The following is a 55,109-nucleotide window of genomic DNA, read 5'->3' as shown; positions in this document are numbered from 1 at the left end:
GCCGGTGCCGGCTGATCAGGCCCTCGTCCTCCAGCTCCTTCAGCGCCTGCCGCATGGTCAGCACGCTCACGCCGTAGTGCTCCGCCAGCCGCTCCTCGGTGGGCAGGCGCAGCGGATCCTCGGGCGAGCGGCCCAGTATCGAGGCGCGCAGCGACTGCGACACCTGGTACCACAGCGGCAGCTTGCGGTTCAGGACGATCGAATCCGGAGCGAAGGAGGTCACGCGGCTATCCGTACCCGGCGGGGAACGTTCGGCGCAACGGGGGCGGTCACGCCCGGAAGTGGCGCTCGAGTCCCCGCCACACGTCGTCGTAGCGCTGCTGGAGGTGCTCGGCGCCGGCCGCGTGCGGGGTGAGGGCCACCGGCCAGCGGGTCTCGAACATGAAGGCCAGCCCGTCGTCGATCTTCTGCGGCTTCAGCTCGGCGGCGCTCGCCCGGTCGAAGGTCTCCCGGTCCGGGCCGTGCGCCGACATCATGTTGTGCAGCGAGCCGCCGCCGGGCACGAAGCCCTCCGCCTTGGCGTCGTACGCGCCCTCGATCAGGCCCATGTACTCGCTCATCACGTTCCGGTGGAAGTACGGCGGCCGGAAGGTGTCCTCGCCCACCAGCCAGCGCGGCGCGAAGACCACGAAGTCCACGCCGGCCAGGCCCGGGGTGTCCGACGGGGAGGTCAGGACGGTGAAGACGGACGGGTCGGGGTGGTCGTAGGAGATGGTGCCGATGACATTGAACCGGCGCAGGTCGTAGACGTACGGCACATGGTTGCCGTGCCAGGCGACCACATCCAGGGGGCTGTGGTCGTAGGTGGCCGTCCAGAGGTTGCCGCAGAACTTGTTCACCACCTCCACCGGGCCCTCGACGTCCTCGTACGCCGCGACCGGCGCCCGGAAGTCCCGGGGGTGCGCGAGCCCGTTGGCGCCGATCGGGCCGAGGTCGGGCAGCCGGAACGGCGCCCCGTAGTTCTCGCAGACGTAACCCCGGGCGGTCGGGGCCGGCCCGCCGTCGGACGCGGTGTCCAGCAGCTCCACACGGAAGCGCACCCCACGCGGGATCAGGGCCACATGGGCGGGTTCCACATGAAGCCGGCCGAACTCGGTGTGCAGCAGCAGCCCGCCCCGCTCGGGCACGATGAGCAGTTCCCCGTCGGCGTCGGAGAAGACCCGCTCCATCGAGGCGTTGGCGTGGTACAGGTGCACGGCCATGCCGGTGCGCTGGGTCGCGTCGCCGTTGCCGCCCAGCGTCCACAGGCCGGCGAGGAAGTCCGTGCCGGCCGGGGGCGCGGGCAGCGGGTTCCAGCGCAGCCGGTTGGGGTCGGGCACGGTCTCGGTGAAGGGGGCCGTGCGCAGCGCGCCGTTGTCGGTGCGGGTGAACGCCGGGTGCGCGGCCGACGGGCGGATGCGGTACAGCCAGGAGCGGCGGTTGTGCGCCCGCGGCTCGGTGAAGGCCGTACCGCTCAGCTGCTCGGCGTACAGGCCGAGCGGCGCGCGCTGCGGCGAGTTGCGGCCCTCGGGCAGGGCGCCCGGCACCGCCTCCGAGGCGTGTTCGTTGCCGAACCCGGTGAGATACGCCAGCCCCTCGGCGGTCTTCCGTGCGTCCCCGCTCATGATCGCTCCCTCGCGTCCCGATTCCTATGCAACACCGTAGGAATCAGCGGGGGCCCGCGCAAGACCAGACTTGAGGGGGATCCGGGGCGCCGGGCCGCTGTTCTACCCTCCCGGTCATGTCCTGGACGAAATGGAAGCGCGGACGGCTCGCCGCGCTCGTGGCGTGCGTCCTGCTGCCGTTAGGAGCGGCGGGCTGCGCGGCCGGTGAGGCGCACGGGGGGACGGTGTCCCCCTCACCCGTGGGGAAGGTGCTGGACGAGACGGACAGCACCGGCCGGAACCTGCGGGAGGTGCCCGCGAAGAACGCCCCCCGGGTCGGCATCGAGGTCACCCCGGACCCGGCCGGCGGCTGGGACGTCCGGCTGACCTTCCGGCACTTCCGCTGCTCCGCGCCGGGTGCACGTCCGGCGGCGGTCACCGGCCACGGCTTCGCCCGCCTCTTCGTGGACGGCCACGGGATCGCCCGCCTGCACGGCCCCGCGCACCACGTGGCCCCCGGCGTCATCCCGCACGGCACCCACGAAGTCACCGCCCGCCTTTACGCCGACGACGGCACCCCCTGGGCCGTCCAGGGCAAACCCGTCGAAAGCACGGCAGACATCACCGTCTCCGACGCGGAGACCGGCGCGCGGGGGACGGCGAGGTCTTCTCCGAGGGGCGCGCCTAGGCCCTCTCTTTCGGATCTTGTCGGCGTCGCGGGGCCTGGCACGCACATCTGCGGCGTTGTCGTCGGTCGCCGACGCTCCGCGTCGACTCCCTCCTCCGCCTTGCAGCTGCACGCACCAGACCCCGCTCGGGTCAGCCGAAAGGCACCGTCGCCCCAGGCCGACCTGATCCGAAAGAAAGGACCTAGGGCCTGACGTCGGCCTTCGCGACCCGTTGTGATCATGAAGGCCGTAAGGCGCTAAGATCGCTCAGGTGACTGCCGGGTCGGCCATGGGCCATACACGAGTGAGGCACCCGGCCTCGGCGTGAGCACGAGGCGGGCCAGAGCCCCGCCCTTTCTCCGCGTCTTCCTCCCTGCGCCCCTGCGCGGCGCTCCACAGCGGATCCAAGACCCGGAGACACATCCACCCATGCCTCGTGATCAGCACCGCCGGCCTGAACCCGGATCGTCGGCCACCGTCCAGCTGAACCACACCGCCGTCTACGCCACGGACCGGCAGCTGTCGGCCGAGTTCATCGCCGCGATCCTGGGTCTGGAGGTCGGCGCCCCCTTCGGCCCGTTCCTGCCCGTCGACCTGGGCAACGGCGTGACACTCGACTACTACGGGAAGCGCGACGAGCCGATCCAGCCCCAGCACTACGCCTTCCTCGTACCCGACGATCAGTTCGACACCATGATCGCCCGCCTGGAGACGGTCGGGGTCACCTACTACGCCGACCCCGGCCACACCGAGCCCGGCCGGATCAACCGCCTCTTCGGCGGTCGCGGCGCCTACTTCGACGACCCGGACGGCCACAACATGGAGATCATGACCCGCCCGTACGTCCGGCCGTAGCAGGCCGCCCAGGGCGTCGGGCCTTCAACGCCCTGTGATTCCCCAGCTCCCTCGCCCCGGGCCAACGCCCGGGTCCGCGAGGTGGCTGGGGAGCCGTTCCCACGGCACATACGGGGCCTCGGCAGGCCTGGATTGGCCCACAGTGTCCCTGAGTGTGCCGGGGGCTCGGCTTCGTACTGGGGGAGAGGTTCACCGGACCCCGGCGGAAAGGCATCATGAAGCCCGTGCCCCACGCGACATCGCTCCGTCGTGCGCCCGTCCAGCGGCGCAGTGCCGAACGGCTGACCAGGATCCTGGACGCCTGTGCCGAACTCCTCGACGAGGTCGGCTACGACGTCCTGAGCACGCGCGCGGTCGCCGAGCGCGCCGGAGTCCCCATCGGCTCGGTCTACCGCTTCTTCGGCAACAAGCGGCAGATGGCCGACGCCCTCGCCCAGCGCAACCTGGAGCGGTACGCCGAGCGCGTCACCGAGCGGCTGAAGGCCGCCCGCCGGGGGGACTGGCGGGCCGCGATGGACGCCGTACTGGACGAGTACCTCGCCATGAAGCGCACCGCACCCGGCTTCTCCCTGGTCGACTTCGGCAACCAGATCCCGGTCGGCGTCCGGCAGGCCGAGCCCAACACCCGGGTCGCCGACCGGCTGAGCCACCTGCTCTCCGGCTATCTGGACCGCACCCCGGACGAGGAGCTGGGCCGCGTCTTCCTGGTCGCCGTGGAGACCGCGGACACCCTGGTCCAGCTGGCCTTCCGGGTCGATCCCCAGGGGGACGAGGCGATCATCCACGAGGCACGGGAGCTGCTGCGGGCCTACCTGAGCCGCGTGCTCGACTAGGTGAGAGGCCTGGCCCGGTCACCGGCCGCACCGCCGTGACCTGGACTTTTGCGCTTATTGCTCGCAGGTCAACGTCTTGTTAACGACGTTTGAACGGACCTAACGTCGTCGCACCGCCGACCCCCAGGTGGGATGTTCAAGGGCGAACGTTAGGTATCCACATGCTGACCATCCTCGGCTTCGCCATGATCGCGACCTTCCTGGTCCTGATCATGATGAAGAAGATGTCGCCGATCGCGGCGCTCGTACTCATACCCGCGCTGTTCTGCGTGTTCGTGGGCAAGGGCGGCAAGCTCGGCGACTACGTCATCGACGGCGTCACCAGCCTCGCCCCCACCGCGGCGATGCTCATGTTCGCGATCGTCTACTTCGGTGTGATGATCGATGTCGGCCTCTTCGACCCCGTCGTCCGGGGCATCCTGAGGTTCTGCAAGGCCGACCCGCTGCGCATCGTGGTCGGTACGGCGGTCCTCGCCGCCATCGTCTCCCTGGACGGCGACGGCTCCACCACCTTCATGATCACCGTGTCGGCGATGTACCCGCTCTACAAGCGCCTGAAGATGTCCCTGGTCGTGATGACCGGCGTCGCCGCCATGGCCAACGGCGTGATGAACACCCTGCCGTGGGGCGGCCCCACCGCCCGCGCCGCCACCGCGCTCAAGCTCGACGCCGGCGACATCTTCGTGCCGATGATCCCCGCCCTCGCCATGGGCCTGCTGTTCGTCCTCGCCCTCTCCTACGTCCTCGGCCGCCGCGAGCGCAAGCGGCTCGGCGTGCTCACGCTGGACGAGGTGCTGGTCGAGGAGACCGAGACGGTCCTCGTCGGCGCCGGCTCCGGCACGACCGCCCAGCCCGCGGCGGCTCCCGGCGGCGGCACCATGACCACGGCCGCCGGGACGGGCGGCGGCCCCGGCGCCGGCGCTCCCGGCACCGAGCCCGCCGACGACGGCTTCCAGGGCCTCGACCCGAACCGTGCCACCCTGCGCCCCAGGCTGTACTGGTTCAACGCGCTGCTCACGGTCGCCCTGCTCACCGCCATGATCATGGAGCTGCTGCCGATCCCGGTGCTGTTCCTGCTCGGCGCGGCCCTCGCCCTGACCGTCAACTTCCCGCACATGCCGGACCAGAAGGCCCGCATCGCCGCCCACGCGGAGAACGTCCTCAACGTCTCCGGCATGGTCTTCGCCGCGGCCGTCTTCACCGGCGTCCTGCAGGGCACCGGGATGGTCGACCACATGGCCAGGTGGCTGGTGGGCAACATCCCCGACGGCATGGGCCCGCACATGGCGTTCGTCACCGGGCTGCTGAGCATCCCGCTCACCTACTTCATGTCCAACGACGGCTTCTACTTCGGCATCCTGCCGGTGCTCGCCGAGGCCGGGCAGGCGCACGGCGTGTCCGCGGTGGAGATCGCCCGCGCCTCGATCATCGCCCAGCCCCTGCACATGTCCAGCCCGCTGGTGCCGGCCGTGTACGTCCTGGTCGGCATGGCCAGGGTCGAGTTCGGCGACCACACCCGGTTCGTGGTCAAGTGGGCCGTGCTCACCTCCCTGGTCGTGCTCGGCGCGGGCATCCTGTTCGGCACCATCTGAGCGTCGTTCCGAGGACGAGGGAGGGAGTGCGCTCATGGCGCCCGATGGAAACCGCGGCTGGCTGCTCCGCCTCGTCATCGCCTTCTCCTGCGCGCAGGCGGCGGTGTCGATGGCCCGGCCCGCCGTCTCCTACCGGGCCCTCGCGCTGGGCGCCGACGAACGCGCGGTCGGTGTCATCGCCGGTGTGTACGCGCTGCTGCCGCTGTTCGCCGCCGTACCGCTCGGCCGGCGCACCGACCACGGCCGCTGCGCGCCGCTGCTGCCGGCGGGCGTGGTCCTCGTCACGGGCGGCTGCGCGCTGAGCGGACTCGCCGGATCGCTGTGGGCGATGGCCCTGTGGAGCGGGGTGATGGGCCTCGGCCACCTCTGCTTCGTGATCGGCGCCCAGTCGCTGGTGGCCCGCCAGTCCGCGCCGCACGAACAGGACCGCAACTTCGGCCACTTCACCATCGGCGCCTCCCTCGGCCAGCTCGTCGGCCCCGTGGCCGCGGGCGCGCTCATCGGCGGCCCCGACATGGCGCGCAGCAGCGCGCTCGCCCTCGTGGTGGCGGGCGCGGCCGCGGCCGTGGCGTTCACCTCGCTGTGGCGCATCGAGGACCGTACGGCCGCCGGGTCCCGCCCGGGGCGGGACGCCCGCGTGCCGGTCACCGGGATCCTGCGCACCCGGGGCGTGCCCGCGGGCATGCTGATCAGCCTGTCGGTGCTGTCCGCGACCGACGTGCTCACCGCCTACCTCCCGGTGGTCGGCGAACACCGGGGCATCGCTCCGTCGGTGGTCGGCGTCCTGCTCGGCCTCCGGGCCGGCGCCACCATCGCCTGCCGGCTCGTGCTCACGCCGCTGCTCCGGCTGCTCGGCCGGCCCGCGCTGCTGACCGTGACCTGTCTGCTGGCCGCGCTGCTGTGCGCTGGGGTGGCGCTTCCGGTGCCGGTGTGGGCGCTCGGCGTGATGCTCACGGTCCTCGGCTTCTGTCTGGGCGTGGGCCAGCCGCTGTCGATGACGACGGTGGTGCAGGCGGCCCCCGACGAGGCCCGCTCCACCGCGCTCGCGCTGCGGCTGACCGGCAACCGGCTCGGCCAGGTCGCGGCACCCGCCACCGCCGGTCTGGTCGCCGGTCTGGCGGGGGTGGCTGCTCCGTTCGTGATGCTGGGAGCACTGCTCCTGCTGTCGTCGGGCGTGGCGCTGCGCTCGCCGGGCCGGCCCGGCTCGTCCGGACGGGTGAGCGGGAGGGGGCGCAGGCGGCCGGGATTGCGCCGCACGAGCGACATCTGACGGCGCGTCGGGCGTCGGTGCCGACGGCCCATGGGGTGCATGACGCAGAGTCCAGGCGAAAGAGCGATTTGTATGAAAATCGTCTGAACTCGGAGGATTGCGCATGCCCACCCTGACACTCCCACGCGCCGCCGGTTCTCGCGCGGGCGCCGCAGTCGTCCTCACCGCCCTCGCCGCGGCCGGCGCGTCCTGGGTGGCTGCGCCGAACGCGGCGGCCCAGGGGGAGAACGGCGACATCCGGATCCACGACGAGCGCCACCTGCGCGAGCCGCTCGTGGGGTCGGCCAAGGACGATCCGGTGGTCTGCAGGTTCTATCTGGAGGCCGTCAACTTCGACACCCTCACGGCCGTGGCCTACACCATCACCCCGCAGCCGCCGCTGCCCACAGCCGCCACCGTCACCGGCACCATCCAGCTCGCGGGCGGCGCCGGGCACACCGACCCGCTGGGCCTGGCGGACGGGCAGTACAAGCTCAGCTGGGCCGTGGGAACCCCCGTGGCGCTGAAGGAGAAGGTCTTCCGCGTCAACTGCAAGGACGGCCGCCACGACGGGGACAAGGGCGACAACGGTCCGAACGGGCAGATCGCCGACCACCAGCAGAACGACGGCTCCTGGGGCCAGGGCGGCGACCACGACGGCCCCCGGGGCGGGGTGCACGCCGGCGGCGGCGGCCTCATCGACACGGCCGCCGCGTACTCCCCGGTGGCCGCCGCGGGTGTCGTGGGCCTGCTCGCGGTCGGTGGTGTCGTGTACGTACGGGTGATCCGCCGGCGGCCCCATGGTGCCGCGTAGCCACCGACGCAGGCCCTGGTACCGGACCCGCGCCTACCGCCTCGCCAGGACCGCCGTGCTCGCGGTCGTCCTGGTGTCGGTGGGCTCCCGGTGCGGGGCGGGCGGCGGAGCCACCGGGCACGGCCCGCACGCCGTGGCGGCCTCCGGGGCCGACGCCGCCGCGCCGCCGCCCCGCCCGCTGCCCCGGTCCCGGCCGACGTCGTTCCGTGTGCGCTCCCTGGGCATCGACGCCCCCGTCGCCCCGCTCCGCCTCGACCGGGACCGGCAACTGCAGACACCGCCCGTCGACACGCCCAGGCTGGTCGGCTGGTACCAGGGCGGCCCCACGCCGGGCGAGGCCGGCACCGCGGTCGCCGTCGGACACCGCGACACCAGGACCGGTCCGGCCGTGTTCGCCGGACTCGCCCAGGTCCGGCCCGGCAAACCCATCGAGGTCGGGCGGGCGGACGGCCGTACCGCCGTCTACTCCGTGGACCGGGTGGAGGTCTACGACAAGACGGGCTTCCCCGACAAGGAGGTGTACGGCCCCACCGGCCGCCCGGAACTGCGGGTGATCACCTGCGGTGGCCTCTTCAGCAAGCGGACCGGCTACACCAGCAACGTGGTGGTCTTCGCCCATCTGACCGCCACACGGTGACCACCACCCGATGACCGGCGGACCGGCCGGTGCGGACTCGCCTCCCGCGCCGGCCGGTCCGTTCGCCATGATGTCCTACGACGTCCGCGGCCAGGGAACGTCTGGCGCCGGAAAACTATCATCGCTAGTTTGTGTGCCGGACGACGCGGACCCGCCGGGAGGACACAGCATGAAGGCACAGGACGGCCTGTACATCGACGGCGCGTGGCGCCCCGCCGAGAGCACGGACGTGATCGACGTCGTCAACCCCGCCGACGAGCAGGTCATCGGCCGGGTCCCGGCGGCCGGCGCGCTGGACGTCGACACCGCCGTACGGGCCGCGCGCGCCGCCCTGCCCGACTGGGCCGCCACACCCCCGGCCGAGCGCGCCGCCCGCCTGGCCGCGCTCCGGGACGCCCTCGCGGCCCGCAAGGACGAGATCGCCGAGACGGTCACCGCGGAACTGGGCTCGCCCCTCGCCTTCTCCCAGGCCGTGCACGCGGCCGTACCGATCGCCGTGGCGGGCTCCTACGCCGAGCTGGCCGCGACCCACGCCTTCGAGGAGAAGGTCGGCAACTCCACGGTCCTGCACGAGCCGATCGGTGTCGTCGGCGCGATCACCCCCTGGAACTACCCCCTCCACCAGATCGTCGCCAAGGTCGCCCCGGCCCTCGCCGCCGGCTGCACGATCGTCCTCAAGCCCGCCGAGGACACCCCGCTCACCGCCCAGCTCTTCGCCGCGGCGGTGCACGAGGCCGGCCTGCCCCCGGGCGTGTTCAACCTGGTCACCGGATACGGCCCGATCGCCGGACAGGCCCTTGCCGAACACCCGGGCGTCGACCTGGTCTCCTTCACCGGCTCCACGGCGATCGGCCGGCAGATCGGCGCGGTGGCCGGCGCGGCCGTGAAGAAGGTCGCCCTCGAACTGGGCGGCAAGTCCGCCAACGTCATCCTGCCGGGCGCCGACCTCGCCAGGGCCGTGAACGTCGGCGTCGCCAACGTCATGTCCAACTCCGGCCAGACGTGCAGCGCCTGGACCCGGATGCTGGTCCACCGCGACCGGTACGCCGAGGCCGTCGACCTGGCCGCCGGCGCCGCCGCCAAGTACGGCGACCGCATCGGACCGCTGGTCAACGCCAAGCAGCAGGCCAGGGTGCGCGGTTACATCGAGCAGGGCATCGCCGAGGGCGCCCGGCTGGTCGCCGGCGGCCCCGAAGCCCCGCGCGAGAAGGGCTACTTCGTCAGCCCCACGGTCTTCGCGGACGTGACACCCGAGATGACCATCGCCCAGGAGGAGATCTTCGGGCCGGTCCTGTCGATCCTGCGGTACGACGACGAGGAGGACGCCCTGCGCATCGCCAACGGAACGGTGTACGGCCTCGCGGGCGCCGTCTGGGCCGCCGACGAGGCCGACGCGGTGGCCTTCGCCCGCCGCATGGACACCGGCCAGGTCGACATCAACGGCGGCCGGTTCAACCCGCTGGCACCCTTCGGCGGTTACAAGCAGTCCGGTGTCGGCCGGGAACTCGGCGCGCACGGACTCGCCGAGTACCTGCAGACCAAGTCCCTCCAGTTCTAAGGAAGTCCGACACCCATGGCCGTACGAGCCGCCGTCCTGCCCGCCATCGGCGCTCCGCTGGAGATCACCGGCATCGAGCTGCCCGACCCGGGCCCCGGGCAGGTCCGGGTCCGCCTCGCCGCCGCCGGCGTCTGCCACTCCGACCTGTCCCTGTCCAACGGCACCATGCTGGTGCCGGTCCCGGCGGTCCTCGGCCACGAGGGCGCCGGCACGGTCGTCGCCGTCGGCGAGGGCGTCACGCATGTCGCCGAGGGTGAGCCCGTCGTCCTCAACTGGGCGCCGTCCTGCGGCCGTTGCCATGCCTGCGGGCTCGGCGAGGTCTGGCTGTGCGCGAACGCCCTCAACGGCACCGCCGAGGTCTACGCCCGCACCTGCGACGGCACCGACCTGCACCCCGGGCTGAACGTGGCCGCGTTCGCCGAGGAGACGGTGGTCGCCGCGTCCTGCGTGCTGCCGCTGCCGGACGGGGTGCCGCTGGCGGACGCCGCCCTGCTGGGCTGCGCCGTCCTCACCGGGTACGGCGCCGTGCACCACGCGGCGAAGGTCCGCGAGGGCGAGACGGTCGCCGTGTTCGGTGTCGGCGGGGTCGGCCTGGCCACCCTCCAGGCGGCCCGCATCGCCGGCGCGTCCCGGATCATCGCGGTCGACGTCTCCCCCGGGAAGGAGGAGCTGGCCCGCGCGGCCGGTGCCACGGACTACGTCCTCGCCTCCGACACCACCCCGCGCGAGATCCGCGCCCTCACCGGCAAGCAGGGCGTCGACGTCTCCGTGGAGTGCGTGGGCCGCGCGGTCAGCATCCGCGCCGCCTGGGACTCCACCCGCCGGGGCGGCCGTACGACGGTCGTCGGCATCGGCGGCAAGGAGGAGCAGGTCACCTTCAACGCCCTGGAGATCTTCCACTGGGGGCGCACCCTGTCCGGCTGCGTCTACGGCAACACCGACCCCGCCCGCGACCTGCCGGTCCTCGCCGAGCACGTACGGGAGGGCCGGCTGGACCTGTCGGCCCTGGTCACCGAACGGATCGGGCTGGAAGGCATTCCGGCGGCCTTCGAGAACATGCTGGCCGGGAAGGGCGGCCGGGCCCTGGTCCTCTTCTGACGCCGCCGCGTGCACGGCCGCCGGCTCCGGTGGTCGGGGCGGTGTCGCCGCGTGGGCGGCGGCGGGGTCCGGTGGTCGGGGCAATGCCGCCGCGTGGGCGGCGGCCCGGCCCGCCGCTCAGGGCAGTGCCGACGCGTGAACGGCCGGGTCCGCCGGTCAGCGCAGTGCCGCCGGCTCGATGCCCAGCAGGTCGGACAGGGCCCGCTCGCCCGACGGGGTCACCTTGACGGCCCGCTCGGACCCGATCCGGACGCACCACCCGGCGTCCAGCGCGTGCCGGCACAGCGCGGCCCCCGCCGCCCCGGCGAGGTGGGGCCGCCGCTCGGTCCAGTCGAGGCACGCGCGGGCCAGCGGGCGGCGGCCCCCGTCCTGCAGGGGGATGCCCGCCGCGCCGAACCACTCCAGCCCCGCGTCCGTCAGCGCGAACCCGGTGTCCTGGCGGAGCAGGCCCCGCCCGGTCAGCGCGTCGGTGACGGTGATGCCGAGCCGCCCGGCCAGATGGTCGTAGCAGGTGCGGCCCCGGGCCATGGCGGCGCCCGCGCTCGACTGCCGCAGCGTGCGCGGGGCCCGCCGTACCGCCGCCGCGGGCACCTGCGCGGCCAGGTCCTCGACGAGCTGCGCCACCCGGGCGCCGTTCAGCCGGACGTACCGGTGCCGGCCCTGCCGTTCCTCGGCGAGCAGACCGCCGGCCACCAGCTTGCCCAGGTGCTCGCTCAGCGTGGACGCGGCGACCCCGGCGTGCCGGGCCAGCTCACCCGCGCTCCAGGCCCGCCCGTCCAGCAGCGCGAGCAGACACGCGGCGCGGGTCTCGTCGGCGGCCAGCGAGGCGAGCGAGGCGAGGGCGGCGGCCCGCGGATCCTTCGTGGACATGCCCCCAGCATGCCCCGCCGACGTTTCGGCCCGTCCCGAAGAGTCCTGACGCACACCCGCCGGTACGGCTGCCTGAGCCGTCCGAGGGGCGCGCTCAGGCACGCGGGGCGCCCCGGAGATCCCTCACACGCCCTGCCGCACCCGCTCGTACTGCTGCGCCAGCCCGTCCAGCAGTGCGCTCAGGCCCGTCTCGAAGGCCCGTTCGTCGATCTTCTCCTGCTGCTCGGCGAGCAGGTGGGCCTGGCCGAGGTGGGGATAGTCGGCGGGGTCGTACGCGCTCGCGTCGTCCACGAAGCCCCCGGCGAACGAACCGAGCGCCGAACCCATGATGAAGTACCGCATCAGCGCGCCGATGGACGTCGCCTGGGCCGGCGGCCAGCCCGCGTCGACCATCGCGCCGTAAACCGCGTCGGCCAGCCGCAGCGCCGCGGGCCGGCGGCCGGGACCGCGGGCGAGGACCGGGACGATGTTCGGGTGGTCGCGCAGGGCGGCCCGGTAGGAGACGGCCCAGTCGTGCAGCGCGGTCCGCCACTCCCGGCCGTCCTCGAACATCGACAGGTCGACCAGCGCGCTCACCGAGTCCGCGACCGCCTCCAGGATCTCGTCCTTGGTGCGGAAGTGGTTGTACAGCGAGGGCCCGCTCACCCCCAGTTCGGCGGCGAGCCGACGGGTGGAGACCGCCGCCAGGCCCTCCTGGTCCACGAGATCCCGGGCCGTCTCGACGATCCGGTCGGTGCTGAGGAGGGGCTTGCGCGGTCGGGCCATGGCGCACATAGTAGGGCGGAGAAGAAACTAGCAGTGCTAATTTAAATGTACGGTTTTCAAGGTGTGAGGTGGTCTCGTGGTGAACCTGGGGCTCGGTGAGGAGCAGACGGCCGTACAGCGGCTCGCCCGGGACTTCGTGGAGCGCGACATCGCCCCGCACACCGTCGCCTGGGACCGCGCCGAGGAGGTCGACCGGGGCATCGTGAAGAAGCTCGGCGAGGTCGGCTTCCTCGGTCTGACGATCCCCGAGGAGTACGGCGGCTCCGGCGGCGACCACCTCTCCTACTGCCTGGTCACCGAGGAGCTGGGCCGCGGCGACTCCTCGGTCCGCGGGATCGTCTCCGTCTCCCTCGGGCTCGTCGCGAAGACCATCGCCGCCTGGGGGAGCGAGGAGCAGAAGCGGCGCTGGCTGCCGGGGCTCACCGCGGGCGACCTCGTCGGCTGCTTCGGTCTCACCGAGCCCGGCACCGGCTCCGACGCGGGCAGCCTCACCACCCGCGCGGTGCGCGACGGCGACGACTACGTCGTGAACGGCACCAAGATGTTCATCACCAACGGCACCTGGGCCGACGTCGTCCTGCTCTTCGCCCGCTCCACCGACGCCCCCGGCCACAAGGGCGTGTCCGCCTTCCTCATCCCCACCGACACGCCGGGCCTGGCCCGCCGCACCATCCACGGCAAGCTCGGCCTGCGCGGCCAGGCCACCGCCGAACTCGTCCTGGAGGACGTGCGCGTGCCGGCCTCGGCGATGCTCGGCGAGGAGGGCAAGGGGTTCTCCGTCGCCATGTCCGCGCTGGCCAAGGGGCGGATGTCGGTGGCCGCGGGCTGCGTCGGGATAGCCCAGGCCGCGCTGGACGCGGCCGTACGGTACGCCGGGGAGCGGGAGCAGTTCGGGGGGCCCATCGCCCGCCACCAGCTGGTCCAGGAGCTGATCAGCGACATCGCCGTCGACGTGGACGCGGCCCGGCTGCTGACCTGGCGGGTCGCCGACCTGATCGACCGCGGCGAACCGTTCGCCGTCGAGTCCTCCAAGGCCAAGCTGTTCGCCTCCGAAGCCGCCGTCCGCGCCGCCAACAACGCCCTCCAGGTCTTCGGCGGCTACGGCTACATCGACGAGTACCCGGCCGGCAAACTCCTGCGCGACGCCCGGGTGATGACCCTCTACGAGGGCACCAGCCAGATCCAGAAGCTGCTCATCGGGCGCGCCCTGACCGGGGTTTCGGCGTTCTGAGTACGTTCCTGAGTATCCCGGCGGATGTGGCGCGGCCCGCGTCCGCCGATGCTTGGGCCATGAGTGACACACCGGTCAAGCAGCAGAGCACGGCCGCGTTCTACGGCCAGGCCGTCGCCTCCTTCTCCCTCGCCATGGTGGCCACCGCCATCGGCATCTTCCGCCTCGACGCCAACGCCTGGGTGCGCGGCTTCCTGGCGATCGCCGTCCTCTACCTCGTCACCTCCGCCTTCACCCTGGCCAAGGTCGTCCGGGACCGCCAGGAGGCCGGGCAGCTCGTCAGCCGGGTCGACCAGGCCCGCCTGGAGAAGCTGCTCGCCGACCACGACCCCTTCGAGAAGCTCTGAACACCCCGTACGCTCGGAAAGCCCCGCACGGCTACGCTAAGCGCTCGCTCACCGTCGGCGGTATGGTGGTGCTCCTGTCACGAGAGGGGCGAACGAGCGATGAGTACGGCGGAGGAGACGACCGGCGGCGAAGTGGAGCCGTGGGAAGAGGTCACCCCTGACGCGGCCCGGCGGCTGCTCGTCGCCGCCGTGGAGGCCTTCGCCGAGCGTGGCTACCACGCGACGACGACCCGGGACATCGCGGGCCGGGCCGGTATGAGCCCGGCCGCGCTCTACATCCACTACAAGACCAAGGAAGAGCTGCTCCACCGGATCAGCCGGATCGGCCACGACAAGGCCCTGGACATCCTGCGCACGGCGGCCCGCCGCGAGGGCACCGCCAGGGAGCGGCTGGCCGACGCCGTCAGCTCCTTCGTCCGCTGGCACGCGGGACGGCGCACCACGGCGCGGGTCGTGCAGTACGAACTCGACGCCCTCGGTCCCGAGGCCCGCGCCGAGATCGTCGCGCTGCGCCGGCAGGTGGACGCCGAGGTGCGCGGGATCATCGAGGACGGCGTGGCCTCGGGTGAGTTCGACGTGCCCGACGTCAAGGGGACCACGCTCGCCGTGCTGTCGCTGTGCATCGACGTGGCCCGCTGGTTCACCGTGGACGGCCCGCGCACCCCCGAGGAGGTCGGCGCGCTCTACGCCGACCTCGTGCTGCGCATGGTCGGGGCCGGTTAGGGCCTGCGGGTGAGGACCGGTCAGGGCCCTACAGGTAGTACCGGGCCACCGACTCCGCCACGCACACCGGCTTGTCGCCGCCCTCGCGCTCCACGGTGAAGGCGACCGTCACCTGCACACCGCCGGTGACGTCCTCGACGCCGGTGATCTTCGCGGTGGCGCGCACCCGGGAGCCGACGGGGACGGGCGAGGGGAAGCGGACCTTGTTCGTCCCGTAGTTCACGCCCATCTTCACGCCCTCGACCCGGATGAGCTGCGGCCCGAAGAGCGGGAGCAGCGACAGGGTGAGGTAACCGTGGGCGATGGTGGTCCTGAACGGTCCCGCCGCGGCCTTCTCCGGGTCCACGTGGATCCACTGGTGGTCCCCGGTCGCCTCGGCGAACAGGTCGATCCGCTTCTGGTCGATCTCCAGCCAGTCGGTGTGGCCCAGCTGCTCGCCCACGGCTGCCCGCAGCTCGTCGGGGGAGGTGAAGACTCTCGGTTCTGCCATGTTCCCGGCCCTCTCGCTCGCATCTCTAAGCAACTGCTTAGCATGGTCGGGTCGGGGGGCGATGTCAACGGACGGCGGGCCGGGCACGGCGCGCCGTCTCTGTAGTCTCTGAGGGGTGCCCCAGATTCCCGAGAAGATCCACGAGCTGACCGTCGGCCAGCTGTCCGCGCGCAGCGGGGCCGCGGTGTCCGCCCTGCACTTCTACGAGTCCAAAGGCCTGATCTCCAGCCGGCGCACCCCCGGCAACCAGCGCCGGTACAGCCGCGACACGCTGCGGAGGGTCGCCTTCGTCCGCGCGGCCCAGCGGGTCGGCATCCCGCTCGCCACGATCCGGGACGCCCTGTCCGAGCTGCCCGAGGAGCGGACGCCGACCAGGGAGGACTGGGCGCGGCTGTCGGAGCGGTGGCGCTCGGAACTGGAGGAGCGGATCCGCCAGCTGAACCGTCTGCGCGACCACCTCGCCGACTGCATCGGCTGCGGGTGCCTGTCCCTGGAGAACTGCGTCCTGTCCAACCCGGACGACGTGTTCGGTGAACGCCTGACAGGGTCCCGGCTCCTGCCCGAGGCCCGCTGAGCTTCCACGGCGGGACGCGGGCTCGGTGGACCGGGTGCGGCGCCGTCGTGGCCGTCCGCGCGGCACCGGCGCGCGTCCGCCGAAACGCGCCTGCACCGGGTCCCGATGGGGCGCGGCATCCCCTGCGCACCCCCTGGCGGCCAGGCGGCCCCTCGGTCAAGCCGTCATCAGGAGGCGGCCCCGCCTGGCGTGTTCGAGTGCCTCCGCGCTGAGGACGGGGCGCGGGACCAGGATTCCGCAGTCCGTGCAGACCGGGCCGGACGACGGCTCGTGATCCAGGCCGTACCGCCACACCAGCCGTTCCCCGCCGCAGACCGGGCACGACGAGCCCGGCTCCCGCTCCAGCGCCGCGATCAGCCGGCGCAGCACCACCGCCAGCGGCTCCTCGGGATGCACCCGCGGGTCGTCGCACCAGGCGACCCCGAACCCGCCCCAGGTCATCCGGTGCCAGTCGTCCACGCTGCCCGGCCGGCGCAGCCCGTCGTGCTTCTCCTTCCTGCGTCGCTCGGTGAAGTCGGTCTCGTAGCCGAGCCAGACGTCCCGGGCCTCCTCCAGCTCCTCCAGTGCGGCCACGAGCCGCGCCGGGTCGGGGGAGCGGTCCTCGGGACCGAAGCCCGCACGGGAGCACAGATGGTCCCAGGTCGCCCGATGCCCGTAAGGGGCGAACTTCTCCAGGCACTTGCGCAGCGAGTACCGCCGCAGTGCCAGATCACAGCCCGGATCGCGTACCTGTCTTGCCAGACTCCGGAAACCGGCCATCGCCCTGCACCTCCGTCACACCTGCACCTGTACTTCGGTCACTTCGGCGTCGTCGCACGGACGTCGCCGAATAGACGTATCGACAGGCGATTCGGCTCCATCTCTTCTCCGGATCTCCTTGTGGATTCCAGAACGTGACGCTTGTTCATCTTCAAACGGCGGGATACCGGCGGTAACCTCCGTGCACCCCTGTCGCGAGGAGCTGCCATGCCACGGCGAACCCCACGTATCACCCCTGCCAAACCGAGAACGTTCCACCGACTCCCCGGGTTCCTGAAGACCGCGTCGGTATGCGTCCTCGTCGCCGGTCTTCTCTCCCCGCTCACCCAGACGGCGGTGGCGGCGGTCCACACCACCGCCGCCAACGACTACTGCGGCGGCCAGTGTTCCGACATCCTCCCGCCCGGCGAGAACGGCAACGCCACGCTCGCGCAGATCCTGCTGAACCAGGCCTTCGGCACCCAGCCCGGGCACGCGGAGGACCAGCTCGGCCCCTACGCCAACCTGGCCACCGGCTACAAGGGCCTCACCGACGCCACGGTCAACACGTTCTTCAACGACTCCTCGTTCGGCGTCCCCGCCGACCAGGTCGCCTCCACCGAGAAGCCGGCCGGCCGCGGTGACGTGACGATCGTCCGCGACAAGAAGGCCGGTGTGCCGCACATCACCGGCACCACCCGGTACGGCACCGAGTTCGGCGCCGGTTACGCGGCGGCCGAGGACCGGCTGTGGCTGATGGACGTCTTCCGGCACGTGGGCCGCGGCCAGCTGACCTCCTTCGCCGGCGGCGCCCCCGCCAACCAGGGCCTGGAGCAGCAGTTCTACCGCAGCGCGCCCTACACCGAGGCCGACCTCCAGGCCCAGATAGACAACGCGGTCGCCAGGAACGGCGCCCGCGGCCAGCAGGCCCTCGCCGACGTCAACGCCTACCTCGACGGCGTCAACTCCTACATCGACGCCTCCGACAGCGGCCGCTACTTCCCCGGCGAGTACGTCCTGACCGGGCACAAGGACGCGATCACCAACGCCGGCACCATCGACCACTTCAAGGTCACCGACCTGGTCGCGCTGGCCTCCGTGATCGGCTCGCTGTTCGGCTCCGGCGGCGGCGGCGAGGTCGACAACGCCGTCTCCCTGCTCGCCGCCCAGGCCAGGTACGGGGTCGAGGAGGGCACCAGGGTCTGGGAGTCCTTCCGCGAACGCAACGACCCCGAGGCCGTGCTGACCGTCCACAACGGCGAGAGCTTCCCCTACGGCGGCAAGCCCGCCGACGCCCGGGGCGAGGCCCTGCCCGACACCGGCTCGGTCACCCAGGAACCGCTCGTCTACGACCGAACGGGCAGCGCCGGCACCGCGACCGCGAAGAGCAGCACCGCCACCGCCGCGAAGACCGCCCTCGGCTCCGCCCGGCGCGGCATGTCCAACGCCCTCGTGGTGAGCGGCAAGTACACCGCGAGCGGCCACCCGATCGCCGTCTTCGGACCGCAGACCGGCTACTTCGCCCCGCAGCTGCTGATGCTCCAGGAGATCCAGGGCCCCGGCATCAGCGCCCGCGGCGCCTCCTTCGCGGGCCTGAGCATGTACGTCGAACTGGGCCGCGGCCAGGACTACTCCTGGAGCGCCACCACCTCCGGCCAGGACATCATCGACACCTACGCGGTCGAGCTGTGCCAGGACGACTACCACTACCTCTACCACGGCACCTGCACGGCCATGGAGAAGCTCGAACAGAAGAACGCCTGGAAGCCGACCACCGCCGACGGCACGGCCGCGGGGTCGTACACCATGCGGGTCTGGCGGACGAAGTACGGGCCGGTGGAGTACCGGGCGACCGTGGGCGGCAAGAAGGTCGCCTACACCACCCTGCGCTCCTCCTACCTGCACGAGGCCGACTCGATCATCGGCTTCCAGATGCTGAACGACCCCGACTACGTCAAGGGGCCGAAGGACTTCCAGAGCGCGGCCCAGCACATCAACTACACCTTCAACTGGTTCTACGCCGACTCCCAGCACATCGCCTACTACAACAGCGGCGACAACCCGGTCCGGGCGAGCGGGGTCGACACCGAGTTCCCGGTGTGGGCGCAGCCGGAGTACGAGTGGCGGAACTGGGACCCGGCCACCAACACCGCCGACTACACCCCGGCCTCCGCGCACCCCAACTCCGTCGACCAGGACTACTACGTCTCCTGGAACAACAAGCAGGCCAAGGACTACTCGACCGCGCCCTGGGGCGACGGCTCGGTGCACCGCGGGAATCTGCTGGAGGACCGGGTGAAGAAGCTGGTCGCGGCCGGCGGGGTGACCCGTACCAAGCTGGTGCAGGCCATGGCGGACGCGGCCCTCGCCGACCTGCGCGCCGAGGACGTGCTGCCCAAGCTGCTGAAGGTGGTCAACTCCTCGCCGGTGACCGACTCCACGGCCGCCGCGGCGGTGAGCAAGCTGCAGGCCTGGGTCACCGCGGGCGCCAAGCGCACCGAGACGTCGGCCGGTTCCAGGACCTACGCCGACGCCGACGCGATCCGCATCCTGGACGCCTGGTGGCCGCTGCTGGTCAAGGCGGAGTTCCAGCCGGGGCTCGGCGACGACCTGTACACCGCGATCACGAACAGCCTGCCGGTCGACGAGGCGCCGTCCGCCGGCCACGGCCCCACCGGCTCGCACGCCGGCAGCTCCTTCCAGTACGGCTGGTGGAGCTACGTCGACAAGGACATCCGGTCCGTGCTCGGCGAGTCGGTCCAGGGCCCGCTCGCCCGCAGGTACTGCGGCGACGGCAGCCTCAGCGCCTGCCGGGACACCCTGATCAGCACCCTGAAGCAGGCGTCCGGGATGACCGCCGCCCAGGTCTACCCGGGTGACGACCAGTGCTCGGCCGGCGACCAGTGGTGCGCCGACTCGATCGTCCAGCGCACCCTGGGCGGCATCAAGCACGGCAAGATCAGCTGGCAGAACCGGCCGACGTTCCAGCAGGTCGTGGAGTACACGTCACACCGGTGAGCACACGGGCCGACGGGCGTCGGCGACGGTTCCGGACGCCCGTCGGCCGCACATCAGACGATGCCGCCCGCCGCCAGCACCAACCGCGCCAGTTCGGGGTGCACGATGTCGCTGTGCGCCCCGGTCGGCGCGCCCCCGCGCCGGACCACGGCCGCCGCGTCCACGTTCACACAGCCGGACGCGGGCAGCGGTCCGGCGAGGGCCGCCGCCAGGTCCAGGCGGGCGGTGCCCGGGACGGCCTGCACCCCGTCGTGCCCCACGGCCCCCCAGCGTGGCCCGAGCACGGCCGCGATCTCGCTGCCCGCGCACGAGCGGTCGTCCCCGGCGAGCCGGGACGCCAGCGGGTAGAACGTGCCGAGGGCCGTGTCGAAGTGCGAGTAACAGCTCACCAGCGGGCCGTCGACGCGCCGCTGGAGGCCCTTGAGCACCCCGGACCGGTCCGGGGCCTGCGGCAGCCGGTCCGTGAACGCGTAGTGCGAGAAGGCGCCTTGGAGCAGGGTCAGCGACCTGACCGTGCCCACGCCCGCGGGCAGCCCGCGCAGCGCGAACGCCACCAGCCGGCCGCCGAAGCTGTGCCCGACCAGATGCACCCGCACCGCCGGTGCCACCTCGGCCAACCGCCCGAGGACCGGACCGAGTCCCTGCTCGCCGACCTTCCCGGCCCGCTGCTTCATCCGGTAGTACGTCGCCTGCCGCAGCAGCTCCTTCGCGCCGTCCCACGGATTGGGCAGGCCGAACCCGGCCCCGCCGCCCTCCGGTCCGAGCGCGGCGAGCGCCTCGGCGAACTGCTCGCACGCGGCCACCGGGTCCCCGCCGAACACCACCGGTTCGCCCACCTCGTCCGTGTCGGCCGGCCCCGGGTCCCCGTCGGTGTCCAGCAGCAGCCGCACCAGCCGTCCGAACTCGGCCACCCCCCGCGCGCCGTCGGGCCGTTCGTCCAGCATCCGGGCCAACTGGTCCAGCTCCGGCGCCCGGCCCGGAAAGGCCCCCAGCAGGGCGCGCCGGGTGTCCCTGTCCAGCGCCGGGCGCGGCACCGCCTGCGCCTCCACGGCCGGCGCGGACCTCGGGAAGTCGGGGATCGGCTCGTCGCTGAACCGCATCGACGGCCAGATCACACCGACGTACCCGAGCCGCGCCCTCGGGGCCAGCTTCGGCATCGGGGCGAAGAAACGGCGGTACAGCGCGGTCGCGCCCGAGCGGTCGCTGTTCCAGCCGTGCGAGAAGACGACCAGGTCACCCAGACCGTGCTCGGTGACCTGCGCCGACAGCCGGTCGCGTTCGGGGCCGTCCACGTCCCCGTCCGCGTCGAAGGTCAGCTCCCAGTAGGGAGTCACGCTCATCCCAGCATCCGCCATACCAGGCTCCCTCGTCCCTCGTCCCTCGTCGCTCGGGACACGGTGCGAAACGGTGCGCTTCGTGCGTATCGTCCTGCGGGGATGGGGGGTTGGCCATAGGGGACGACTCACCCGTAGAGGAGATATTCCTTTCGCACCCGCCGGAACGCGGCCAGCTCCCCCTGCCAGGCGCCCACCACCTCGTCCGGGCCGGCGCCCGCGTCGATCATCGTGCGCACCCGGTCGGAACCGGTGAGCTTGTCGATCCAGTCGTCGGACCGCCAGGCGAAGCCGCTCCACACCTTCCGGGCGGTCACCAGCAGCGCGATTCCGGTGCGCACGGGGTCGTAGGCGGCGCGGTCGGTCACGTGCAGTTGCACCCCGCCGACCGTCCTGCCCTGGAACTTGGAGAACGTGGGCGTGAAGTACGCCTCCCGGAACCGCACGCCCGGCAGCCCCAGTTCGTTCGCGGCGGCCGCCCAGCGCCCGTCGACGCCCTCGGCGCCGAGGAGTTCGAAGGGCCGGGTCGTGCCCCGCCCCTCGGAGAGGTTGGTGCCCTCGAACAGGCAGGTGCCGGAGTACACCAGCGCGGTGTCCGGGGTCGGCATGTTCGGGCTCGGCGGCACCCAGGGCAGGCCGGAGGCGTCGTAGAACCCGTCGCGCCGCCAGCCCGTCATGCGTACGGTCTCCAGCGGGACGGGCGTGGTCAGGAACTCCCCGTTGAACAGGCGGGCCAGCTCCGCGACGGTCATCCCGTGGGACTGCGCGATCGGCTGCCGGCCGACGAAGGTGGCGAACTCCCTGTGCAGCACCGGGCCCGTGGCCGCGCGGCCGGTCACCGGGTTGGGGCGGTCCAGGACGACGAAGCGTTTTCCGGCGAGCCGGGCCGCCTCCATGCAGTCGTAGAGGGTCCAGATGTAGGTGTAGAAGCGGGCGCCGACGTCCTGGATGTCGAAGACGACCGTGTCGACGCCGCTGGCGGTGAAGACGTCGGCGAGGGGCCGGCCGCTCTTGAGGTACGTGTCGTACACCGGGAGGCCGGTGGCGGGGTCGTCGTAGCGGCCCTCGGAGCCGCCGGCCTGGGCGGTGCCGCGGAAGCCGTGCTCCGGGCCGAAGACCGCCGTCAGCTCGACGCGGGGGTCGCGGTGCATGACGTCCACGATGTGCTCGGCGTCCCGGGTGATGCCGGTGGGGTTGGTGACGACGCCCACCCTCCGTCCGGACAGGAGCGAGTAGCCGTCCGCGGCGAGTCGTTCGAAGCCGGTGCGCAGGTGCCCAGGGTCCCCGGGGTCCCCGGGACGCCCGGGATGCCGGGGAGTCGTCGGGGCCGCCGCCAGCGTGGTGGAGGCGAGCAGGCTTCTTCGGGAGAGGTGCATGGATCCTCCGGTGGATCGTCGCGTGCGGGCCGTGCAGGGCTGGTCGCGCAGTTCCCCCCGCCCCTCAGGTTGGAGCAGTTCCCCTTCCTTCACACATACCGACCGGTTAGTCTGGGCCGGTCAGAGCCGACGCGCGCCGCGCGAAAGTCGTGTCGAAGGAGACCGATGGTGGAAGCCGTGCAGGATGCGGGAGTGGTCGTCACCGGAGCGGGCGGCGGGATCGGGGCCGCGCTGGCCCGGCGGTTCGCCGCCGAGGGCGCCCGGGTCGTGGTCAACGACCTGGACGCCCGCAAGGCCCGGGCGGTGGCCGACGAGATCGGCGGTACGGCCGTGCCCGGCGACGCCTCCGCGATCGTCGCCGAGGCCCGGGACGCGCTCGGCGGCACGGTGGACGTCTACTGCGCCAACGCCGGCGTCGCCTTCGAGGACGGCGACCTCGACACCCCGCTGGACGAGCGGACCTGGGCGACGTCCTGGGACGTCAACCTGATGGCCCACGTCCGCGCGGCCCACGCGCTGCTGCCCGACTGGCTGGAGCGGGGCAGCGGACGGTTCGTCTCCACCGTGTCCGCCGCCGGACTGCTGACCATGATCGGCGCGCCCTCCTACAGCGTCACCAAGCACGGCGCCTACGCGTTCGCCGAGTGGCTGTCGCTGACGTACCGCCACCGCGGGATCAAGGTCCACGCCGTCTGCCCGCAAGGCGTCCGCACCGACATGCTGGCCGCCACCGGCAGCGCCGGCGACCTGGTGCTCCAGCCCACCGCGATCGAACCGGCGGCCGTGGCCGACGCGCTGTTCAAGGGCATCGAGGAGGACCGCTTCCTGATCCTGCCGCACCCCGAGGTCGCCGGCTACTACCAGGTACGGGCCGGTGAGCCCGACCGCTGGCTCGCCACCATGAACCACATCCAGCAGAAGTGGGAGGCCGGCCGGTGACCACCTCCCGCTACGCCGACCGCCCCTGGCTCGCGCTGCTCGACGAGACCCAGCGCGCCCCGCTCGACCCCGCCGACTCGCTCGTGCACGCCCTGCGCGACGCCGTCGCCGAGGCCCCCGACCGCACCCTCCTCGCCTACTTCGACGCCCGGCTCGGCTACCGCGAGGTGGACGAGCTGACCGACGGCGTCGCCGCCCACCTCGCCGCGCGCGGCCTGGAGCGCGGCGACCGGGTGGCCGTCCTGCTGCAGAACTCCCCGCACTTCGTGCTGGCCGTGCTCGGCGCCTGGAAGGCGGGCGCGACCGTCGTCCCCGTCAACCCCATGTACAAGTCGGGCGAGGTGGCGCACGTCCTGCGGGACGCCGAGGTGACCGCGCTGATCTGCTCCGACCGGGCCTGGGAGTCGTACCTGCGCGAGACGGCCGCCGGCTCGCCGGTGCGGATCGCGCTCACCGCGTGCGAGCGGGACTTCCAGACGCGCGACGACCCGCGCGTGCTGGCCTTCGAGCGGCTGCCCCAGGCACCGGACGCCGACGACCTGGTGACCGTGGCCCGGAAGGGCGGCCGGGCCCCCGAGGGCCGCCTGCCGCGCCCCGACGACATCGCCCTGATCAGTTACACCTCCGGCACCAGCGGCACCCCCAAGGGCGCCACCAACACGCACGCCAACATCATGCACAACGCCGAACGGCAGGCCACCGGGCTCGGTCTGCCCGAGGCACCCGTCTACTACGCGCTGGCACCGCTGTTCCACATCACCGGCATGGTCTGCCAGTTCGGCGCCTGCCTGAGCGGCGCGGGCACCCTGGTGCTCACCTACCGCTTCGAGGCCGGTGTCGTCCTGGAGGCCTTCGCCGAGCACCGCCCCCACTACACGGTCGGCCCCTCCACCGCCTACATGGCGCTCGCCGCCCACCCGGACGCCGGCCCCGAGCACTTCTCCTCCTTCGTGACCCTGTCCTCGGGCGGCGCGCCCGTGCCGCCGGCCCTGGTGGAGAAGTTCCGGGAGCGCCTGGGACCGTACATCCGCGTCGGCTACGGCCTCACCGAGTGCACCGCCCCCTGCGCCTCCGTCCCGCCCCACCTGGAGGCGCCCGTGGACCCGGTGTCCGGGACGCTGTCCGTGGGCCTGCCCGGCGCCGACACGGTCGTGCGGATCCTGGACGAGCGGGGCGCGGAGGTGCCGTTCGGGGAGCACGGCGAGATCGTCGTCAGCGGACCGCAGGTGGTGCCCGGCTACTGGCGGCGCCCCGACGCCACCGCCGAGACCTTCCCGGACGGCGAGCTGCGCACCGGTGACATCGGGTTCATGGACGAGCAGGGCTGGCTGTACGTCGTGGACCGCAAGAAGGACATGATCAACGCGTCCGGCTTCAAGGTGTGGCCGCGCGAGGTCGAGGACGTCCTGTACACGCACCCGGCGGTGCGCGAAGCGGCCGTGGTCGGCGTGCCGGACGGGTACCGTGGCGAGACCGTCAAGGCCTATATCAGCCTCCGTCCGGGGGCCGAGACGGACCCGGCCGAACTCGCGGCGTACTGCAAGGAGAGACTGGCCGCCTACAAGTACCCGCGGCAGGTGGAGATCCTGCCCGACCTGCCCAAGACGGCGAGTGGGAAGATCCTCCGGCGGGAGCTGCGTTCCCGCACCGGACAGGACTAGCAGCACAGAAGATCAGCAGAACGGGAAAGGCAGGTGGCGGCAGTGCCCAGGACGACGGACCCGGACGGTACGCCCGTCCCGCAGCGGCTGCTGGCCGCCGCCACCCGGCTCTTCGCGGAGCAGGGCTACGACCGCACCTCCGTGCAGGAGATCGTGGAGGCGGCCGGCGTCACCAAGGGGGCGCTGTACCACTACTTCGGCTCCAAGGACGACCTGCTGCACGAGGTGTACGCCCGCGTGCTGCGCCTCCAGCAGGAGCGGCTGGACACCTTCGCGAACGCCGACGAGCCCGTGGAGCAGCGGCTCAGGGGCGCGGCGGCGGACGTCGTCGTCACCACGATCGAGAACCTCGACGACGCGATGATCTTCTTCCGGTCCATGCACCACCTGAGCCCGGAGAAGAACAAGCAGGTCCGCGCCGAGCGCCGGCGCTACCACGAACGCTTCCGCGCGCTGATCGAGGAGGGCCAGAAGACCGGCGTCTTCTCCACGGCGACCCCGGCCGACCTGATCGTGGACTACCACTTCGGCTCCGTCCACCACCTGTCGACCTGGTACCGCCCCGACGGCCCCCTGAGCCCCCAGGAGGTCGCCGACCACCTCGCCGACCTGCTGCTGCGGGCGCTGCGTCCGTGAGAGCGACCGTGCGGGGGGCGCTCACCTCCGGGTGACCGCCCCCCCGCACGCGCTCCGTCACGGGATTACAGGTACCGCTTCAGCTCCCGGCGGGCCAGCGAGCGCTGGTGCACCTCGTCCGGGCCGTCGGCGAGCATCAGCGTGCGGGCGCTCGCGTACAGCTCGGCCAGCGGGAAGTCCTGGCTCACCCCGCCCGCGCCGTGCAGCTGGATCGCCCGGTCCAGGATGCCGACCACCGCGCGCGGAGTGGCGATCTTGATGGCCTGGATCTCGGTGTGGGCGCCCTTGTTGCCGACGGTGTCCATCAGCCAGGCCGTCTTCAGCACCAGCAGCCGCAGCTGCTCGACGGTGACCCGGGCGTCGGCGATCCAGTTCTGGACCACGCCCTGCCGGGCGAGGGCCTTGCCGAACGCGGTACGGCCCACCGCCCGCCTGCACATCAGCTCGATCGCCCGCTCGGCCATGCCGATCAGCCGCATGCAGTGGTGGATCCGGCCGGGGCCGAGCCGGGCCTGGGCGATGGCGAAGCCGCCGCCCTCCTCGCCGACGAGGTTCGCCACCGGCACGCGCGCCTGGTCGAAGACCACCTCGGCGTGCCCGCCGTGCGAGTGGTCCTCGTAGCCGAAGACCTGCATCGCGCGCCTGACCGTGACGCCGGGGGTGTCGCGCGGGACCAGGACCATGGACTGCTGGCGGCGGAGGTCGGGGCCGTCCGGGTCGGTCTTGCCCATCACGATGAAGATCCTGCAGTCCGGGTTCATCGCCCCGGAGATGTACCACTTGCGACCAGTGATCACGTACTCGTCGCCGTCGCGGCGGATGTGCGTGGTGATGTTGGTGGCGTCCGAGGAGGCCACCTCCGGCTCGGTCATCGCGAACGCCGAGCGGATCTCGCCGGCCAGCAGCGGCTCCAGCCACTGCTTCTTCTGCTCCTCGGTGCCGAACTGCGTCAGCACCTCCATGTTCCCGGTGTCGGGCGCGGCGCAGTTGGTCGCGGTCGGTGCCAGGTGGGGGGAGCGGCCGGTGATCTCGGCGAGCGGGGCGTACTGGAGGTTGGTGAGCCCGGCGCCGTACCCGGCGTCGGGGAGGAACAGATTCCACAGGCCCTGCCTGCGCGCCTCGGCCTTCAGCTCCCCGACCACGGCCGGGGTGTCCCACGGCGAGGCGAGCGCGGCCCGCTGCTCCTCGGCGACCGCCTCGGCCGGGTAGACGTACTCGTCCATGAAGGTGAGGAGCCTGGCGCGCAGCTCCTCGGTGCGCGCGTCGAACGCGAAGTCCATACCGGTCAGCCTTCCTGGAGAGTGGTCAGTCCGTGGTCGATGAAGACGGGCACGAGGTCGCCGATGCGGTCGAAGCCGCGGCCGACCGTCTGGCCGAGCGTGTACCGGTAGTGGATGCCCTCCAGGATCACGGCGAGCTTGAACCAGGCGAACGCCGTGTACCAGGAGACGGCCGAGACGTCCCGACCGGAGCCGGCCGCGTATCGCTCGACCAGCTCCCGCGGGTCGGGGTGGCCCGGGGCCTCGGCGGTGGTGGAGACGGGGGAGTCCGGCGCCCCGAGCGGCCGGCTGTACATCACCAGCAGGCCGAGGTCGGTCAACGGGTCGCCGAGCGTGGACATCTCCCAGTCGAGGATGGCCCTGATCCGGTCGTCGTCCCCGATCAGGACGTTGTCGAGCCGGTAGTCGCCGTGCACGACGGCCGGGGCGGGGGAGCGGGGCAGATCACGGCCGAGGGCCGCGTGCAGCTCGTCGATGCCCGCCAGGTCGCGGTTGCGGGAGGCGTCCAACTGCTTGCCCCAGCGGCGCAGTTGCCGGTCCAGGAAGCCCTCGGGGCGGCCGAAGTCCGCGAGGCCCACCGAGGCGGGGTCCACCGCGTGCAGCTCGACCAGCGTGTCCACCAGGGACAGCACCGCGTCCCGGGTGCGCTGCGGGCCGAGCGGGGCGAGCTGGCCGGCGGTGCGGTACGGGGTGCCCTCCACGAACTCCATCACGTAGAAGGGCGCCCCGAGCACCTCCTCGTCCTCGCACAGCAGCAGCGGACGGGGGACCGGCACCCGGGTCGGGTGCAGCGCGCTGATGACCCGGTGTTCGCGCCGCATGTCGTGCGCGGTGGCCAGCACATGGCCGAGCGGGGGGCGGCGGACGACCCACTTCGAGGTGCCGTCCGAGAGCGCGTAGGTGAGGTTCGACCGCCCGCCCTCGATGAGCCGTCCGGTCAGCGGGCCGCCGACCAGGCCGGGCCGCTCGCGCTCCAGCAGGGCGCGCAGCCGGTCCAGGTCGAGTCCGGGCGGGTGGTCGGCGCTCATTCATCACTCCTGTGCCAACGGGAGAACAAGAACAGGACTCATGATGCCGACCGGTCGGTATGTCGTCCAGTGCGGAGGCCGAACCCGGCGGGAAACGTGACCGGGGCCACGATATGCCGACGGCCCCCCGGTGCGCTGCCCGGAGGGCCGTGGCCGGTGTCCGCGAGGGGTCAGTGGTCGTCCCAGTGGTCCCCGTGCTCGGCGTGCCGGTGCCCGCCGTGCAGATAGTCCACGTGGTCGCCGTGCGGCACCTGCGCGTGCCCGCACTCGTCGTGGTGCACGTGCTCGTGGCCCTCGTGGACGGTGTGCCCGGCCGGCTCGCACTCGTCCCAGTGGCCCTCGTGCTCCCGGTGCAGATGGCCGTCGTGGGCGTAGTCCACGTGGTCGCCGTGCGGTACGGCGTGGTGCCCGCAGCCCGGCCCGTGGCCGTGCGTCCCGTGCTCGCTGTGTTCCCGGTGAACGGTGGTCATGGTGCTCCCCTTCGGGGGGTACGGGGGTGACGACCGCAAGGCTGCCACGCGAAAGCCGCTTATCCGGATATTCCGGTTGCGTGGCGCACGAGAACCCCGGAGGGTCGAGGGCATGAAGGGCATCAGCTACCGCCGCTACGGCGGACCCGAGGTGCTGGAGTACGGCGAGCTGCGCGACCCCAAGGTCGGCCCCGACCAGGTGCTGGTGAAGGTGCGCGCGGCGGCCGTCAACCCCGTCGACTGGAAGTGCCGCGAGGGATATCTGGACCCGGCCCTGGACGCCGTCTTCCCGGTGATCCCCGGCTGGGACGTCAGCGGGGTGGTGGTGCGCCCCGGGGCCGCGGTCACCGAGTTCGCCGCCGGCGACGAGGTCATCGGCTACGTCCGCGAGGACTTCCTCTCCCGCGGCACCTTCGCCGAGTACGTCGCCGCGCCCGTGCGCACCCTGGCCCGCAAGCCGCGCGCACTGTCCTTCGAGGAGGCCGCCGGGCTGCCGCTGGCCGGGCTCACCGCCTACCAGGTCCTGTTCAAGGCACTGGAGGTGAAGCGGGGCGAGACCGTGCTCGTGCACGCGGCCGCCGGCGGGGTCGGCTCGCTCGCCGTCCAGATCGCCGTCCACCTCGGCGCCCGGGTCATCGGCACGGCCGGCGAGAGCAACCACGACCACGTCCGCGCGCTGGGCGGCGAACCGGTGGCCTACGGCGACGGCCTGGCCGAACGCGTGCGCGCGCTCGCCCCCGAGGGCGTGGAGGCGGTCTTCGACACCGTCGGCGGCGACACGCTGAAGACCTCGGCCAACCTGCTCGCCCCGGAGGGCCGGCTGGCCTCGATCGCCGACCCCGAGGTGACGGCCTACGGCGGCCGCTACTGCTTCGTCCGCCCGGACGCCGAGGACCTGCGGCAGCTGTCGCACCTGGCGGACCAGGGCGCTCTCACCGTCCACGTCCAGCAGACCTTCCCCCTGGCCCGCACGGCCGACGCCCACCGGCTGAGCCAGGAGGGGCACACCCGCGGCAAGATCGTCGTCACGGTGGGCGAGGCGGCGGAAGAGGAGACCGCCTGACCGGCCCCCGCCTACAGCACCAGCACCGCGTCTACAGCACCAGCACCGCGGCGCACGCGGCCGTCGCCACCGCGCACAGCACGGCCGTCGTCGCGTGGCGGGGGGCGAGGACGGGCGGCGGGGTCCCGGTGGACAGGGCGCGGATGCGGTGGTGTGCCACGACGAGGAAGCCCAGCCAGAGCCCGCAGCACAGCGCGCCCATGAGGATCCCGGTGGCCGACGCGCCGTCGTGCAGCGCCGTCTTGACGCCCAGGACGGCGACCACCGCACCGGACAGGGTCGTACGCCGCCAGGCCAGCCGGGTCCGCTCGGGCTGCAGCCCGGGATCCCGGCCCGCCGGATCCCCGTCGAACGGGCCCCCGTCCGCCGGGCGGCCCCGGCCCGGTGTCACCCCTCCCACCCGACCAGCACCACCACGACCATCGCGACGGCCACCACCGCGACGACCAGGCTCAGCAGCACCGGGAAGCGGGACGCGGGCAGGTCCTCGCCGCGGCGCATCGCCCGCTCGCAGCGCACCCAGTGGTTCACCGCGCGCAGGGAGCACAGCACACCGGCGGCCAGCAGCGCGAGCGCGAGCCCGGCCCGCCACGCCCAGCGCAGGTCCGGCAGGAACTGGTCCACCGCGAATCCGCCGCCGATCAGCGCCAGCGCGGTGCGCAGCCAGGCGAGGAAGGTGCGCTCGTTGGCCAGCGAGAAACGGTAGTCGGGCGTACCGCCCTCGTCCCGCACCCGCTCCGGCGCGAACCACAACCGGATGTTCCGCACGAATTCGCTCACACGGCCGACCCTACCCGGCGATCACCGGCCCGCCCGGAACGCCCGCAGCCGCTCGTACGCGGCCAGCCCGTCCGGCACCCACTCCCACGTACCGAGCCGCCGCTCGACCTCGTCCTCGGGCAGGAAGGCGTGCCACTGGACCTCCTCGGCCTGCGGCCGTACGGGCAGGTCGCAGCGCACCTCGTACACCGCCGACCACCAGCTCCGCCCGGGGCCGCCGTCGTAGAGGAACGTGAAGAGGAACTCCGGCCGGGGCAGCCCCCGCACCCCCAGCTCCTCCTCCGCCTCCCGCAGCGCCGCCTCGTCGTAGGACTCGCCCGCGCCGACGACCCCGCCGACGAACATGTCGTACAGGGAGGGGAAGACCAGCTTCGTCGCGGTGCGCCGGTGCACGAAGAGCCGGCCGGCCGCGTCCCGGGCCTGGACGAACACGCAGCGGTGGCGCAGCCCGCGCGCGTGGGCCTCGCCGCGCGGGCACTGGGCGACGACCCGGTCGTGCTCGTCGACGATGTCGAGGATCTCGTCAGCAGGATTCATGCCCGTATCCAAGCAGGGCGGGCTCAGCGTCGCTGGAGGTCCCCGGGCCGGTGCTCCGGCTCCGCGGGGCCGCACGGCATGGCCGGGTGCAGCCCGAGCAGCACGATGCCCGCCACCACGGCCGCGAGACCGGCCGCCTCCCAGGCCAGCGCCCCGGTGTCGGTGCGCAGCCGGTCGCCGAGAAAGCCCACCCCGCACAGGATCCCGGCGAGCGGCTCGGCCGCCGTCAGCGCGGGCAGGGACATGCGCAGCGGGGCCGTCTCGAATGCGCTCTGCACCAGGACGAGCCCGGTGACCCCGCACACCACCACGCCGTACGGCTGCCAGCCGGTGAACAGCCCGGTGAGGCCGCCCTCGGCGAAGCGGATGCCGCTCACCCGGGTCAGCGCGTCCTGGACGCCGTACAGCAGTCCGGCCGCCAGGGCCAGCAGTACCGGGCCCCAGCTCATCCGGGAGCGCTTGGCGTACGTCGTGAGGGCCAGGGCCGCGCCCGTCACGGCCCCGATGATCAGCCAGTGCCGCAGCGGGTCGGCGACGGCCGTGCCGCCGCGTGGCTCGCCCGCCACGATGAACGCGCTCACCCCGCCCGCGAGCAGCAGCAGTCCGGCCCAGCCCTGGCGGCCCAGGGCCTGTTTGGTCCGGTACCGGGACAGGGCGAGGGCGAACAGCAGATTGGTCGCGAGCAGCGGCTCGACCAGGGAGATCTCGCCCCTGCCGAGGGCGACCGCGCCGAGCACCATGCCGGCCACCATCAGCCCGAGCCCGCCGAGCCAGCGCGGCACCCGCACCAGGTCGAGCAGCAGCCGGAAGGAGAGGAAGTCGCTCAGCGGGGCCTTCTGTGCCGCGTCCTGCTGGAGGACGAACCCGAAGCCCAGACAGCAGGCGGCGCTCACGGCGAGGAGGAGAACCAGAACCGACACGCTGTGTACCTCGATCATCCGGCCGGCCACGGGCGGGTAGTGGCCGACTGTAGCGCTCCGGGGACAAGGGTGCCCCGCATGTGCCCGGAACCGGGCGATTGACTCGCCATGCTCCGCAACCGGCGGACACGGCGCCATGGCGCACGCCACAGAAGCGGGCGCGGACGGCCCGGAACGCCATGGCATACGCCACAGAAGCCGGAGCGGCACGGCCCGGCACGCCATGGCACACGCCACAGGAGAGTGCGGCGGGCGCGGGTGTCCGGATGCGGCGACCTGCACCGGAAGGCCTCAAGTGCGGCTGAGCGCAAGGTGGTTGAAGCCCCCCACAGAGCCGTTCCGCTTGACTGGACCCTTGGCTGGGGGTTTGCTGTGTGTGACCGGTCGATGGCAGCCCGAGAAACAGGAAGCCCCGCGGTGCCCCCTCTCCCGCCTCTGCTCGGCGCTCGCCGGGACCCCACGAAAGCGTCCGGCGCGACCGCCCAGGACGACCCCGGAGCCTTCGACGCCGCGCTCGACGACGCCGAACTGCGCACCGCCAGCGCTGCGTTGGCCCAGGGCCGACGGCAGGCCGCGCGCTCCCTGCTGGTGCACACCGGCGACGACTGGGACCGCCGCGGCCACCGCCTCACCGTGCTCGCGCAGGACCCGTACGCCGCCGCCTGGGCGAGCGACTGGCTGGCCGCCGAGCCCGGCTCCGCCGACGCCACCACGCTGCTCGCCCTGGCCCTGGTGCACCGCGCGCTGGGCGGCAAGGAGGACCCCGGCCGGGCCCGCGAGGCCTGCGCCACCGCCGCGGGCCTCGCCCCCGCCGACCCCACCCCCTGGCTCGGCAGGCTGCTGCTCGCCCGCGCCCTCGGCCCCGAACGCGAGGTGCTCGGCACCTTCGGCGCCGTGCGCCGCCGGCACCCCGAGCACCACCATGCCCACCACCTGCTGATCGCACGCCTCGCCGAACGGCCGGCGGCCAGCCGCACGGCCGAGGCCCACGAGGTGTACGACCTCGCCGAACTGGCGGCCGCCGCGGCCCCCGCCGACTCCCCGCTGGCCGTCCTGCCGGTCGTCGCCTACGCCGAGCGCTACCGGGTCCTCGCCGCCACCGGCCCGGCCCCGGCCGACCCCGCCGCCTGCGGGCACTGGTCCGGCCCGCGGGCCCGGCGCATCCTGCGCGCCTCGTTCGACTGGTGGCTGGAGTGGGAGCACGACGACCACCCGCGCCGCCACATCGACCTCAACCACCTCGCGTTCGCCCTGACCCGCGCCGGCCGCCCGGCCGAGGCGGCGGCCCTGTTCCAGCGCATCGGCGCGCACGCCACCCCGGCACCCTGGTCCTACGCGCACCCCGACCCCCGGGCCGCGTTCCACGCGGCCCGCACCCGCGCCCTCGGGCAGTGAGCAACCGCGCGCTCCCGGCCGTAAGGAATGACGAAAGTCTGACCTGTCCGCCGATCATCTGGCCGCGCGCGGCCCCGAGTGCTCGAATGAAAACGTGAACCCTGAACGATCCGAGGACCCGAAACCGAAACCGGAGCCGAGCCCGAAGCCCCCACCGGCATCCGAGCCGGAAGGGCGGCCCATCGGCCGCCGGATCTTCCTCGGCACCCTCGGCCTCGGCGCCCTCGGCGTGGCCACCGCGCCCGCGCTGCAACGCGGCCTCGAAGGCTTCCTCGGCGGCCTCGCCGACAAGGACCCCACCGGCCTGACCGGGCTGCTGCCCAACGGCGGCGGCTTCCGCTACTACTCCGTCGCCGCCTCCGTCCCGCACCGCACCGCGGCGGACTACCGCCTCACCATCGACGGCCTGGTCGACCACCCCCGTGCCTACACCCTCGCCGACCTGCGCGCCCTGCCGCAGACCCGGCTGGTCCGGGACGTGCAGTGCGTCACCGGCTGGCGGGTCCCGGGCACCCCCTTCCAGGGCGTACGGCTGTCCCACCTGCTCGACGCGGCGGGCGTCCACCGCACCGCCGGGGCCCTGCGCTTCACCTGCTTCGACGGCACCTACACCGAGAGCCTCACCCTCGCCCAGGCCCGCCGCCCGGACGTCCTGGTCGCCCTGCGCATGCAGGACAAGGACATCGGCCACGACCACGGCGGCCCGGTCCGCCTCTACGTCGCCCCCATGTACTTCTACAAGTCCGCCAAGTGGCTGTCCGGCATCACGGTCACCGACCGGGTGCGGCCCGGCTACTGGGAGGACCTCGGCTACGACGTCGACGCCTGGGTCGGCCGCTCGAACGGACGTACCGATGAGCCTACGAGCTGAGACCCCGGCCCCGCCGGCCGCCCGCGTCCACCGCTTCACCCGCGCCGAACGGTGGGTGCACCGCGCGACGGCCGCGCTGATGGGCGTGTGCGTGCTGACCGCCGCCGTCCTCTACATCCCGCAGCTGGCGGTGGCGGTCGGCCGCCGGGAACTGGTCGTGCGGGTCCACGAGTGCGCGGGCGTCGCCCTGCCGGTGCCGGTCCTGCTCGGTCTGGCCTCCCGCGCCTTCCGTGCCGACCTGCGGTTCCTCAACCGCTTCGGCCCGCACGACCGGGTCTGGCTGCGCGCCGCCCTGCGCCGCGACCGGCGCCACGAGGAGCGCCCCGCCGGCAAGTTCAACGCCGGCCAGAAGGTCTACGCCGCCTGGATCGCCGGCGCCACCCTGGTCATGCTCGGCACCGGCCTGGTGATGTGGTTCACCCATCTCACCCCGCTGGTGTGGCGCACCTCGGCGACCTTCGTCCACGACTGGCTCGCCCTGACGATCGGCGTGGTCCTGGCGGGCCACGTCGGCATGGCCCTGGGCGACCCGGAGGCGCGGACGGGCCTCAGGACGGGCACGGTGAGCGAGGAGTGGGCGCGGCGGGAACACCCGCTCTGGCGCCCGTAACCCCCCTGGGCCCTCTCTTTCGGATCCTGCCGGCGTCGCGGGGCCTAGACGATCAGTGAGAGAAGCAGCACCAGGCCGCCTGCCACCACCGAGATGATCGTCTCCATCACCGACCAGGTCTTGACGGTCTGCCCCACGCTCAGCCCGAAGTACTCCTTCACCAGCCAGAAACCGGCGTCGTTGACATGGCTGAAGAAGAGCGAGCCCGCGCCGACGGCCAGGACGAGCAGCGCCGTGTGCGCGGTCGACATGTCGGCCGCGAGCGGCGCGACCAGACCGGCCGCCGAGACCGTCGCCACCGTCGCCGAGCCGGTCGCCAGCCGGATCGCCACCGCGATCAGCCAGGCCAGCAGCAGCGCCGGGATCGACCAGTCCTTGGAGATGTCCAGGACCATCTGGCCCACCCCCGAGTCGATCAGCGTCTGCTTGAAGCCGCCGCCCGCGCCCACGATCAGCAGGATGCCGGCGATGGGCATCAGGCCCTTCTCCACGGTCTGCTGCAGCCGGCCCCTGGTGAACCCGGCGGGCCGGCCCAGAGTGAAGAAGGCGACGAGCACGGCGGCGAGCAGGGCGATCAGCGGGGAGCCGACGACGTCGAAGACGCGCTGGGTCCGGTTCGCCGGGTCGTCGACGACGATGTCCACCAGCGCCTTGGCCAGCATCAGCACCACCGGCAGCAGCACGGTGGCGAGCGTCGCGCCGAAGCCCGGCCGGCGCTCCAGCTCCTCCGAGGGGCGCTGCGGCAGCATCCGGTCGGGCGCCGGCACGTCCACCCAGCGGGCCGCGACCTTCGAGAACAGCGGACCGGCGATGATCACCGTCGGGACGGCGACGACGATGCCGAGCGCCAGGGTCACGCCCAGGTTGGCCTTGACCGCGTCGATCGCGACCAGCGGGCCCGGGTGCGGCGGGATCAGGCCGTGCATCACGGACAGACCGGCCAGCGCCGGGATGCCGATCCGCATCAGGGAGTAGTTGCCGCGCTTGGCGACCATCAGCACGACCGGGATCAGCAGCACGATGCCGACCTCGAAGAACAGCGGCAGGCCGATCACGGAGGCGATCAGCACCATCGCCCACGGCATCGCCCGCCCGCCGGCCTTGGCGAGGATCGTGTCCACGATCTGGTCGGCGCCGCCGGAGTCGGCGAGCAGCTTGCCCAGGATCGCCCCGAGCGCGATCAGGACACCGACGCCGGCCACGGTGGAGCCGAGCCCGGTGGTGAAGCTGGTGATGGCCTTGTCCAGGGGCGCCCCGGCGACCGCCCCGAGCACCAGCGACCCGACGGTCAGCGCCAGGAAGGCATGGAGCTTGAACTTGGTGATGAGCAGGACGATGACGGCGATGCCCACCAGGACGGCGATGCCCAGCTGGGCATGGCCGGCGGAGGTGATCGGCGCCGGTGCGTCCGCTGCCAGCATCTCGACGCTGAGTCTGGTCACGGGGGTTCCCTTGGGTTACGGGGGACGGGGATGAGGTGTTGCTCGGATGTGCGAGGTCCTACTCGGATACGGGAGCTGTCACTCGGACGCGACGGGAAGCGCGTCCAGGGCCCGCACGGCCCGTTCGGTGATCTCCTGCGGGCTGCCCTCGACGTCCACGGCCACGCCGGCCTCGTCCGGCTGGAGCGGCTGGAGCGTGGCGAACTGGGAGTCCAGCAGCGCGGTCGGCATGAAGTGCCCCCGCCGCTGCCCCATCCGCTCCTCGATCAGCTTCCGGTCGCCGCTGAGGTGCAGGAACACGATCCCGGGGGCCACGGAGCGGAGCCGGTCGCGGTACGACCGCTTCAGCGCCGAGCTGCTGACCACCCCGCCCAGACCGGCCCGGCCGTGCGCCCAGTGCCCGATGGCGTCCAGCCACGGCCACCGGTCGCTGTCGTCGAGCGGGATCCCGGCCGACATCTTGGCGATGTTGGCCTGCGGGTGGAAGTCGTCGCCCTCGGCGTACGGGACGCCCAGCCGCGCGGCGAGCAGGGGACCGATCGTGGTCTTGCCCGTCCCCGCGACGCCCATCACGACGACGACCTGGGGGGTACGCATGACTGCCTCGCTGTCTTCCTCGACATCCGACGCCACTGCGGCGTCGCCACACTGAAACCCATTAGGTATGACAAATTCAAGAGTCTGTGATGTATAAGTCTGACTTTTTGTCTCCGTGATCCAGGTCGTACGCTGAGTGCATGAGCACACCGGGCCGGGGGCTGCACGGCCATGTACTGGACACCCTCGGCCCCGCGATCACGGCGGGCGAGTACCCGCCGGGCAGTGTTCTGCGCACCGACGAGCTGGCCCAGCGTTTCGAGGTGTCGCGCTCGGTGATGCGCGAGGCGGTCCGCGTGCTGGAGTCCATGCACCTGGTCGAGTCCCGCCGCCGGGTCGGCGTCACCGTCCGCCCCAAGGCCGAGTGGAACGTCTACGACCCCCAGGTCATCCGCTGGCGCCTGGCCGGCGCCGACCGCCCGCACCAACTGCGCTCACTCACCGTGCTGCGCTCCGCGGTCGAACCCGTCGCGGCCGGCCTCGCCGCCCGGCACGCCACGGCCGAGCAGTGCGCCGAACTCACCGAGTGCGCCCTCGGCATGGTCGCCAACTCACGCGGCCACCGGCTCGAGAAGTACCTGGTCCACGACATCGCCTTCCACCGGGTCGTCCTCACCGCCTCCGGGAACGAGATGTTCGCCCGGCTCGGCGACGTCGTCGCCGAGGTGCTGGCAGGACGCACCCACCACGAGGTCATGTTCGAGGACCCCGACCCGGCGGCCGTCACCCTGCACGTGCGGGTGGCCGAGGCGGTCCGGGCCGGCGACGCGGCCCGCGCCGAGGAACTCACCCGGCAGATCACCGTCGGCGCCCTCCAGGAACTGGACATCCTCGCGCCCCAGCCCCAGCCACGGACCACCGGGTGACCACGCGTCCGACTACTGGATGAAGTCCCCGTCCACGTACACCCACGCCCCGTCCACCCGCTCGAACCGGCTCCGCTCGTGCAGCGAACCGCCCCGGTAGGACGCCCGGAAGGTCACCGTGCCGGTGCCGTGGAAGGCGGACCCGTCGGCGGTGTCCAGGATCTCCAGCCCCGTCCACCGCATGCGCGGGTCCAGGTCCAGCCGCTCCGGCCGGGTCCGCGGATGCCAGGTGCGCAGCAGATACCCCGCGTCACCCTTCACGAACGCGCTGTACCGCGACCGCATCAGCAGCTCGGCGGTCGGCGCGGCCGCCGCTCCCGCGTGGAAGCGGCCGCAGCAGTCGTCGTAGGACCGGGGGAGCCCGCACGGGCAGGTAGGCGAGGTCATGGCCCCATTCTGCCCGCGGCAGGGGAGGCGTCCGCCGCGGGTCGGGTGCACAGTGGAAGTGCCGGACTTGAGCGCCCGCAGGGGCGCGGGTAACTGCGCGACCAGCCACGACGGACCGGCACGAGGCCGACGGCCCGTCGCGGCACGATCCGCGGAGCGAGGTGGCCGACGATGACCGGACCCGTCAGCAGCCGTCACGCCGTCAAGGAGTGGCGGCTGAACGTCTACCTGTGCGAGCACGACCCGGACACCACGGCCCGGATCATCCTGGACACCGGGGACAACGTCCTGGAGAGCCACGCGGAGGCCCGCCGCAACCCCTACGACCGGGCCATGCCGGAGATCGGCGACGAACTCGCCGCCGGACGCGCGCTCATCGCCATGGGCCGCATGCTGCTGCGCGCCGCCGACGGCGACATGAAGGCGACGGGAGCCGCCGACACGGACGCCCCGGTGCCGCTCTGGCTGCCCCGGGAGTGAGGGAGCGCCGCCGTGCACTTCCGCAACCGCCTCGAAGCGGGCCGCCGGCTGGGCGAGCGCCTCGGGTACCTCAGGGGCCAGGACGTGGTGGTGCTCGGGCTGCCCCGCGGAGGGGTGCCGGTCGCCGCCCAGGTCGCCGACGCCCTCGACGCGCCCCTGGACGTCTGCCTGGTCCGCAAGCTCGGCGTGCCGTACCAACCCGAACTGGGCATGGGGGCGATCGGCGAGGACGGCATCCGCGTGATCAACGAGGAGGTGCTGCGCGGCACCGGCGTCTCCGACGCGGCCCTCGCCGCCGTCGAGGAACGCGAACGGGGCGTGCTGCACGAGCGGGCCGCGCGCTACCGGGGCGCCGCCCCCGCGGTCCCCGTCGCCGGACGGACCGCCGTCGTGGTGGACGACGGCGTCGCCACCGGCTCCACCGCGCGCGCCGCCTGCCGGATCGCGCGGGCCCGCGGCGCGGCCCGTATCGTCCTGGCCGTCCCCGTCGCTCCCCGGGACTTCACCCGGCGGCTCGGCGACGACGCCGACGACATGGTCTGCCTGCACACCCCCTGGGACTTCGCCGCGGTCGGCCAGTTCTACGCCGACTTCGCCCAGGTCGCCGACGAGGAGGTGACCGCCTGCCTCCGCCGCGCCGCGCGACGGCACCGGCACACCGCGGGCGCCGGACCCGCCGACCGCGAGGTGACCGTGACCGCCGGGGCCGTCCGGCTCGGCGGGCGGCTCACCGTCCCCGACGGCGCCACCGGCGTGGTGGTCTTCGCCCACGGCAGCGGCAGCAGCCGGCACAGCCCGCGCAACCGGTTCGTCGCCGAGGGACTGCACCGGGCCGGGCTGGCCACCCTGCTGTTCGACCTGCTCACCGACGCCGAGGAGGCCGACCGGGGCAACGTGTTCGACATCGCCCTGCTGGCCGGCCGGCTGCTCGACGCCACCCGCTGGCTGCGCCGGCAACCCGACGCCGAAGGGCTCGCCGTCGGCTGGTTCGGCGCCAGCACCGGTGCGGCCGCCGCGCTGTGGGCCGCCGCCGACCCCGAGGCACGGCCCGCCGCGGTCGTCTCCCGCGGCGGCCGGCCCGACCTCGCCGGACCCCGGCTGGCCGCGGTCACGGCACCCACGCTGCTCGTCGTCGGCGGCGCCGACCCGCTGGTCCTCGACCTCAACCGGCAGGCACAGGCGCTGTTGCGCTGCGAGAACCGGCTCGCGGTGGTCCCCGGCGCCACCCACCTCTTCGAGGAGTCCGGCACCCTGGAACAGGTGACCGAGCTGGCCCGCGACTGGTTCACGGACCACATGGCCCGCACCCACGCCCAGCCGTCCGGCCCGGGGCGAACCTGACCCCGCCCCTCAGCTCCGCCCGTCCTTGCGCAGGAACCGGCGCAACCGCGTCAGCGGCCAGGTGTTGACCACGTCCTCGCGGGTGAGCCAGCCGCGCTGCGCGGTGCCCACCCCGAAGCGCAGCTGCGCGAGGTGCGGGACGGAGTGCGCGTCGGTGTTCACGGCGAACTTCACGCCGTGCTCCCGGGCCCGCAGGATGTCCTCGTCGCGCAGGTCGAGCCGGTCCGGCTGGGCGTTGACCTCCAGCGCGGTCCCGGTGCGCGCGCACGCGGCGAACACCTCGTCCCAGTCGGCGTCCACCCCCGGCCGCCTGCCGATCAGCCGGGTCGTGGGGTGCCCGATGATGTGGACGTACCGGTTCTCGCAGGCCCGCACCAGCCGCCGTGTCATCGCCGCCCGGTCCAGGTCGAAGTGCGAGTGCAGCGAGGCCACGCACAGATCGAAACCGGCCAGGAACTCCTGCGGCCAGTCCACCTCGCCGTCCGGACCGATGTTCAGCTCGGTGCCGTGCAGCAGCCGCATCCCGCGCCGGGTCCCGTCCAGCTCGCGCAGCCGCTCCCGCTGGGTGAGGATCTTCTCCTCCGTCATGCGCTGCATGTACAGGCGGGGCGCGTGGTCGGTGACCGCGTAGTACGCGTACCGGCGCTCGGCGGCGGCCTCCACCATCGCCTCCAGCGAGGCCAGACCGTCCGTGAGATCGGTGTGCGTGTGCAGGTCACCGCGGATGTCCCGCTCGGTCACCAGCTCCGGCAGCCCCTCGCCCAGCGCCGCCTCGATCTCCCCGCGGTCCTCCCGCAGCGCCGGCGCGATCCACGGCAGCCCCAACCGCGCGTACACCTCCTCCTCGGTACGGGACGCGACCGACTCCCCGCTCCCGGTGTCGAACACGCCGTACTCCGAGAGCTTCAGCCCCCGGTGCACGGCGATGGTCCGGGTACGGATGTTGTGCGCCTTGGAACCGGTGAAGTACTGCATCGCGGCGCCCCACGACTCGGGCGGCACCACCCGCAGATCGACCTGGAGGCCCTCGCCGGTGCGCACCGACGTCTTCTTCGTCCCCCGCGCGACGACCTCGGCGGTGGCCGGCAGCCCGCACAGCGCGTCCATGAACGGCGCCGACCGCCGCGCGGCGACCAGCACGTCCAGATCGCCTACCGTCTCCCGCATCCGGCGCAGCGAACCGGCGTACGCGCACCGCTTGCAGCCCGTCACCGCCGACAACTCCCCGACGATCCCCTCGGCGGTGCCCAGCGCCAACGACAACGGCACCCGCGCACCCGCCCGCCGGAGCAGCTCGATCCCGTGCCGGATGTTGTCCTGCGTCTTCTCGCCGAAGCCCTTCAGATCGGCCAGCGCGTCCGCCTCGATGGCCGCGGCCAGCTCGCTCACCGACGAGATGTGCAGGTCCTCGTAGAGCCGCAGCGCCTTCTTCGGACCCAGGGTCGGGATCGTGATCAGCTCGCGCACCCCGGCGGGGATCCTCGCCCGCCGTTCCTCGACCACCGCCATCCGGCCCGTGCGCAGGTACTCGGCCACCTTGTCGGCGATCGACCGGCCCACGTTCGGGATCTCCCGCAGCCCCTCGGCGTCCAGCGTGGACACGTCCGCGGGATACCCGCCGATCGCCCGCGCCGCCTTCTCGTAGGCGCGCGCCTTGAAGGCGTCGCCTCCGGTGATCGCGATCAGATCGGCGTACTCCCGCAGAAGCGCCTCGACCGCGTCGTTGACCCGGGCCACCCCACAAGTCTAGAAAACCCCACCCACAAACGACGAAGGCCCCCGCAGAGCAGGGGCCTCACCGGCTGGTGTCCGAGGGGGGACTTGAACCCCCACGCCCGATAAAGGGCACTAGCACCTCAAGCTAGCGCGTCTGCCATTCCGCCACCCGGACAAGGTGTCTGTCGTGCGGGGTTCTCCCTCGTGGCGGGGTCTTCCTCGCGGCGACGAAGGAAACATTACCAGGCTTTCGGGGGTGGCTGATCACCCCCCGGCCCGCGGCCGGCCGGCCGTGAACGGCGTGTGTCGGGCCGGGGCCGGTCTTGGGCCCGGAGCGGGAGCGGGGAGAGGATGAGGGGAACCACCAGCAGTGACAGCGGGAGGAAGCACGTGAGCGAGACGGACACGGCCAGGAGCGTCACCGGCGAGGACGAGGTCGTGGACCTCTGCCGCGAGCTGATCCGGTTCGACACCAGCAACTACGGCGACCACTCCGGCCCCGGCGAGCGCAAGGCCGCCGAGTGGGTCGCCGGGAAGCTCGCCGAGGTCGGGCTGGAGCCGAAGATCTACGAGTCCCATCCCGGCCGCGCCTCCACGGTGGCCCGTATCGAGGGCGAGGACCCGTCCCGGCCCGCGCTGCTCATCCACGGCCACCTGGACGTCGTACCGGCCAACGCCGACGACTGGACCCACCACCCGTTCTCCGGCGAGATCGCCGACGGGTGCGTGTGGGGGCGCGGAGCCGTCGACATGAAGGACATGGACGCCATGACGCTGGCGGTCGTCCGCGACCGGCTGCGCAGCGGGCGCCGGCCCCCGAGGGACATCGTGGTCGCCTTCCTCGCCGACGAGGAGGCCGGCGGCACCTACGGCGCCCGCCACCTCGTCGACCACCACCCCGAGCTGTTCGAGGGCGTCACCGAGGCGATCAGCGAGGTCGGCGGCTTCTCCTTCACCGTGAACGACCAGCGCCGGCTGTACCTGATCCAGACGGCCGAGAAGGGCATGCACTGGATGAAGCTGACCGTGGCCGGGACCGCCGGGCACGGGTCGATGATCCACCGCGACAACGCCATCACCGAGCTGTCCGAGGCGGTCGCCCGGGTCGGCCGCCACAGGTTCCCCGTCCGGGTCACCAAGACCACCCGGGCCTTCCTGGACGAACTCGGCGACGCGCTCGGCACCGAGCTGGACCCGGAGGACATGGAGTCCACCCTCGCCAAGCTCGGCGGCATCGCCAAGCTGATCGGCGCCACCCTGAGCAACACCGCCAACCCCACCCAGCTGAACGCCGGCTACAAGGTCAACGTCATCCCGGGCGAGGCCACCGCCCATGTCGACGGCCGGTTCCTGCCCGGCCACGAGGAGGAGTTCCTCGCCGACCTCGACCGGCTGCTCGGCCCGCGGGTCCGCCGCGAGGACGTGCACGCCGACAAGGCGGTCGAGACCACCTTCGACGGCGCGCTGGTGGAGGCCATGCAGTCCGCGCTGCTCGCCGAGGACCCCACCGCCAAGGCGATCCCCTACATGCTCTCCGGCGGCACCGACGCCAAGTCCTTCGACGACCTCGGCATCCGCGGTTTCGGCTTCGCCCCGCTGAAGCTGCCGCCGGAGCTGGACTTCGCCGGCATGTTCCACGGCGTGGACGAGCGGGTGCCGGTGGACGGGCTGCGGTTCGGCGTGCGGGTGCTCGACCGGTTCATCGACGCGTCGTGACGCTCTGCCCCCAGGTATTCGGGCAGGCGTACGGCACCGACTGAGAAGGGTGAATGCGACGATCGGTTCGTAGCTTCATCAGCCCCTCCTCGTTACAGCTGATGTGATCCCGAACCTTGGGGTCGCATTGCCAACGAGGAGGAACAATGATCAAGAAGGTCGTCGCTGCTGCGGCTGCCACCGGTGGGCTGGTTCTCGCGGGCGCGGGCCTGGCCGTCGCCGACGCCGGTGCCCAGGGTGCCGCCGTGCACTCCCCGGGCGTGGTGTCCGGCAACGTCATCCAGGTGCCCGTCCACGTCCCGGTGAACGTGTGCGGCAACACGATCAACGTGATCGGGCTCCTGAACCCCGCCTTCGGCAACGCCTGCGTCAACAAGTGACGTCGACTCCCTGAGGGGCGTCCTTGGACGGGCCGTCGGCCCCGGAGCGCGCGCCATGCGCTCCGGGGCCGACCGGTCTTCCGCACGAAGACATGGAAGGCAGGGGGGAACTCAGCATGCGACAGGGCACGCGCAAGGGCCTGATGACGATGGCCGCCGCGACCGGCGTGATCGCCGCCGCGGGCGGCTACGCACACGCCGACTCGGGCGCGGTGGGCGCCGCCGCCGGTTCACCGGGCGTACTGTCCGGCAACACCGTGCAGGTGCCGGTGCACGCGCCGGTGAACATCTGCGGCAACACCGTGAACGTCGTCGGTCTGCTCAACCCGTCGGTGGGCAACAGGTGTGTCAACGACAGCGGTACTCCGGGGGGCGGATACCGGCACGGCGGTTCCGGCGGCTCGCACGCGAGCGGCCACACCGGCGGCTCGCCGGGCGTCGGCTCCGGGAACACCGTGCAGGTACCGATCGACGTCCCGGTGAACGTCTGCGGCAACAGCGTCGATGTCATCGGGGTCGGCAACGCCACGACGGACGACGACTGCGCCAACGGGGGCGGACACGGGCACGGGCCCGGCACTCCGCCCGGACATCCGGGCCACCCGGGCCACCCGGGTCACCCCGGGCACCCGGGGCATCCCGGTCAGCCGGGGCAGCCGGGGAATCCCGGAACCCCTGGGTCTCCCGGTAATCCCGGGACCCCTGGTCATCCCGGCCACCCCGGGCATCCTGGTACCCCGGGCGGCTCCGGCACGCCCGGTCACTCCGGCCCGGGCACCGGGACCGGCGGCTCCACGGCCCACGGTGCGTCCCAGGTCACGACGGCCGAGGCGGGTCGCTCCACCGAGCCGCTGCACACCGCCCAGCTCGCGCACACGGGCAACGAGGTGCCGCTCGGCATCGCCCTGCCGGCCGGCGCGGGCGCACTGCTCGCGGGCGCGGTGCTCTACCGCAAGGCGCGGGCCACGGCGTGATCCCGAGCGGAGCGGGCCCTGCCATGCCGGCGGGGCCCGCTTCCGGCATGTCCGGTCACATGTCCTGCCTCACCAGGTGGCACGCACCTGGCGGATGATCCGCCGGCGCAACCGCACCCTGCGGCTGCCGTCACGCAGCAGGCTCAGTCGGTCCAACTCCCAGTGTCCGTACTCGGCATGGTCCGTCAGCAGACGTGTGGCCTCCTTGCGGGAGACCCCGCGAGGCACGTACACGTCGACAAATTCGTATTCCGGCATCGCATCTATTGTGCGGGCTGGTGCCCGGTACGGATAGCGTCTGCACTATGTCTGATGCTGCGCAGCCCACCGCTGCCGAGGTACGCGCCGCCGCCGAGGCGATCAAGACCGCGCTCGACCGTCATCTGGCCGCGGTCGAACGCAGGTCGGGGGAGGACGACCCGGCCGTCTCCGAGGCGTTCAACCAGCTGGCCGCTGCCGCCGAGGTGTACGACGAGCTGCTCTACGACCGCTACGACGAGGTCACGCCCTTCGAGATCCCCGGTGCGGAGGACATGCTGCCGCCGTACGCGGGCCCGGACGAACCGCACGCGATCAGTGTGCTGATCCGCCGCGACTACACCGTGGCGGAGCCCCAGCGGCTGCTGGCGCAGGCCCACCGGGTGGAGGCGGCGGAGTTCGACGGCGTGGACGAGGACCGTGCCGCCGCGTCCCTCCCCGGGGCGCTGGGCATCCTCTTCGGTGAGTTCGAACCGGACGAGATCGCGTCCCGGCACAAGGAGTTCGGCCTGGAGGAGGGCGACTCCACGCTCTGGGTCACCGCCTCCGAGGAGCCACCCGAGGCCGGGGAGTGGCTGGAGGCGCCGTTCGAGCACGTCGACGCGCAGCAGGTGGTGTGCCGGTTCGACGTGAGCGCGGTCTTCGACGACGACGTCTCCGTCGGCGCGGACGACGACATCGACTTCGTCGACGACGAGGACACCGAGGACGGCGACGAGGAGCTGGAGCCGCTCGACGCCGAGAAGTGAGCGGGGCGGCGGTGCGGTAACCGGCCCGAGCTAGTTACCGCACCGCCGGAACGCCCGCCGTCCTTCAGGCCTCCTGCGGGCGCAGCAGGGTCTGCAGACGGGTCGTACGGGGCTTCGGCGCGATGTCCGCGACCGCCTTCGGCAGGGCCTGCTCCACGCCGTGGACCACGGACAGGTGCCGTTCCGCCCGCCCGAACGCCGTGTACACCCAGGGGCGGCTGAGCGCCTGCACGGCATCGCCGGGCAGGACCACGACCGCCGCCGCCCAGCGGGCGCCCACCGCCTGGTGCGCGGTCAGTGCCCAGCCGTGCCGGACCAGGCCCTCCACCCGCTCCGGCGGTACGACGACGGGGGCGCCGGCGCACGACAGGTGCAGCCCCTCGGCGTCGGCCTTCACCACCACGCCCGGCACCGCACGCCCCGGGGCGGGGGAGTGGACGACGCGGTCACCGGGGTCGAAGCCGCCGAACCGGCCGGGGCCGGGGTTGAGGCGCTCCTTCAGGGCGGAGTTGAGCGCGCGGGTGCCCGCGGCTCCGCCGTGGCCCGGGGTGATCACCACGGTCTGGTCGGCCGGGACACCGATCGCCCTCGGCACCGAGTCCGCGACGAGCTGCACCGTCCGGTGCACGGCCTCGCCCGCGTCCCGCACCGGCACGATGACGACCTCCTTGCCCGGGGCGGCGACCTGGTTCAGCTCGCCGACGCCGACGCCGGAGACCAGCTCGCCGAGCGGGCCCGGATCGGGGACGCGGGAGACGATGTGCGGGCAGGTCCGGGCCGCGAGCAGGTCGGCGAAGACCCGGCCGGGACCGGCCGACCACAGCACCCCGGGGTCGCCGCTCAGCACCAGCCGGGCCCCGTCGGGCAGCGACTCCACCAGCATCGCGGCGCCCTCCACGTCCAGCTGGGGCGCGTCCAGCACGATCAGCAGGTCGAGTTCCAGGGCGCCGTCCGCGTCCCGGCCCGGGCCCTCGGCGCCGGCCAGCAGCCCGGCGACCGTGCCCACGCCCCGCTCCGTGGGCTCCCCGTCCCCGCCCACGAGCGCGGCCAGCCGCCCGCGCCCGTCCGGGGTGTGGCAGACGGCGAGGGCCCGCAGGCCCGCGGCGCGGGCGGCACCGAGCAGCGCGGCCGGCTCGGCGCGGGCAGCCTCCCCGCCGGTGTGCAGCACCAAGCCGTGCCCGGCGACCGCGCGGGCCAGCTCGGCCGCCCCGCCGGACAACCCGGCGGCGACCGCCTCCCAGTCCTGCCCGGCCTCCTGCGACGGGGAGTTGACCAGCCGGGCCAGGCCGTCGGCGAGGCTCTCCTCGGCCAGTGCGTACCGCTCCAGGCCGACGAGGACCCGGACCGGCCGCTCCCGCTCCTCCTCGGCGTCCTCACCGGCGCCGGCGTCCCGGGGCGCGGGGGCGCCGGGCTCCTCCAGGGCGTCCTGGAACGCCAGCGCCTCGCCCTCGGCGAGAGTGGCCTGCACCGCCGCGTCCGGGTCCGGTACGCCCTGCCGGCCCAGCGCCGTGGTGAGCACCGGCAGCTCCAGGGCGGTGTGCCCGGCCACGGCGGCCTGCTCCAGCAGCCAGACGGTCACCGCGCGGCCCCGCCGCTCGTCGTCGGGGGCGCAGTCGGCGCCGAGCAGCGCCCGCGCGAAGCCGTCGGCCTGCTCCGGCCGCACCCCGGCGACCCGGAGCAGCAGCCAGGGGTCCTCCCGCAGCGCGGTGTCGGCGCCCTCGCCGAGGACCGCGGCGACCTGGGGGGCCAGGGCGTCGGGGGCACCGCCCTCGGTCAGCACCCGGCGCACGGCGTCGACGGCCTCCGGGGCGGGACCGCTCGGCGCGACCGGCGCGGGCACGGGCTGGGGCCTGCGCCCCGGCTCCGGAGCGGGGCGGCGCGGTGCGGGCGCGGGCACCGCGAACACGGTGGCCGTCGGCTTCTCGCCGCTCTCCACGGCCCGGACGGCCGCGAGCAGGTCGGCCGCGGTGCCGCTCAGCTTGCCGCCGCTCTCGATCGGGCTCTTCCTCTTCTCGGCCTTGCGCCGCTCGATCCGCTCCCGCTCGACCCGCTGAGCGGCCAACTCGGCCTCCGCCTCGGACAGGGCCCCAGCGGCATCGGCCCCGCCACCGACCCCGCCCTCGGCCCCGGTCTCGTCACCGGCACCATCCTTGGCCGCGGCACCACCCTCGGCCCCGGCACCATCTTCGGCCCCGGCACCGCCCTCGCCGTCGGCACCGCCCTCGGCCCGGGCACCGGTCTCGTCACCGGCACCATCCTTGGCCCCGGCACCGCCCTCGGCCCCGGCGCCGGTCTCGTCACCGGCACCCGCCCCGGCGCCTTCCCCACCGCCGGAGGCCTCCGTGCCCTCGGCCGTCTCCGTACCGTCAGCCGCTTCCGTCCCCCCGTCCCCGACGCGCCCCGCCCCGACGCCCCCGGCCGGGATCTCACGGGTGTCCGGTGTCCCCGGTCCGGTGTTCTCCGTGGTCTCCGGCTCCGTGCTCACAGCGTGCTCCAGTCGTGATCGGGGTAGCGGTGCACGGGCGCCGACACATCGTCCAGCGCCCGGCAGATCTCGTCAGGAAGACTAAGCGCCTCCACTGACAACGCCGCCGTGAGCTGCTGCGCGTTGCGCGCGCCGACGATCGGCGCGGCCACCCCGGGCCGGTCCCGCACCCAGGCGAGGGCCACCTGGAGCGGGGTGACCGCGAGCCCGTCCGCGGCCGTGGTCACCGCGTCCACGATCCGGGTCGCGGTGTCGTCCAGGTACGGCTCGACGAACGGCGCCAGGTGCTCCGAGGCACCACGCGAGTCCGGGGGAGTGGTGTGCCGGTACTTGCCGGTGAGCACGCCCCGGCCCAGCGGGGAGGACGGCAGCAGCCCCACGCCCAGGTCGAGCGCGGCCGGCAGCACCTCGCGCTCCACGCCCCGCTGCAGCAGCGAGTACTCCATCTGGGTGCTGGCCAGCCGGGTCCGGCCCGGCGCGGCGAGCTGCCAGGTGGCCGCCTTGGCCAGCTGCCAGCCGCAGAAGTTGGAGACGCCGGCGTACCGCGCCCGGCCGCTGCTCACCGCGAGGTCGAGGGCGTGCAGCGTCTCCTCCAGCGGGGTGTCGGGATCGTAGGCGTGGATGTGCCACACGTCGACGTGGTCCGTGCCCAGGCGGCCCAGGGAGGCGTCGAGCGCGGCGAGCAGATGGCCGCGGGAGCCGTCGAAGCGGCGGTCGGGGTCGGGGACGCTGCCCGCCTTGGTGGAGATGACCAGGTCACGGCGCGGAACGAGGCCGTCCATGAGCTGCCCGAGCAGATACTCCGCCTCCCCGTCGCCGTACACGTCCGCGGTGTCGACCAGGGTGCCGCCGGCCTCCCAGAACGCCTTCAGCATGTCCGCGGCGTCGTGCTCGTCGGTGTCCCGGCCCCAGGTGAGGGTGCCGAGCCCCACCCGGGACACACGCAGGCCGGTCCGGCCGAGATGCCTCTGCTCCATGCGGGGGAGATTACTGGCCAGAACGGTGCGGTGGGTGGCCTGTGGACAACCGGGACGGCTGTGTGGACACCCCGGTGAGGCTGCCCTCACGCGACGCCCACCCGGCCCCCGCATCCAGCGTCACCCCCGGCCCCACATCCGGTCCCACCCCCGACCCCCACACCCTGCCCCCGGCGCCCGCCCCCGCGCTAAGGTCACCCCGACAGGCACGTTACTGATGGGTAAGGGGAATCGGCCATGCAGCTCGGGATCAACCTCGGCTACTGGGGTGCCGGAATGGACGGCGACAACCTGGCCGTGGCGCAGGAGGCCGACCGGCTGGGCTACGCGGTGTGCTGGGCCGCCGAGGCCTACGGCTCCGACGCGGCCACCGTACTCAGCTGGGTCGCCGCGCAGACCGAGCGCATCGACGTCGGCTCGGCCATCTTCCAGATCCCGGCCCGGCAGCCCGCGATGACCGCGATGACCGCGGCCACGCTGGACTCGCTCTCCGGCGGCCGGTTCCGGCTCGGCCTCGGCGTCTCCGGCCCGCAGGTCTCCGAGGGCTGGTACGGCGTCAAGTTCGACAAGCCGCTGGCCCGCACCCGCGAGTACGTGGAGATCGTCCGCCGGGCGATGACCCGGGAGCGGCTGACGTACGAGGGCGAGCACTGGACGCTGCCGCTGCCCGGCGGCCCGGGCAAGCCGATCAAGCTGACCGTGCACCCGCAGCGCGAGCACATCCCGCTGTACATCGCCGCGATCGGCCCGAAGAACCTGGAGCAGACCGGCGAGATCGCCGACGGCGCGCTGCTCATCTTCCCCTCCGCCGAGCACCTGGAGGAGACCACGATCACGCACCTGCGCGCGGGCCGGGAGAAGGCGGGTCTGACGCTCGACGGCTTCGACGTGTGCCCGACCCTGCCGCTCGCCGTCGGCGACGACAAGGACGTCTCCCGCCTCGCCGACACCTTCCGCCCGTACACCGCGCTCTACGTCGGCGGCATGGGCAGCGCCAAGCAGAACTTCTACAACCGGCTCGCCCAGCGCATGGGCTACGAGAAGGAGGCCGCCGACATCCAGCAGAAGTACCTGTCCGGGGACAAGCAGGGGGCCGCCGCCGCGATCCCCCAGGACCTCATCGACAAGACCACCCTGCTGGGCTCCGTCGACCGGATCGCCGACCGGATGAAGCAGTACGCCGCCGCGGGGGTCACCACCCTCAGCCTGGCCCCGGCCGGCTTCACGCTGGAGGAGCGGATCGCGTCCCTGCGGGCCGGCAGCGAGGCCCTGGAGCGCGCCGGACTCGCGTAACGCCAGGGGGTTTCAGCGGCCGTGGTGGGGGCTCGGGGGTCTTCCCCGCCACGGCCGTCACGGGGAACAACGCGCCCGGCGCCGCACGGTTACGACCCGCGCGGCCCTTCTTTCCCCGCTTCCGCGGCCGCCCCCCGGCGAGCCCGCCGCTCCGCCGTCCGGGCGAGCCGGCCCGCCCCACGTCGTGGCCCTCTCACAGCCAGCCGCGCCGCTTGAACAGCCGGTACAGCCCCACCTCCAGCACGGCCATCAGCAGGATCACCGCCGGATACGACCACACCCAGTGCAGCTCGGGCATGTGGTCGAAGTTCATGCCGTAGATCCCCGCGATCATCGTGGGGACCGCGGCCATCGCCGCCCACGCCGAGATCTTCCGCATGTCGTCGTTCTGCCGCACGCTCATCTGCGCCAGGTGGGCCGACAGGATGTCCGACACCAGCCGGTCCAGGGCCTCCACGGACTCGTTCACGCGCGTGAGGTGGTCGCCCACGTCCCGGAAGAAGGGCCGCGCCTTGTCGTGCACGAACGGCACGTCCCCGCCGAGCGGACCGCTCCCGGCCAGCCGGCCCAGCGGCAGCGCCAGCGGCCCGGTGGCCCGCCGGAACTCCAGGACCTGCCGCTTGAAGGTGTAGATCCGGGATGCGGTGTTGCGGGAGCTGCCGGACTCCGGCTGGAACACCTGCGCCTCCAGCTCGTCCAGGTCGGTCTGCAGCTCCGTCGCCACCTCCAGATAGTGGTCGACGGTCGCGTCCGCGATCGCGTACAGCACCGCCGTCGGCCCCTTGTCGAGCAGCTCCGGCTCCTCCTCCAGCCGGCGCCGCACCGCCGCCAGCGGCGCACCCTCGCCGTGCCGGACGGTCACCACGAAGCTGTCGCCGACGAAGACCATCACCTCGCCGGCCGACACGGCGTCGCTGTCGGGCTCGTACACGACCGGTTTGATCACCATGAACAGCGAGTCGTCGTACACCTCCAGCTTGGGCCGCTGATGGGCCTTGAGGGCGTCCTCGACGGCCAGCGGGTGCAGCCCGAACTCGTCGGTGACGAGGCCGAACTCCCGCTCCGAGGGCTCGTACAGCCCGATCCACACGAACCCGCCCGCGGCCCGCGCCTCGGCGAGCGCGTCGGAGAGGTCCTCCGGGCCCTCGGTACGGTGTCCGTGCCGGTAGATGGCGCAGTCCACGATCACGGTGCGCATTCTCCCCTCGCCCGCCCGCCGGCGCACCGGGTGATGCGCCTACCCTGGTCCGCATGCCCACGCTGATCCTCGTAAGGCACGGACGTTCCACCGCCAACACCTCCGGCGTGCTCGCCGGCCGGACCCCCGGCGTCGCCCTGGACGAGCGCGGGGCCGCGCAGGCCGCCGCCCTGCCCGCACGGCTGGCCGGCCTGCCGATCGCGGAGGTCGTCACCAGCCCGCTCCAGCGCTGCCAGGAGACCGTACGGCCACTGCTGGAGGCCCGCCCCGGCCTGCGCAGCCACACCGAGGAGCGGCTCACGGAATGCGACTACGGCGACTGGTCCGGCCGCAAGCTCGCCGAACTGACGGACGAGCCGCTGATGGAGGTCGTCCAGGCGCACCCGTCCGCCGCCGCCTTCCCCGGCGGGGAGTCCATGCGGGCCATGCAGACCCGCGCCGCCGAGGCCGTACGCGAGTGGAACGCGCGCGTGGAACGCGAACACGGCGCCGACGCCGTCTACCTGGTGTGCTCCCACGGTGACATCATCAAGTCGCTCGTCGCCGAGGCCCTCGGCCTCCACCTCGACCTCTTCCAGCGGATCTCCGTGGAGCCCTGTTCCGTCACCGCCATCCGCTACACCCGCCTGCGGCCCTACCTCGTCCGGCTCGGCGACACCGGAGACTTCGCCGCGCTCGCCCCCCGCGAGGAACCAGGTGACGGCGGCGACGCACCCGTCGGGGGTGGTGCGGGCGCACCGTGATCGTCCGCCGCAGTAGGGTGAAGCGACCCACCGCGTCGCGTATCCGCACGGCACGCACCGCTGAACCGCTCGAAACCACGAATTCAATGGAGACAGGACGTGTCCCGTCAGGTGTTCCTCTACGACCAGCCGGACCGCTTCGTGGCCGGCACGGTCGGACTGCCCGGGCGCCGTACCTTCTTCCTCCAGGCCATCGCCGGCCCCCGGGTGACCAGTGTGGTCCTGGAGAAGACCCAGGTCGCCGCGCTCGCCGAGCGCATGGAAGAACTGCTGGACGAGGTCGTCCGGCGTAGTGGCGGCAGCGCCCCCGTCCCCGCCGTGGCGCCCGCCGAGATCACCGACACCGCCCCGCTCGACACCCCCGTCGAGGAGGAGTTCCGCGTCGGCACCATGGCGCTGGCCTGGGACGGTGAGGAACAGCGCATGATCGTCGAGGCCCAGGCCCTGGTCGAGCTGGAGGCCGACACCGAGGAGGACCTCGCCGAGGCCGAGGAGCGGCTGCTCCAGGACGAGGAGAACGGACCCCCGATGCTGCGGGTCCGGCTGACCGGCGCGCAGGCGAGGGCCTTCGCCAAGCGCGCCCTCGACATCGTCAACGCCGGGCGGCCACCGTGCCCGCTGTGCAGCCTCCCGCTCGATCCGGAAGGACACGTATGTCCGCGCCAGAACGGATACCGCCGCGGAGCCTGACGGCCGGCCCCGACGACCCCGCCGGGCTGCTCGCCCGGGGTGAGCTGACCGTGCGCGGCCGGATCCGCGAGGCGTCCAACGCGGCGCTGTTCTGCACGGTCGCCCTGGACGGCCGGGAAGCCTCCTGCGTGTACAAGCCGGTGGCCGGGGAGCGCCCGCTGTGGGACTTCCCCGACGGCACCCTCGCCGGCCGCGAGGTGGCCGCCTACGAGGTCTCCGAGGCCACCGGCTGGGGGCTCGTGCCCCCCACCGTGCTGCGCGACGGGCCGTACGGCGAGGGCATGTGCCAGCTGTGGATCGACGTGCACGCCGACGCGGAGCTGCTCGCCCTCGTCGACGCCGAGGAGCCGGAGCCGGGCTGGAAGGCGATCGGCCTCGCCGAGGTCGGCGAGGGCCGCACCGCGCTGCTGGTGCACGCCGACGACGAGCGGCTGCGCCGGCTCGCCGTGCTGGACGCGGTCATCAACAACGCCGACCGCAAGGGCGGCCATCTGCTGCCCACCGCCGACGGCAGGCTCTACGGCATCGACCACGGCGTCACCTTCAACGTCGAGAACAAACTGCGCACCCTGCTGTGGGGCTGGGCCGGGGAACCCCTGACCCCGGAGGCCGTCGACGTCCTCAAGAGGCTCGGGGACGGCCTGGCGGGGGAGCTGGGCCGGCGGCTGGCCGCGCTGATCACCGCGGCCGAGATCGACGCCACGCGCGCGCGGATCGACGCCCTGCTCACCTCGGGCCGGCACCCGGAGCCGAGCGGCGAGTGGCCGGCCATCCCCTGGCCGCCGGTGTAAGCACATCCGGCGTCGAGATACAAGAGCGCGAACCCGGCCATCCGGCGTGATCCCGTTCGTGATCGCGGCTCGGCGCCGGTTAGGCTCATGTACATGCATGCCTGGCCCGCTTCCGAGGTCCCCGCCCTGCCTGGTCAGGGCCGCGACCTGAGGATCCACGACACCGCGACCGGCGGCCTCGTCACCCTCGACCCCGGTCCCGTCGCCCGTATCTACGTGTGCGGCATCACGCCGTACGACGCGACCCACCTGGGTCACGCGGCGACCTACAACGCGTTCGACCTCGTCCAGCGCGTGTGGCTCGACACCAAGCGGCAGGTCCACTACGTCACGAACGTCACCGACGTCGACGATCCGCTGCTGGAGCGGGCGGACCGGGACGGCATCGACTGGGTCGCCCTCGCCGAGCGGGAGACGGCCCTCTTCCGCGAGGACATGACCGCCCTGCGGATGCTCCCGCCGAAGCACTACATAGGCGCCGTCGAGGCCATACCCGGCATCGTGCCGCTCGTGGAGCGGCTGCGCGAACTCGGCGCGGCCTACGAGCTGGAAGGCGACATCTACTTCTCGGTCGAGTCCGACCCGCACTTCGGCGAGGTCTCGAACCTGGACGCCGCCGCCATGCGGCTGCTGTCCGCCGAGCGCGGCGGCGACCCGGACCGCCCGGGCAAGAAGAACCCGCTCGACCCGATGCTGTGGATGGCGGCCCGCGAGGGCGAGCCCAGCTGGGACGGCGCCACCCTCGGCCCGGGCCGGCCCGGCTGGCACATCGAGTGCGTGGCCATCGCCCTCGACCACTTCGGCATGGGCTTCGACGTCCAGGGCGGCGGCTCCGACCTCGCCTTCCCGCACCACGAGATGGGCGCCTCGCACGCCCAGGTGCTCACCGGCGAGTTCCCCATGGCCAAGGCCTACGTCCACGCCGGCATGGTCGCCCTGCACGGCGAGAAGATGTCCAAGTCCAAGGGCAACCTGGTCTTCGTCTCCCGGCTCCGCCGCGACGGCGTCGACCCGGCCGCCATCCGCCTGGCCCTCCTCGCCCACCACTACCGCGCCGACTGGGAGTGGACCGACCAGGTCCTCCAGGACGCCCTCACCCGCCTCGCCCGCTGGCGGGCGGCCGTCTCCCGCCCCGACGGGCCCTCCGCCGACGCCCTCGTGGAGGAGATCCGCGAGGCCCTGGCGAACGACCTGGACGCCCCCACCGCGCTCGCGGCGGTGGACCGCTGGGCGGCCCGCCAGGAGGAGCAGGGCGGCACGGACGCGGGCGCACCGGGTCTGGTGACCCGCGCGGTGGACGCGCTCCTGGGCGTGGCCCTGTAAGGCGCCCGCGCGACAGGCCATGGGGAAGGGGCGGTTCCACCCGGGAGCCGCCCCTTCGCCCTACCTGGCCGTCCTGCTCGGCCGCTTACCTGGCCGTCGTGCCTCGGCCGCCGTGCGTGACCGCTGTACCTGGTACCTCGGCCGCCGCGCGGGACCGCCT

At 73.0% G+C, this 55,109-nt stretch carries 56 protein-coding genes and 1 tRNA gene (1 of these 57 running past the window's edge); 33 read left to right on the top strand and 24 right to left on the bottom strand.

Annotated elements, in window-relative coordinates:
• Both ACZ3ZD_RS21290 and hmgA read right to left on the bottom strand, forming a co-directional pair.
• On the bottom strand, positions 1-223 hold the beginning of the coding sequence (locus ACZ3ZD_RS21290; protein ID WP_467399526.1) for a GntR family transcriptional regulator. The gene continues 527 nt to the left of window position 1, outside the view; 223 of the gene's 750 nt are visible here — the first part of the coding sequence; it begins with the start codon at positions 221-223; its stop codon lies beyond the left edge, outside the window.
• Positions 224-269: 46 nt separating this feature from the next.
• A complete protein-coding gene (hmgA, locus tag ACZ3ZD_RS21285; RefSeq protein WP_467399524.1) occupies positions 270-1,604 on the bottom strand; it encodes a homogentisate 1,2-dioxygenase in 1,335 nt (444 codons plus the stop codon).
• Positions 1,605-1,720: 116 nt separating this feature from the next.
• On the opposite strand from hmgA, the gene ACZ3ZD_RS21280 reads away from it, so the two are divergent.
• The 9 genes from ACZ3ZD_RS21280 to ACZ3ZD_RS21240 all read left to right on the top strand — a co-directional run bounded on the left by ACZ3ZD_RS21280 (position 1,721) and on the right by ACZ3ZD_RS21240 (position 10,887).
• Positions 1,721-2,464, top strand: a complete 744-nt coding sequence (locus ACZ3ZD_RS21280; RefSeq protein ID WP_467399522.1) for a hypothetical protein — start codon at positions 1,721-1,723, stop codon at positions 2,462-2,464.
• A 216-nt stretch (positions 2,465-2,680) separates the two neighbouring features.
• The gene (locus ACZ3ZD_RS21275; protein WP_467399520.1) at positions 2,681-3,106 is read left to right on the top strand and encodes a VOC family protein; all 426 of its coding nucleotides are present in this window, start codon (positions 2,681-2,683) and stop codon (positions 3,104-3,106) included.
• 215 nt (positions 3,107-3,321) lie between these two features.
• Positions 3,322-3,939 carry a TetR/AcrR family transcriptional regulator gene (locus ACZ3ZD_RS21270; protein WP_467399517.1) on the top strand — a complete coding sequence of 206 codons (618 nt, stop codon included), beginning with the start codon at positions 3,322-3,324 and terminating at the stop codon, positions 3,937-3,939.
• 161 nt (positions 3,940-4,100) lie between these two features.
• Positions 4,101-5,531: a CitMHS family transporter gene (locus ACZ3ZD_RS21265; protein ID WP_467399515.1), complete on the top strand. Its 1,431-nt coding sequence runs from the start codon at positions 4,101-4,103 to the stop codon at positions 5,529-5,531.
• 34 nt (positions 5,532-5,565) lie between these two features.
• Positions 5,566-6,801 (top strand): MFS transporter, encoded by a 1,236-nt coding sequence (locus ACZ3ZD_RS21260; protein ID WP_467399513.1) that lies wholly within the window; start codon positions 5,566-5,568, stop codon positions 6,799-6,801.
• A 103-nt stretch (positions 6,802-6,904) separates the two neighbouring features.
• Positions 6,905-7,594, top strand: a complete 690-nt coding sequence (locus ACZ3ZD_RS21255; protein ID WP_467399511.1) for a hypothetical protein — start codon at positions 6,905-6,907, stop codon at positions 7,592-7,594.
• Positions 7,581-8,231 carry a class F sortase gene (locus ACZ3ZD_RS21250; protein ID WP_467399509.1) on the top strand — a complete coding sequence of 217 codons (651 nt, stop codon included), beginning with the start codon at positions 7,581-7,583 and terminating at the stop codon, positions 8,229-8,231. Before ACZ3ZD_RS21255 ends, ACZ3ZD_RS21250 begins: the two co-directional genes overlap by 14 nt.
• Positions 8,232-8,400: 169 nt before the next feature.
• On the top strand, positions 8,401-9,789 hold the full coding sequence (locus ACZ3ZD_RS21245) for an aldehyde dehydrogenase family protein (protein WP_467399507.1): 1,389 nt from the start codon (positions 8,401-8,403) through the stop codon (positions 9,787-9,789).
• Between the two features lie 15 nt (positions 9,790-9,804).
• Entirely contained in the window at positions 9,805-10,887 is a 1,083-nt protein-coding gene (locus tag ACZ3ZD_RS21240) for a Zn-dependent alcohol dehydrogenase (RefSeq protein ID WP_467399505.1), read from the top strand.
• A gap of 156 nt (positions 10,888-11,043) precedes the next feature.
• Here ACZ3ZD_RS21240 and ACZ3ZD_RS21235 read toward each other — a convergent pair whose 3' ends face one another.
• Both ACZ3ZD_RS21235 and ACZ3ZD_RS21230 read right to left on the bottom strand, forming a co-directional pair.
• Entirely contained in the window at positions 11,044-11,757 is a 714-nt protein-coding gene (locus ACZ3ZD_RS21235) for an ArsR/SmtB family transcription factor (protein ID WP_467399502.1), read from the bottom strand.
• A gap of 123 nt (positions 11,758-11,880) precedes the next feature.
• Positions 11,881-12,522, bottom strand: a complete 642-nt coding sequence (locus ACZ3ZD_RS21230; RefSeq protein ID WP_467399500.1) for a TetR/AcrR family transcriptional regulator — start codon at positions 12,520-12,522, stop codon at positions 11,881-11,883.
• Between the two features lie 79 nt (positions 12,523-12,601).
• Between ACZ3ZD_RS21230 and ACZ3ZD_RS21225 the strand changes: the two genes are divergently transcribed.
• The 3 genes from ACZ3ZD_RS21225 (at position 12,602) to ACZ3ZD_RS21215 (ending at position 14,823) form a co-directional block, all read left to right on the top strand.
• Positions 12,602-13,753, top strand: a complete 1,152-nt coding sequence (locus ACZ3ZD_RS21225) for an acyl-CoA dehydrogenase family protein (RefSeq protein WP_467399626.1) — start codon at positions 12,602-12,604, stop codon at positions 13,751-13,753.
• A gap of 59 nt (positions 13,754-13,812) precedes the next feature.
• Complete coding sequence (locus ACZ3ZD_RS21220) at positions 13,813-14,100, top strand: YiaA/YiaB family inner membrane protein (protein ID WP_467399497.1); 288 nt, start codon at positions 13,813-13,815, stop codon at positions 14,098-14,100.
• Between the two features lie 99 nt (positions 14,101-14,199).
• On the top strand, positions 14,200-14,823 hold the full coding sequence (locus tag ACZ3ZD_RS21215) for a TetR/AcrR family transcriptional regulator (protein ID WP_467399495.1): 624 nt from the start codon (positions 14,200-14,202) through the stop codon (positions 14,821-14,823).
• A 28-nt stretch (positions 14,824-14,851) separates the two neighbouring features.
• Here the strand turns inward: ACZ3ZD_RS21215 and ACZ3ZD_RS21210 are convergent, their stop codons facing one another.
• Entirely contained in the window at positions 14,852-15,313 is a 462-nt protein-coding gene (locus ACZ3ZD_RS21210) for a MaoC family dehydratase (protein WP_467399493.1), read from the bottom strand.
• A gap of 115 nt (positions 15,314-15,428) precedes the next feature.
• Here ACZ3ZD_RS21210 and soxR point away from each other — a divergent pair, with 115 nt between their 5' ends.
• Complete coding sequence (gene soxR / locus ACZ3ZD_RS21205; RefSeq protein ID WP_467399491.1) at positions 15,429-15,887, top strand: redox-sensitive transcriptional activator SoxR; 459 nt, start codon at positions 15,429-15,431, stop codon at positions 15,885-15,887.
• Positions 15,888-16,043: 156 nt separating this feature from the next.
• On the opposite strand, the gene ACZ3ZD_RS21200 is transcribed toward soxR, so the two are convergent.
• Positions 16,044-16,646, bottom strand: a complete 603-nt coding sequence (locus ACZ3ZD_RS21200) for a hypothetical protein (protein ID WP_467399489.1) — start codon at positions 16,644-16,646, stop codon at positions 16,044-16,046.
• A gap of 207 nt (positions 16,647-16,853) precedes the next feature.
• Here ACZ3ZD_RS21200 and ACZ3ZD_RS21195 point away from each other — a divergent pair, with 207 nt between their 5' ends.
• Positions 16,854-19,643, top strand: a complete 2,790-nt coding sequence (locus ACZ3ZD_RS21195; RefSeq protein ID WP_467399486.1) for a penicillin acylase family protein — start codon at positions 16,854-16,856, stop codon at positions 19,641-19,643.
• A gap of 53 nt (positions 19,644-19,696) precedes the next feature.
• Here the strand turns inward: ACZ3ZD_RS21195 and ACZ3ZD_RS21190 are convergent, their stop codons facing one another.
• A complete protein-coding gene (locus ACZ3ZD_RS21190; RefSeq protein ID WP_467399484.1) occupies positions 19,697-20,998 on the bottom strand; it encodes a serine-threonine protein kinase in 1,302 nt (433 codons plus the stop codon).
• Between the two features lie 107 nt (positions 20,999-21,105).
• A complete protein-coding gene (locus ACZ3ZD_RS21185) occupies positions 21,106-22,353 on the bottom strand; it encodes an exo-beta-N-acetylmuramidase NamZ family protein (protein WP_467399482.1) in 1,248 nt (415 codons plus the stop codon).
• Positions 22,354-22,518: 165 nt separating this feature from the next.
• Here ACZ3ZD_RS21185 and ACZ3ZD_RS21180 point away from each other — a divergent pair, with 165 nt between their 5' ends.
• From ACZ3ZD_RS21180 to ACZ3ZD_RS21170, 3 genes are read left to right on the top strand one after another with little or no spacing between them, the layout of a single operon-like run.
• Complete coding sequence (locus ACZ3ZD_RS21180; RefSeq protein ID WP_467399479.1) at positions 22,519-23,292, top strand: SDR family oxidoreductase; 774 nt, start codon at positions 22,519-22,521, stop codon at positions 23,290-23,292.
• Positions 23,289-24,953 carry a class I adenylate-forming enzyme family protein gene (locus tag ACZ3ZD_RS21175; RefSeq protein ID WP_467399477.1) on the top strand — a complete coding sequence of 555 codons (1,665 nt, stop codon included), beginning with the start codon at positions 23,289-23,291 and terminating at the stop codon, positions 24,951-24,953. Before ACZ3ZD_RS21180 ends, ACZ3ZD_RS21175 begins: the two co-directional genes overlap by 4 nt.
• A gap of 42 nt (positions 24,954-24,995) precedes the next feature.
• The gene (locus ACZ3ZD_RS21170; protein WP_467399474.1) at positions 24,996-25,589 is read left to right on the top strand and encodes a TetR/AcrR family transcriptional regulator; all 594 of its coding nucleotides are present in this window, start codon (positions 24,996-24,998) and stop codon (positions 25,587-25,589) included.
• A 65-nt stretch (positions 25,590-25,654) separates the two neighbouring features.
• On the opposite strand, the gene ACZ3ZD_RS21165 is transcribed toward ACZ3ZD_RS21170, so the two are convergent.
• The 3 genes from ACZ3ZD_RS21165 to ACZ3ZD_RS21155 form a co-directional block, all read right to left on the bottom strand.
• Entirely contained in the window at positions 25,655-26,869 is a 1,215-nt protein-coding gene (locus tag ACZ3ZD_RS21165; RefSeq protein ID WP_467399473.1) for an acyl-CoA dehydrogenase family protein, read from the bottom strand.
• A gap of 5 nt (positions 26,870-26,874) precedes the next feature.
• Positions 26,875-27,897: a phosphotransferase family protein gene (locus ACZ3ZD_RS21160; protein ID WP_467399470.1), complete on the bottom strand. Its 1,023-nt coding sequence runs from the start codon at positions 27,895-27,897 to the stop codon at positions 26,875-26,877.
• Between the two features lie 170 nt (positions 27,898-28,067).
• Positions 28,068-28,367: a hypothetical protein gene (locus tag ACZ3ZD_RS21155; protein WP_467399468.1), complete on the bottom strand. Its 300-nt coding sequence runs from the start codon at positions 28,365-28,367 to the stop codon at positions 28,068-28,070.
• Positions 28,368-28,479: 112 nt separating this feature from the next.
• Between ACZ3ZD_RS21155 and ACZ3ZD_RS21150 the strand changes: the two genes are divergently transcribed.
• The gene (locus tag ACZ3ZD_RS21150; RefSeq protein ID WP_467399465.1) at positions 28,480-29,430 is read left to right on the top strand and encodes an NADP-dependent oxidoreductase; all 951 of its coding nucleotides are present in this window, start codon (positions 28,480-28,482) and stop codon (positions 29,428-29,430) included.
• Between the two features lie 31 nt (positions 29,431-29,461).
• On the opposite strand, the gene ACZ3ZD_RS21145 is transcribed toward ACZ3ZD_RS21150, so the two are convergent.
• From ACZ3ZD_RS21145 to ACZ3ZD_RS21130, 4 genes are read right to left on the bottom strand one after another with little or no spacing between them, the layout of a single operon-like run.
• Complete coding sequence (locus ACZ3ZD_RS21145; RefSeq protein ID WP_467399463.1) at positions 29,462-29,821, bottom strand: DUF202 domain-containing protein; 360 nt, start codon at positions 29,819-29,821, stop codon at positions 29,462-29,464.
• Positions 29,818-30,210: a YidH family protein gene (locus tag ACZ3ZD_RS21140; protein ID WP_467399460.1), complete on the bottom strand. Its 393-nt coding sequence runs from the start codon at positions 30,208-30,210 to the stop codon at positions 29,818-29,820. The genes ACZ3ZD_RS21145 and ACZ3ZD_RS21140 overlap by 4 nt, the downstream gene beginning before the upstream one ends.
• Before the next feature lie 21 nt (positions 30,211-30,231).
• Entirely contained in the window at positions 30,232-30,747 is a 516-nt protein-coding gene (locus ACZ3ZD_RS21135) for an NUDIX hydrolase (RefSeq protein ID WP_467399458.1), read from the bottom strand.
• A gap of 23 nt (positions 30,748-30,770) precedes the next feature.
• Positions 30,771-31,667, bottom strand: a complete 897-nt coding sequence (locus tag ACZ3ZD_RS21130) for a DMT family transporter (RefSeq protein ID WP_467399455.1) — start codon at positions 31,665-31,667, stop codon at positions 30,771-30,773.
• Between the two features lie 417 nt (positions 31,668-32,084).
• Here ACZ3ZD_RS21130 and ACZ3ZD_RS21125 point away from each other — a divergent pair, with 417 nt between their 5' ends.
• The 3 genes from ACZ3ZD_RS21125 to ACZ3ZD_RS21115 all read left to right on the top strand — a co-directional run bounded on the left by ACZ3ZD_RS21125 (position 32,085) and on the right by ACZ3ZD_RS21115 (position 34,543).
• Positions 32,085-33,062, top strand: coding sequence for a hypothetical protein (locus tag ACZ3ZD_RS21125; RefSeq protein WP_467399453.1), 978 nt, complete (start codon positions 32,085-32,087; stop codon positions 33,060-33,062).
• A gap of 94 nt (positions 33,063-33,156) precedes the next feature.
• Positions 33,157-33,933: a molybdopterin-dependent oxidoreductase gene (locus tag ACZ3ZD_RS21120; RefSeq protein ID WP_467399451.1), complete on the top strand. Its 777-nt coding sequence runs from the start codon at positions 33,157-33,159 to the stop codon at positions 33,931-33,933.
• Positions 33,917-34,543: a cytochrome b/b6 domain-containing protein gene (locus ACZ3ZD_RS21115; RefSeq protein WP_467399449.1), complete on the top strand. Its 627-nt coding sequence runs from the start codon at positions 33,917-33,919 to the stop codon at positions 34,541-34,543. The genes ACZ3ZD_RS21120 and ACZ3ZD_RS21115 overlap by 17 nt, the downstream gene beginning before the upstream one ends.
• Before the next feature lie 44 nt (positions 34,544-34,587).
• Here the strand turns inward: ACZ3ZD_RS21115 and ACZ3ZD_RS21110 are convergent, their stop codons facing one another.
• A complete protein-coding gene (locus tag ACZ3ZD_RS21110) occupies positions 34,588-35,985 on the bottom strand; it encodes a GntP family permease (protein ID WP_467399447.1) in 1,398 nt (465 codons plus the stop codon).
• Between the two features lie 78 nt (positions 35,986-36,063).
• Positions 36,064-36,582, bottom strand: coding sequence for a gluconokinase (locus tag ACZ3ZD_RS21105; protein ID WP_467399445.1), 519 nt, complete (start codon positions 36,580-36,582; stop codon positions 36,064-36,066).
• A 140-nt stretch (positions 36,583-36,722) separates the two neighbouring features.
• Between ACZ3ZD_RS21105 and ACZ3ZD_RS21100 the strand changes: the two genes are divergently transcribed.
• Positions 36,723-37,448: a FadR/GntR family transcriptional regulator gene (locus ACZ3ZD_RS21100; protein ID WP_467399442.1), complete on the top strand. Its 726-nt coding sequence runs from the start codon at positions 36,723-36,725 to the stop codon at positions 37,446-37,448.
• Positions 37,449-37,460: 12 nt separating this feature from the next.
• Here the strand turns inward: ACZ3ZD_RS21100 and ACZ3ZD_RS21095 are convergent, their stop codons facing one another.
• Positions 37,461-37,835, bottom strand: a complete 375-nt coding sequence (locus tag ACZ3ZD_RS21095; protein WP_467399440.1) for a YchJ family protein — start codon at positions 37,833-37,835, stop codon at positions 37,461-37,463.
• A gap of 171 nt (positions 37,836-38,006) precedes the next feature.
• Here ACZ3ZD_RS21095 and ACZ3ZD_RS21090 point away from each other — a divergent pair, with 171 nt between their 5' ends.
• A complete protein-coding gene (locus ACZ3ZD_RS21090; RefSeq protein WP_467399437.1) occupies positions 38,007-38,315 on the top strand; it encodes a dsRBD fold-containing protein in 309 nt (102 codons plus the stop codon).
• A 12-nt stretch (positions 38,316-38,327) separates the two neighbouring features.
• Entirely contained in the window at positions 38,328-39,656 is a 1,329-nt protein-coding gene (locus tag ACZ3ZD_RS21085) for a phosphoribosyltransferase family protein (protein ID WP_467399434.1), read from the top strand.
• 9 nt (positions 39,657-39,665) lie between these two features.
• On the opposite strand, the gene polX is transcribed toward ACZ3ZD_RS21085, so the two are convergent.
• Entirely contained in the window at positions 39,666-41,393 is a 1,728-nt protein-coding gene (gene polX / locus ACZ3ZD_RS21080) for a DNA polymerase/3'-5' exonuclease PolX (protein ID WP_467399431.1), read from the bottom strand.
• A gap of 66 nt (positions 41,394-41,459) precedes the next feature.
• Positions 41,460-41,547, bottom strand: a tRNA-Leu gene (locus ACZ3ZD_RS21075).
• Between the two features lie 215 nt (positions 41,548-41,762).
• Here ACZ3ZD_RS21075 and ACZ3ZD_RS21070 point away from each other — a divergent pair.
• From ACZ3ZD_RS21070 to ACZ3ZD_RS21060, 3 genes are all read left to right on the top strand, one after another.
• Positions 41,763-43,088 carry a M20/M25/M40 family metallo-hydrolase gene (locus tag ACZ3ZD_RS21070; RefSeq protein ID WP_467399429.1) on the top strand — a complete coding sequence of 442 codons (1,326 nt, stop codon included), beginning with the start codon at positions 41,763-41,765 and terminating at the stop codon, positions 43,086-43,088.
• Positions 43,089-43,234: 146 nt separating this feature from the next.
• Positions 43,235-43,468, top strand: coding sequence for a chaplin ChpH (gene chpH / locus ACZ3ZD_RS21065; protein ID WP_467399426.1), 234 nt, complete (start codon positions 43,235-43,237; stop codon positions 43,466-43,468).
• Between the two features lie 116 nt (positions 43,469-43,584).
• On the top strand, positions 43,585-44,442 hold the full coding sequence (locus ACZ3ZD_RS21060) for a chaplin (RefSeq protein ID WP_467399424.1): 858 nt from the start codon (positions 43,585-43,587) through the stop codon (positions 44,440-44,442).
• A 69-nt stretch (positions 44,443-44,511) separates the two neighbouring features.
• Here ACZ3ZD_RS21060 and ACZ3ZD_RS21055 read toward each other — a convergent pair whose 3' ends face one another.
• On the bottom strand, positions 44,512-44,700 hold the full coding sequence (locus ACZ3ZD_RS21055; protein ID WP_014671721.1) for a DUF5703 family protein: 189 nt from the start codon (positions 44,698-44,700) through the stop codon (positions 44,512-44,514).
• Between the two features lie 47 nt (positions 44,701-44,747).
• Between ACZ3ZD_RS21055 and ACZ3ZD_RS21050 the strand changes: the two genes are divergently transcribed.
• Positions 44,748-45,449, top strand: coding sequence for a hypothetical protein (locus tag ACZ3ZD_RS21050; RefSeq protein ID WP_467399422.1), 702 nt, complete (start codon positions 44,748-44,750; stop codon positions 45,447-45,449).
• 64 nt (positions 45,450-45,513) lie between these two features.
• On the opposite strand, the gene ACZ3ZD_RS21045 is transcribed toward ACZ3ZD_RS21050, so the two are convergent.
• Entirely contained in the window at positions 45,514-47,934 is a 2,421-nt protein-coding gene (locus ACZ3ZD_RS21045) for a helix-hairpin-helix domain-containing protein (protein ID WP_467399419.1), read from the bottom strand.
• Complete coding sequence (locus ACZ3ZD_RS21040; RefSeq protein ID WP_467399417.1) at positions 47,931-48,911, bottom strand: aldo/keto reductase; 981 nt, start codon at positions 48,909-48,911, stop codon at positions 47,931-47,933. Before ACZ3ZD_RS21040 ends, ACZ3ZD_RS21045 begins: the two co-directional genes overlap by 4 nt.
• Before the next feature lie 237 nt (positions 48,912-49,148).
• Here ACZ3ZD_RS21040 and ACZ3ZD_RS21035 point away from each other — a divergent pair, with 237 nt between their 5' ends.
• On the top strand, positions 49,149-50,204 hold the full coding sequence (locus tag ACZ3ZD_RS21035; RefSeq protein ID WP_467399414.1) for an LLM class F420-dependent oxidoreductase: 1,056 nt from the start codon (positions 49,149-49,151) through the stop codon (positions 50,202-50,204).
• A gap of 193 nt (positions 50,205-50,397) precedes the next feature.
• Here the strand turns inward: ACZ3ZD_RS21035 and corA are convergent, their stop codons facing one another.
• The gene (gene corA / locus ACZ3ZD_RS21030) at positions 50,398-51,393 is read right to left on the bottom strand and encodes a magnesium/cobalt transporter CorA (protein WP_467399623.1); all 996 of its coding nucleotides are present in this window, start codon (positions 51,391-51,393) and stop codon (positions 50,398-50,400) included.
• A gap of 62 nt (positions 51,394-51,455) precedes the next feature.
• Between corA and ACZ3ZD_RS21025 the strand changes: the two genes are divergently transcribed.
• The 4 genes from ACZ3ZD_RS21025 to mshC all read left to right on the top strand — a co-directional run bounded on the left by ACZ3ZD_RS21025 (position 51,456) and on the right by mshC (position 54,949).
• The gene (locus tag ACZ3ZD_RS21025) at positions 51,456-52,145 is read left to right on the top strand and encodes a histidine phosphatase family protein (RefSeq protein ID WP_467399412.1); all 690 of its coding nucleotides are present in this window, start codon (positions 51,456-51,458) and stop codon (positions 52,143-52,145) included.
• A 99-nt stretch (positions 52,146-52,244) separates the two neighbouring features.
• Positions 52,245-52,835, top strand: a complete 591-nt coding sequence (locus ACZ3ZD_RS21020) for a DUF3090 domain-containing protein (protein ID WP_467399410.1) — start codon at positions 52,245-52,247, stop codon at positions 52,833-52,835.
• Entirely contained in the window at positions 52,799-53,626 is an 828-nt protein-coding gene (locus tag ACZ3ZD_RS21015; protein WP_467399407.1) for an SCO1664 family protein, read from the top strand. Before ACZ3ZD_RS21020 ends, ACZ3ZD_RS21015 begins: the two co-directional genes overlap by 37 nt.
• 93 nt (positions 53,627-53,719) lie before the next feature.
• The gene (gene mshC / locus ACZ3ZD_RS21010) at positions 53,720-54,949 is read left to right on the top strand and encodes a cysteine--1-D-myo-inosityl 2-amino-2-deoxy-alpha-D-glucopyranoside ligase (protein WP_467399405.1); all 1,230 of its coding nucleotides are present in this window, start codon (positions 53,720-53,722) and stop codon (positions 54,947-54,949) included.
• The last annotated feature ends 160 nt before the right edge of the window (positions 54,950-55,109 follow it).

The organism is Streptomyces sp. NPDC023481 (assembly GCF_055560195.1).
This window is presented reverse-complemented; position numbering and strand designations above follow the sequence as displayed.

Bases quoted from the DNA above. Each gene is read 5' to 3' on its own strand.
- hmgA (WP_467399524.1), bottom strand. From the start codon at position 1,604: ATGAGCGGGGACGCACGGAAGACCGCCGAGGGGCTGGCGTATCTCACC.
- ACZ3ZD_RS21280 (WP_467399522.1), top strand. From the start codon at position 1,721: ATGTCCTGGACGAAATGGAAGCGCGGACGGCTCGCCGCGCTCGTGGCG.
- ACZ3ZD_RS21275 (WP_467399520.1), top strand. From the start codon at position 2,681: ATGCCTCGTGATCAGCACCGCCGGCCTGAACCCGGATCGTCGGCCACC.
- ACZ3ZD_RS21270 (WP_467399517.1), top strand. From the start codon at position 3,322: ATGAAGCCCGTGCCCCACGCGACATCGCTCCGTCGTGCGCCCGTCCAG.
- ACZ3ZD_RS21265 (WP_467399515.1), top strand. From the start codon at position 4,101: ATGCTGACCATCCTCGGCTTCGCCATGATCGCGACCTTCCTGGTCCTG.
- ACZ3ZD_RS21260 (WP_467399513.1), top strand. From the start codon at position 5,566: ATGGCGCCCGATGGAAACCGCGGCTGGCTGCTCCGCCTCGTCATCGCC.
- ACZ3ZD_RS21255 (WP_467399511.1), top strand. From the start codon at position 6,905: ATGCCCACCCTGACACTCCCACGCGCCGCCGGTTCTCGCGCGGGCGCC.
- ACZ3ZD_RS21250 (WP_467399509.1), top strand. From the start codon at position 7,581: ATGGTGCCGCGTAGCCACCGACGCAGGCCCTGGTACCGGACCCGCGCC.
- ACZ3ZD_RS21245 (WP_467399507.1), top strand. From the start codon at position 8,401: ATGAAGGCACAGGACGGCCTGTACATCGACGGCGCGTGGCGCCCCGCC.
- ACZ3ZD_RS21240 (WP_467399505.1), top strand. From the start codon at position 9,805: ATGGCCGTACGAGCCGCCGTCCTGCCCGCCATCGGCGCTCCGCTGGAG.
- ACZ3ZD_RS21235 (WP_467399502.1), bottom strand. From the start codon at position 11,757: ATGTCCACGAAGGATCCGCGGGCCGCCGCCCTCGCCTCGCTCGCCTCG.
- ACZ3ZD_RS21230 (WP_467399500.1), bottom strand. From the start codon at position 12,522: ATGGCCCGACCGCGCAAGCCCCTCCTCAGCACCGACCGGATCGTCGAG.
- ACZ3ZD_RS21220 (WP_467399497.1), top strand. From the start codon at position 13,813: ATGAGTGACACACCGGTCAAGCAGCAGAGCACGGCCGCGTTCTACGGC.
- ACZ3ZD_RS21215 (WP_467399495.1), top strand. From the start codon at position 14,200: ATGAGTACGGCGGAGGAGACGACCGGCGGCGAAGTGGAGCCGTGGGAA.
- ACZ3ZD_RS21210 (WP_467399493.1), bottom strand. From the start codon at position 15,313: ATGGCAGAACCGAGAGTCTTCACCTCCCCCGACGAGCTGCGGGCAGCC.
- ACZ3ZD_RS21200 (WP_467399489.1), bottom strand. From the start codon at position 16,646: ATGGCCGGTTTCCGGAGTCTGGCAAGACAGGTACGCGATCCGGGCTGT.
- ACZ3ZD_RS21195 (WP_467399486.1), top strand. From the start codon at position 16,854: ATGCCACGGCGAACCCCACGTATCACCCCTGCCAAACCGAGAACGTTC.
- ACZ3ZD_RS21190 (WP_467399484.1), bottom strand. From the start codon at position 20,998: ATGGCGGATGCTGGGATGAGCGTGACTCCCTACTGGGAGCTGACCTTC.
- ACZ3ZD_RS21185 (WP_467399482.1), bottom strand. From the start codon at position 22,353: ATGCACCTCTCCCGAAGAAGCCTGCTCGCCTCCACCACGCTGGCGGCG.
- ACZ3ZD_RS21180 (WP_467399479.1), top strand. From the start codon at position 22,519: ATGGTGGAAGCCGTGCAGGATGCGGGAGTGGTCGTCACCGGAGCGGGC.
- ACZ3ZD_RS21165 (WP_467399473.1), bottom strand. From the start codon at position 26,869: ATGGACTTCGCGTTCGACGCGCGCACCGAGGAGCTGCGCGCCAGGCTC.
- ACZ3ZD_RS21160 (WP_467399470.1), bottom strand. From the start codon at position 27,897: ATGAGCGCCGACCACCCGCCCGGACTCGACCTGGACCGGCTGCGCGCC.
- ACZ3ZD_RS21155 (WP_467399468.1), bottom strand. From the start codon at position 28,367: ATGACCACCGTTCACCGGGAACACAGCGAGCACGGGACGCACGGCCAC.
- ACZ3ZD_RS21150 (WP_467399465.1), top strand. From the start codon at position 28,480: ATGAAGGGCATCAGCTACCGCCGCTACGGCGGACCCGAGGTGCTGGAG.
- ACZ3ZD_RS21135 (WP_467399458.1), bottom strand. From the start codon at position 30,747: ATGAATCCTGCTGACGAGATCCTCGACATCGTCGACGAGCACGACCGG.
- ACZ3ZD_RS21115 (WP_467399449.1), top strand. From the start codon at position 33,917: ATGAGCCTACGAGCTGAGACCCCGGCCCCGCCGGCCGCCCGCGTCCAC.
- ACZ3ZD_RS21105 (WP_467399445.1), bottom strand. From the start codon at position 36,582: ATGCGTACCCCCCAGGTCGTCGTCGTGATGGGCGTCGCGGGGACGGGC.
- ACZ3ZD_RS21100 (WP_467399442.1), top strand. From the start codon at position 36,723: ATGAGCACACCGGGCCGGGGGCTGCACGGCCATGTACTGGACACCCTC.
- ACZ3ZD_RS21095 (WP_467399440.1), bottom strand. From the start codon at position 37,835: ATGACCTCGCCTACCTGCCCGTGCGGGCTCCCCCGGTCCTACGACGAC.
- ACZ3ZD_RS21090 (WP_467399437.1), top strand. From the start codon at position 38,007: ATGACCGGACCCGTCAGCAGCCGTCACGCCGTCAAGGAGTGGCGGCTG.
- chpH (WP_467399426.1), top strand. From the start codon at position 43,235: ATGATCAAGAAGGTCGTCGCTGCTGCGGCTGCCACCGGTGGGCTGGTT.
- ACZ3ZD_RS21060 (WP_467399424.1), top strand. From the start codon at position 43,585: ATGCGACAGGGCACGCGCAAGGGCCTGATGACGATGGCCGCCGCGACC.
- ACZ3ZD_RS21055 (WP_014671721.1), bottom strand. From the start codon at position 44,700: ATGCCGGAATACGAATTTGTCGACGTGTACGTGCCTCGCGGGGTCTCC.
- ACZ3ZD_RS21050 (WP_467399422.1), top strand. From the start codon at position 44,748: ATGTCTGATGCTGCGCAGCCCACCGCTGCCGAGGTACGCGCCGCCGCC.
- ACZ3ZD_RS21040 (WP_467399417.1), bottom strand. From the start codon at position 48,911: ATGGAGCAGAGGCATCTCGGCCGGACCGGCCTGCGTGTGTCCCGGGTG.
- ACZ3ZD_RS21035 (WP_467399414.1), top strand. From the start codon at position 49,149: ATGCAGCTCGGGATCAACCTCGGCTACTGGGGTGCCGGAATGGACGGC.
- ACZ3ZD_RS21025 (WP_467399412.1), top strand. From the start codon at position 51,456: ATGCCCACGCTGATCCTCGTAAGGCACGGACGTTCCACCGCCAACACC.
- ACZ3ZD_RS21015 (WP_467399407.1), top strand. From the start codon at position 52,799: ATGTCCGCGCCAGAACGGATACCGCCGCGGAGCCTGACGGCCGGCCCC.
- mshC (WP_467399405.1), top strand. From the start codon at position 53,720: ATGCATGCCTGGCCCGCTTCCGAGGTCCCCGCCCTGCCTGGTCAGGGC.